Source organism: Sphingomonas sp. CFBP 13603 (assembly GCF_014892665.1).
In the GTDB taxonomy this organism is placed as follows: Bacteria; Pseudomonadota; Alphaproteobacteria; order Sphingomonadales; family Sphingomonadaceae; genus Sphingomonas.
In genome coordinates, this window is sequence record NZ_JADBIA010000019.1 from 1 (window position 1) to 45,167 (window position 45,167).

Annotated in this window: 46 protein-coding genes and 4 pseudogenes; 24 read left to right on the forward strand and 26 right to left on the reverse strand. The window is 58.8% G+C overall.

What is annotated here, in order from left to right; all coding sequences use genetic code 11:
* Both dnaE2 and IFR23_RS19460 read right to left on the reverse strand, forming a co-directional pair.
* Positions 1-366, reverse strand: a pseudogene (gene dnaE2, locus IFR23_RS19455) (error-prone DNA polymerase); the annotation flags it as partial.
* A 104-nt stretch (positions 367-470) separates the two neighbouring features.
* The gene (locus IFR23_RS19460; RefSeq protein WP_192977257.1) at positions 471-647 is read right to left on the reverse strand and encodes a hypothetical protein; all 177 of its coding nucleotides are present in this window, start codon (positions 645-647) and stop codon (positions 471-473) included.
* A gap of 41 nt (positions 648-688) precedes the next feature.
* On the opposite strand from IFR23_RS19460, the gene IFR23_RS19465 reads away from it, so the two are divergent.
* Positions 689-958, forward strand: coding sequence for an HU family DNA-binding protein (locus IFR23_RS19465; RefSeq protein WP_132897098.1), 270 nt, complete (start codon positions 689-691; stop codon positions 956-958).
* A 335-nt stretch (positions 959-1,293) separates the two neighbouring features.
* Here IFR23_RS19465 and IFR23_RS19470 read toward each other — a convergent pair whose 3' ends face one another.
* Positions 1,294-1,500, reverse strand: coding sequence for a hypothetical protein (locus tag IFR23_RS19470; RefSeq protein WP_192239231.1), 207 nt, complete (start codon positions 1,498-1,500; stop codon positions 1,294-1,296).
* The gene (locus IFR23_RS19475) at positions 1,501-1,656 is read right to left on the reverse strand and encodes an Arm DNA-binding domain-containing protein (protein WP_192239230.1); all 156 of its coding nucleotides are present in this window, start codon (positions 1,654-1,656) and stop codon (positions 1,501-1,503) included.
* A gap of 476 nt (positions 1,657-2,132) precedes the next feature.
* Here IFR23_RS19475 and IFR23_RS19480 point away from each other — a divergent pair, with 476 nt between their 5' ends.
* Positions 2,133-2,372: a DUF6894 family protein gene (locus IFR23_RS19480; protein ID WP_192239229.1), complete on the forward strand. Its 240-nt coding sequence runs from the start codon at positions 2,133-2,135 to the stop codon at positions 2,370-2,372.
* Positions 2,373-3,208: 836 nt separating this feature from the next.
* Here IFR23_RS19480 and nhaA read toward each other — a convergent pair.
* The gene (gene nhaA, locus IFR23_RS19485; RefSeq protein WP_244655808.1) at positions 3,209-4,687 is read right to left on the reverse strand and encodes a Na+/H+ antiporter NhaA; all 1,479 of its coding nucleotides are present in this window, start codon (positions 4,685-4,687) and stop codon (positions 3,209-3,211) included.
* A 121-nt stretch (positions 4,688-4,808) separates the two neighbouring features.
* Positions 4,809-5,924, reverse strand: a complete 1,116-nt coding sequence (locus tag IFR23_RS19490; RefSeq protein ID WP_192239228.1) for a Gfo/Idh/MocA family protein — start codon at positions 5,922-5,924, stop codon at positions 4,809-4,811.
* 431 nt (positions 5,925-6,355) lie between these two features.
* On the opposite strand from IFR23_RS19490, the gene IFR23_RS19495 reads away from it, so the two are divergent.
* Positions 6,356-6,574 (forward strand): hypothetical protein, encoded by a 219-nt coding sequence (locus IFR23_RS19495; protein ID WP_093400015.1) that lies wholly within the window; start codon positions 6,356-6,358, stop codon positions 6,572-6,574.
* Between the two features lie 88 nt (positions 6,575-6,662).
* Positions 6,663-7,697, forward strand: coding sequence for a potassium channel family protein (locus IFR23_RS19500; protein ID WP_192977258.1), 1,035 nt, complete (start codon positions 6,663-6,665; stop codon positions 7,695-7,697).
* A gap of 35 nt (positions 7,698-7,732) precedes the next feature.
* Here the strand turns inward: IFR23_RS19500 and IFR23_RS19505 are convergent, their stop codons facing one another.
* Complete coding sequence (locus IFR23_RS19505; RefSeq protein ID WP_192977259.1) at positions 7,733-8,215, reverse strand: TIGR02594 family protein; 483 nt, start codon at positions 8,213-8,215, stop codon at positions 7,733-7,735.
* 82 nt (positions 8,216-8,297) lie between these two features.
* Positions 8,298-8,858: a GDSL-type esterase/lipase family protein gene (locus IFR23_RS19510; protein WP_192977260.1), complete on the reverse strand. Its 561-nt coding sequence runs from the start codon at positions 8,856-8,858 to the stop codon at positions 8,298-8,300.
* 121 nt (positions 8,859-8,979) lie between these two features.
* Here IFR23_RS19510 and IFR23_RS19515 point away from each other — a divergent pair, with 121 nt between their 5' ends.
* Together IFR23_RS19515 and IFR23_RS20360 are read left to right on the forward strand one after the other, a co-directional pair.
* The gene (locus IFR23_RS19515) at positions 8,980-9,468 is read left to right on the forward strand and encodes a metallophosphoesterase family protein (RefSeq protein ID WP_192239224.1); all 489 of its coding nucleotides are present in this window, start codon (positions 8,980-8,982) and stop codon (positions 9,466-9,468) included.
* A gap of 296 nt (positions 9,469-9,764) precedes the next feature.
* Positions 9,765-9,929: pseudogene (locus IFR23_RS20360) on the forward strand (glycosyl transferase); the annotation flags it as partial.
* Here the strand turns inward: IFR23_RS20360 and IFR23_RS19520 are convergent.
* Positions 9,884-11,278, reverse strand: a complete 1,395-nt coding sequence (locus IFR23_RS19520) for a hypothetical protein (RefSeq protein WP_192977261.1) — start codon at positions 11,276-11,278, stop codon at positions 9,884-9,886. The pseudogene IFR23_RS20360 and the gene IFR23_RS19520 overlap by 46 nt on opposite strands.
* A gap of 1,681 nt (positions 11,279-12,959) precedes the next feature.
* Here IFR23_RS19520 and IFR23_RS19525 point away from each other — a divergent pair.
* A complete protein-coding gene (locus IFR23_RS19525) occupies positions 12,960-13,895 on the forward strand; it encodes a Crp/Fnr family transcriptional regulator (RefSeq protein WP_192977262.1) in 936 nt (311 codons plus the stop codon).
* Positions 13,896-14,309: 414 nt separating this feature from the next.
* On the opposite strand, the gene IFR23_RS19530 is transcribed toward IFR23_RS19525, so the two are convergent.
* The gene (locus IFR23_RS19530) at positions 14,310-14,549 is read right to left on the reverse strand and encodes a hypothetical protein (protein ID WP_192239222.1); all 240 of its coding nucleotides are present in this window, start codon (positions 14,547-14,549) and stop codon (positions 14,310-14,312) included.
* 500 nt (positions 14,550-15,049) lie between these two features.
* Here IFR23_RS19530 and IFR23_RS19535 point away from each other — a divergent pair, with 500 nt between their 5' ends.
* Entirely contained in the window at positions 15,050-15,550 is a 501-nt protein-coding gene (locus IFR23_RS19535) for a peptide-methionine (S)-S-oxide reductase (RefSeq protein ID WP_192977263.1), read from the forward strand.
* A 153-nt stretch (positions 15,551-15,703) separates the two neighbouring features.
* Here IFR23_RS19535 and IFR23_RS19540 read toward each other — a convergent pair whose 3' ends face one another.
* Complete coding sequence (locus IFR23_RS19540; RefSeq protein ID WP_192977276.1) at positions 15,704-16,504, reverse strand: class I SAM-dependent methyltransferase; 801 nt, start codon at positions 16,502-16,504, stop codon at positions 15,704-15,706.
* A 1,839-nt stretch (positions 16,505-18,343) separates the two neighbouring features.
* Between IFR23_RS19540 and IFR23_RS19545 the strand changes: the two genes are divergently transcribed.
* Positions 18,344-19,027, forward strand: a complete 684-nt coding sequence (locus IFR23_RS19545; RefSeq protein ID WP_192239221.1) for a ParA family protein — start codon at positions 18,344-18,346, stop codon at positions 19,025-19,027.
* Positions 19,024-19,386: a hypothetical protein gene (locus IFR23_RS19550; protein ID WP_192239220.1), complete on the forward strand. Its 363-nt coding sequence runs from the start codon at positions 19,024-19,026 to the stop codon at positions 19,384-19,386. Before IFR23_RS19545 ends, IFR23_RS19550 begins: the two co-directional genes overlap by 4 nt.
* A 57-nt stretch (positions 19,387-19,443) precedes the next feature.
* On the opposite strand, the gene IFR23_RS19555 is transcribed toward IFR23_RS19550, so the two are convergent.
* Complete coding sequence (locus IFR23_RS19555) at positions 19,444-20,460, reverse strand: hypothetical protein (RefSeq protein WP_342345015.1); 1,017 nt, start codon at positions 20,458-20,460, stop codon at positions 19,444-19,446.
* A 118-nt stretch (positions 20,461-20,578) separates the two neighbouring features.
* On the opposite strand from IFR23_RS19555, the gene IFR23_RS19560 reads away from it, so the two are divergent.
* The 4 genes and pseudogenes from IFR23_RS19560 to IFR23_RS20365 all read left to right on the forward strand — a co-directional run bounded on the left by IFR23_RS19560 (position 20,579) and on the right by IFR23_RS20365 (position 23,045).
* On the forward strand, positions 20,579-21,721 hold the full coding sequence (locus IFR23_RS19560; RefSeq protein ID WP_197978564.1) for a tyrosine-type recombinase/integrase: 1,143 nt from the start codon (positions 20,579-20,581) through the stop codon (positions 21,719-21,721).
* A gap of 289 nt (positions 21,722-22,010) precedes the next feature.
* Positions 22,011-22,376, forward strand: coding sequence for a hypothetical protein (locus tag IFR23_RS20060; RefSeq protein WP_197978565.1), 366 nt, complete (start codon positions 22,011-22,013; stop codon positions 22,374-22,376).
* Positions 22,316-22,513, forward strand: a pseudogene (locus tag IFR23_RS20670) (Fic family protein); the annotation flags it as partial. The gene IFR23_RS20060 and the pseudogene IFR23_RS20670, both read left to right, overlap by 61 nt.
* Before the next feature lie 127 nt (positions 22,514-22,640).
* Positions 22,641-23,045 (forward strand): hypothetical protein, encoded by a 405-nt coding sequence (locus IFR23_RS20365; RefSeq protein WP_244655809.1) that lies wholly within the window; start codon positions 22,641-22,643, stop codon positions 23,043-23,045.
* A 108-nt stretch (positions 23,046-23,153) separates the two neighbouring features.
* Here the strand turns inward: IFR23_RS20365 and IFR23_RS19570 are convergent, their stop codons facing one another.
* On the reverse strand, positions 23,154-23,498 hold the full coding sequence (locus tag IFR23_RS19570) for a hypothetical protein (protein WP_244655810.1): 345 nt from the start codon (positions 23,496-23,498) through the stop codon (positions 23,154-23,156).
* Between the two features lie 232 nt (positions 23,499-23,730).
* Between IFR23_RS19570 and IFR23_RS19575 the strand changes: the two genes are divergently transcribed.
* The 4 genes from IFR23_RS19575 to IFR23_RS19590 all read left to right on the forward strand — a co-directional run bounded on the left by IFR23_RS19575 (position 23,731) and on the right by IFR23_RS19590 (position 27,730).
* Positions 23,731-24,357 (forward strand): hypothetical protein, encoded by a 627-nt coding sequence (locus tag IFR23_RS19575; RefSeq protein WP_342345016.1) that lies wholly within the window; start codon positions 23,731-23,733, stop codon positions 24,355-24,357.
* Between the two features lie 245 nt (positions 24,358-24,602).
* Positions 24,603-25,868 (forward strand): relaxase/mobilization nuclease domain-containing protein, encoded by a 1,266-nt coding sequence (locus IFR23_RS19580; RefSeq protein ID WP_244655811.1) that lies wholly within the window; start codon positions 24,603-24,605, stop codon positions 25,866-25,868.
* Between the two features lie 35 nt (positions 25,869-25,903).
* Positions 25,904-26,956, forward strand: a complete 1,053-nt coding sequence (locus IFR23_RS19585; protein WP_244655812.1) for a hypothetical protein — start codon at positions 25,904-25,906, stop codon at positions 26,954-26,956.
* A 114-nt stretch (positions 26,957-27,070) separates the two neighbouring features.
* Positions 27,071-27,730: a YoaK family protein gene (locus tag IFR23_RS19590; protein WP_192977265.1), complete on the forward strand. Its 660-nt coding sequence runs from the start codon at positions 27,071-27,073 to the stop codon at positions 27,728-27,730.
* Positions 27,731-28,187: 457 nt separating this feature from the next.
* Here IFR23_RS19590 and IFR23_RS20370 read toward each other — a convergent pair whose 3' ends face one another.
* Entirely contained in the window at positions 28,188-28,496 is a 309-nt protein-coding gene (locus IFR23_RS20370) for a transposase (protein ID WP_342345020.1), read from the reverse strand.
* A complete protein-coding gene (locus IFR23_RS20375) occupies positions 28,382-28,855 on the reverse strand; it encodes an IS5 family transposase (RefSeq protein ID WP_342345018.1) in 474 nt (157 codons plus the stop codon). The genes IFR23_RS20370 and IFR23_RS20375 overlap by 115 nt, the downstream gene beginning before the upstream one ends.
* Before the next feature lie 103 nt (positions 28,856-28,958).
* Here IFR23_RS20375 and IFR23_RS19600 point away from each other — a divergent pair, with 103 nt between their 5' ends.
* The 3 genes from IFR23_RS19600 to IFR23_RS19610 all read left to right on the forward strand — a co-directional run bounded on the left by IFR23_RS19600 (position 28,959) and on the right by IFR23_RS19610 (position 33,022).
* Entirely contained in the window at positions 28,959-29,225 is a 267-nt protein-coding gene (locus IFR23_RS19600; protein WP_192977266.1) for a hypothetical protein, read from the forward strand.
* A 348-nt stretch (positions 29,226-29,573) separates the two neighbouring features.
* Positions 29,574-31,286: a M61 family metallopeptidase gene (locus tag IFR23_RS19605; RefSeq protein WP_192977267.1), complete on the forward strand. Its 1,713-nt coding sequence runs from the start codon at positions 29,574-29,576 to the stop codon at positions 31,284-31,286.
* 215 nt (positions 31,287-31,501) lie between these two features.
* Positions 31,502-33,022: a M16 family metallopeptidase gene (locus IFR23_RS19610; protein ID WP_192977268.1), complete on the forward strand. Its 1,521-nt coding sequence runs from the start codon at positions 31,502-31,504 to the stop codon at positions 33,020-33,022.
* Here IFR23_RS19610 and IFR23_RS19615 read toward each other — a convergent pair.
* The 5 genes from IFR23_RS19615 to IFR23_RS19635 all read right to left on the reverse strand — a co-directional run bounded on the left by IFR23_RS19615 (position 33,003) and on the right by IFR23_RS19635 (position 36,288).
* Positions 33,003-33,881 (reverse strand): hypothetical protein, encoded by an 879-nt coding sequence (locus IFR23_RS19615; RefSeq protein ID WP_192977269.1) that lies wholly within the window; start codon positions 33,879-33,881, stop codon positions 33,003-33,005. The genes IFR23_RS19610 and IFR23_RS19615 overlap by 20 nt on opposite strands.
* A gap of 125 nt (positions 33,882-34,006) precedes the next feature.
* Positions 34,007-34,405 carry a hypothetical protein gene (locus IFR23_RS19620; protein ID WP_192977270.1) on the reverse strand — a complete coding sequence of 133 codons (399 nt, stop codon included), beginning with the start codon at positions 34,403-34,405 and terminating at the stop codon, positions 34,007-34,009.
* A gap of 226 nt (positions 34,406-34,631) precedes the next feature.
* Positions 34,632-35,354 (reverse strand): LolA family protein, encoded by a 723-nt coding sequence (locus IFR23_RS19625; RefSeq protein WP_192239179.1) that lies wholly within the window; start codon positions 35,352-35,354, stop codon positions 34,632-34,634.
* A complete protein-coding gene (locus IFR23_RS19630; RefSeq protein WP_192239180.1) occupies positions 35,354-35,905 on the reverse strand; it encodes a hypothetical protein in 552 nt (183 codons plus the stop codon). The genes IFR23_RS19625 and IFR23_RS19630 overlap by 1 nt, the downstream gene beginning before the upstream one ends.
* A 77-nt stretch (positions 35,906-35,982) precedes the next feature.
* Positions 35,983-36,288 (reverse strand): PadR family transcriptional regulator, encoded by a 306-nt coding sequence (locus IFR23_RS19635; protein WP_192239181.1) that lies wholly within the window; start codon positions 36,286-36,288, stop codon positions 35,983-35,985.
* Between the two features lie 246 nt (positions 36,289-36,534).
* Between IFR23_RS19635 and IFR23_RS19640 the strand changes: the two genes are divergently transcribed.
* On the forward strand, positions 36,535-36,993 hold the full coding sequence (locus IFR23_RS19640) for a GNAT family N-acetyltransferase (protein WP_192239182.1): 459 nt from the start codon (positions 36,535-36,537) through the stop codon (positions 36,991-36,993).
* A gap of 193 nt (positions 36,994-37,186) precedes the next feature.
* Positions 37,187-37,822, forward strand: a complete 636-nt coding sequence (locus IFR23_RS19645) for a hypothetical protein (RefSeq protein WP_192977271.1) — start codon at positions 37,187-37,189, stop codon at positions 37,820-37,822.
* Between the two features lie 433 nt (positions 37,823-38,255).
* Here IFR23_RS19645 and IFR23_RS20380 read toward each other — a convergent pair whose 3' ends face one another.
* From IFR23_RS20380 to IFR23_RS20385, 4 genes and pseudogenes are all read right to left on the reverse strand, one after another.
* A complete protein-coding gene (locus IFR23_RS20380) occupies positions 38,256-38,750 on the reverse strand; it encodes a hypothetical protein (protein WP_244655813.1) in 495 nt (164 codons plus the stop codon).
* A gap of 55 nt (positions 38,751-38,805) precedes the next feature.
* Entirely contained in the window at positions 38,806-39,552 is a 747-nt protein-coding gene (locus tag IFR23_RS19650; protein ID WP_244655814.1) for a hypothetical protein, read from the reverse strand.
* Between the two features lie 150 nt (positions 39,553-39,702).
* Positions 39,703-39,933: a BrnA antitoxin family protein gene (locus IFR23_RS19655; RefSeq protein ID WP_192977272.1), complete on the reverse strand. Its 231-nt coding sequence runs from the start codon at positions 39,931-39,933 to the stop codon at positions 39,703-39,705.
* Positions 39,920-40,069: pseudogene (locus IFR23_RS20385) on the reverse strand (BrnT family toxin); the annotation flags it as partial. The pseudogene IFR23_RS20385 and the gene IFR23_RS19655, both read right to left, overlap by 14 nt.
* 1,086 nt (positions 40,070-41,155) lie before the next feature.
* Here IFR23_RS20385 and IFR23_RS19665 point away from each other — a divergent pair.
* The gene (locus tag IFR23_RS19665) at positions 41,156-42,175 is read left to right on the forward strand and encodes an IS110 family transposase (RefSeq protein WP_192977273.1); all 1,020 of its coding nucleotides are present in this window, start codon (positions 41,156-41,158) and stop codon (positions 42,173-42,175) included.
* Positions 42,176-42,483: 308 nt separating this feature from the next.
* On the opposite strand, the gene IFR23_RS19670 is transcribed toward IFR23_RS19665, so the two are convergent.
* Both IFR23_RS19670 and IFR23_RS19675 read right to left on the reverse strand, forming a co-directional pair.
* On the reverse strand, positions 42,484-43,200 hold the full coding sequence (locus IFR23_RS19670) for a hypothetical protein (RefSeq protein WP_192977274.1): 717 nt from the start codon (positions 43,198-43,200) through the stop codon (positions 42,484-42,486).
* Positions 43,201-43,285: 85 nt separating this feature from the next.
* A complete protein-coding gene (locus IFR23_RS19675; RefSeq protein WP_244655815.1) occupies positions 43,286-43,864 on the reverse strand; it encodes a recombinase family protein in 579 nt (192 codons plus the stop codon).
* Positions 43,865-45,167 lie beyond the last annotated feature (1,303 nt).

Sequence of the window (45,167 nt, forward strand, 5' to 3'; positions counted from 1 at the left end):
AATGATGCCGGCGACCTCCACATGCCTTCCATCGCGGATGGTGGCCAGGTCCGCGCATTTGGTCACGCCACGCCGTGCCAGCTCATCGCGGACGAAGGTCAGCGGGTGCGCGCGCAGCGAGAGCTGCAGTGCCCGGTAGTCCTCAATCACCTCACGACCGTCGGTCAGTGGGCGCAGCTCAACATCCGGCTCAATCCCTTCCGCGCTGACCGCCTGATCCGCGCGGTCGGCCGCAGCGAACAGCGGCAACGGCGCTTCGCCGAGCCCCCTCACCTTCCACAAGCCATGCCGACGATCGGCACCGAAGCTGTGAAAGGCGTCGCCGTCCGCAAGTTTCTCGATCGCGGCGCGCTGCACGCCTGGTCGGCAGGTCAGCGCGTGCCCACCGCGCACCCGGCCGCCACCCGCCGCCCCGCGGGACCGAACACCTACCGGGATCCTCGCATCATGCGCGAGCGCACCGCTGGTCGTTAAAGATCGATGTTACGGGCGCGCATCGCCTTGGGCGCCAAATCTGCGATAGGCCCAAGCCCTGCGGTCGCCTCATAGACTTCGGCGACATCGTGATCCGCAAGCTTGCCCAGCATGAGGCGAACCGCCGCAACGCTCGGCTCGTCCAGTACGGTCTTTGTCTCGTCGTTCGCCATGGGTAAGGTCCCGCCGGTGTTTCCAATGGAGTACGAATAGCATGAACGTAAGTGACCTGGCCAAGGGCGTCGCGGAAGCGACCGGTTCGAACGAAGCTGACGCGAAGAAGGCGATCACCGCCGTATTTGACCAGATCGCGGCCGCAGCCGTTAAGGGTGAGGAGGTTTCGATTCCAGGGTTCGGAAAGTTTACCGTCAAGGACCGCCCGGAGCGCGAAGGCCGTAACCCCGGTACCGGTGAGGCGATCACGATTGCGGCGTCTAAGAAGGTTGCGTTCACGGCCGCCAAGGGTCTGAAAGACAAGCTGTAAGACGTGTGCGCCGGCGAGGGATCTCGTCGGCGTCAACCCGAGGGATAGGCTTCGTGTGCAACCGGTATCGTATGACGGCAAAATAGGTAAACCTTGCGGTCACCTTCGGTATCTGCCTCCTTAGAAGGACAAGGAATACCCCGTCGGTGACATCTTCCCGACTGGCAAGAAGACGACGTTCTACGGCAAGGCGATCGTACCGGACGGCGGCGAGCGTAAGCTCCGACGGATGGAATGGGGTGTGCCAACGCAGGTGCCCAGCGCACGCGACGCCTCGGTCAGCTGTCGATCGTCGCGCTCACGACGGTCGAGCGGCCGGCGTGCTGCGCCGCCTCCTACTGGGTCCTGGCGATCATGAATTCGCCCGGTATCTTGTCGCTCGCTACAGCCTCGAGCTGTCGGTGACGCGCGACGGACGGGTCAGATTCCCGGCGGTAGAAGATGTCACCGGCACCGGTCAGGTCGATCGCCGTAGTGCTCGGCAGGTATGCACAGGCATAGTCGGTGAAACGACCGTCGCCGCGGCCGGGCAGCTCGCGCACCTAGTCGCATCGGGCTTGGACAGCATCTAGCGACACTCCGGGAACGGCGCCGATCGTCAGCAGCTGCTCTTTGCCGCCAAGGCGATACTTAATCCGGAACGACTTCCGACCAGTCGGCGTAACGTAGAGGTGCAGGCCGCCTTGGTCGAACAGCATGTAGGTGGCCGCGCGGCTTTCACCGCAGCGTTGGTCAGGATAGGATACCCTTTGAGGATCGAGGTAGAATTATGGGCGAGCCGACGGAACTGCGATATTCGGTCGAAATCGCAGATCAAAAACTAACGTCCGGGTGGTCGTCGGTTGCGTTGCGGTTATCGACCGAAGGGGCGTTGAACGAGGTCCGGATCAGACGGGGCGACCAGTCGTCACATCAATTCAGGATCTTCGATCGCAGGACCCGGGAAGTTTTCGAAGAGTAAGCGCCGCTCGGAGCATCATCGTGGGTGCCTGCGGCGGAGGAGCCCTCTCCCGCACAGTTTCAAACCAACGGTTTTCTGCGGTCGCGGGGTGGCATTTTCGAGCTTGTACCCTAGCGATACCTCGCCGGCTCTCCATCAGTTTAGCCTAGGTTAGATATTCATTGCCAAATTCAGTTAAATGAAAAGCGGCAGGCGGATTGGTACCGCCCCCGAATGCGGATGTATTTCAACCTGATCGAAGGCTCTCGCACGTTTGTCGATGACGAAGGGCTAGAGGTTTCAGATATCACCGACGCTCGACGTCGGGCAATTTTCGCCGCTCGCGCCATAATCGCGGCTCAGGTTGAAGAGGGATTTCTCGATACCGCTTCCCAGATCGATATTGCCGACATCGATGGCGATATCGTGATGACCATTCCGTTCTCGGAGGCGTTTACAACGAAAGGCGGTTGAGGAACCCTCCGCCGTTACTCAAGCGATCTGATAGATCGGTACCCAAAATTAGGTAAGGCGCCCCCCGCAAGCCGCTGACATACAACCGGCATCGAAACTGAAATGCGACCAATCGGTTAAATTGGTTCTAAATTGGCGTTCTCTCGCAAAACATCCTAGTGAAAACCTAATATCCCAAATTTGGGCTGGATGGCTTGGGGATCGGCATGGATGGGATATCACTGGAAGCTGAGAATGCCCGAAACGAAGGGAAAGCAGCGAGCAGAGATCCGGCTGGTCAGTTAGATCACTGCCCGTACGATGAGCAACGAGAGCCGTTACTGAGAGCCATCTGGCAGGATGCGTTTGCTACCTCGAAGCTCTATCGTGATTGCTAGCAGCGCCCAGCGGTCTTGTCCTAACCGTGACTGTGACCGATCGAGAACCGACCAATCTAGGTCAATAACTCATTCATAACAGTTGCTTTCTCCCTGTCTGACGATACCCAGCCGAAGTATGGTTAACGACGAGATGCCGGGATGTCAGACAACCCTCCGATACGCGACTATGAGCAGCTTACCGTCGCCGAACTGAAAGCCGCTGCTCAATCGACCACAATAGAGGAGCGGCGCGCCCATCTCGATCAGGCAGGAATCTATGCTGCCCTTGGCGAACGTGCCCGCGGCTTTGCACTAGGAGATAATTGAGAGAGGCAGGCGCAGCGGTGGATAAGTCCTCCGCCGCAATGACGCTTTTTCTGCGGGTTTCAGCCGGTCATGTAACCCGGTTTTAAGTAGGCGATACCCCGACGCATGCGCGGCGATGGCGACGCGCGCGACGTAAAGGTGCAGAGGCAGTTAGACGTGGCCAAGTTGCCTGCCAGCCGAGCCCGACGCCCACTGCAGGGCGGCATACCCGAACCCGGCTGACACGACTGACGCAATAAGGACGGCAAGGGACGCCATTTCGGTACGTTGCACATCCGGAAAGGCGAGGTTGGCGATGAACAGCGAAATCGTGAACCCGATGCCCGACAGCGCTCCGATCCCGAGCACCATCCGCCACGACACCGCATCGGGGAGTTCCGCCAGCCGCAACTTCACTGCAAGCCACGTCGCCGAAAGGAACCCCAGCGGCTTCCCGAACGCCAGTCCGGCAAACACGCCCAATCCGAGCACAGAGCCAGCAGCGTCCGCGAGCAAATCCGAGGAGAAGTGAATGCGGACGGCCGAGAGGGCAAACAGAGGCAGGACCACGTACGAAACCCAGGGGTTGAGCATCTGCACCAGACGCTCAGCAGGTTCGTCGGTCGCCTGCGTCATCTCCTGAAGATAGCCAAGCTGCTTTTGCGTCCTGCGTTCGGCCTCTTCGGCGTCTGTATGATCGTCGTCTGCCTGCTGCGCATCCCGCACGGCAGCTTGGAACCGATCGATCGGTTCCTGAACGCGGTGGGCGAAGCGATGCTCGGACAATCGCGAGCGCGTCGGCGACAGCAGTCCCAACATGACCCCGGCGATAGTGGCGTGAATGCCGGACACATAGGTCCCACCCCACACGATCAGCCCTAGCAGGACGTAGGGAATGGGCGATACCAGCCGTAACTTGAGTGCGCCGAACATTGCGGCATAAGCCACGATGGCGACGATCAATGCGGTCAGATCGAGCGCATCTGTATAGGCGACGGCGATCACGAGCAGGCCACCAACGTCGTCGATTGCCGCAAATGCGAGAAGCACGGCGCGGACCGACTTCGGCAGACGCGTGGCAAACAGGCCGATGATCGCGAGCGCGAACGCCGTATCGGACGTGATGACGGTTCCCCAGCCATGCGCCGCCTCGGTTCCGTAGGTGAAGGCGAGATAGACTGCGATCGGCACAACTATGCCGCCAATCGCGCCGGCCAGGGGAAATGCAGCCGTCCGAATAGTTGATAGAGCACCTTTGGTGATTTCGCGCTTCACCTCTGCTCCGATGATAAGGAAGAATAGCGGCAGCAGCGCGTCGTTCACCCAATCGGCCAGCGGATGCGTGGTGTGCAGCGCGCCCAGGCTGATCGCAAGGCCGTTGTCCCAGAAAGCTTCGTAGACCTGTACGAGGGACGAATTCGTGCAGATGAGCGCAACGATCGTTGCGACGAGCAACGGCCCCCCGACAACCTGATCGGTGGCGAAGAAAGGCGCCAAGCGATGAAGAAACGCAGCCGTCACGGGGGAATGATGTGCGCCCGCAGCAACTTTGCCAGACAATCGCGGTGTCAAAGACATGGGTAACCTTGGTGAATTGAACGGATACTCAATCTTTCCCGATCGGTGAGCCGACATCTGCCAGTCGGTCATGCGAGACGGTCAGGTCACCCGACCGCCTCGAACGTTGGTAATCAGCGCAGAGTCCTCACGCGTACCCGTTAGTCCCCTACCCTACGGTCACGCCGGGGTCAGACCGATACCGGCCCAGCCATCACGCCGACTGAGGTATGATGCTGATCATGTCATCCTCTGCGGGTTCCTTGGCGGGCTTGAGTTTGAGCGCCTGATCCGGTTGAACCTGACCGGTTCGCGTCCGGGGATCCAGGGGCACGGTCTCGCCCGTTTCCAGCGACCGTTCGATTGCGGCAAGCACCCGCATATCAAGCAAACCTTCATCGCCATCAGCTTCGGGCTGGAGGTCGTCGAGAATGCATTTCGAAAAATACTGCGTCTCGTTGCCGAACTGCTCGACCGGATCGAAACTGTGCTCTTTGCTGCCGGCGCTGGTCGTCTCGACATACGCAATGCCGACCTTCGGGCCGAACATGAACGACGGTGACGCATGAATGCTGGCTTTCGTGCCCACCAGTTCGAAGAACTCCGACGATGCCGTAGCGTAGCTGACCATGAACTGCGCGACGCGCTCTCCGGAAAAGCGCAACGTGACCGCCACCGTGTCATGGAAATTGAAGCCACGGTTGGGCGTTTTCGTACCGACCGCGTGGACGGCGATTGGCTCCTGACCGAAGAGGTTGCGCACCGCGTTCAGCGGATACGTCCCCATATCTGGGACAGGGCCACCCCAATAGCCGTTATGGCCACGCGAATTTGCTTCCGAGACGTTCTGCGCGAAGACGGACACGAAGCTTCGCAGTTCGCCGAACTCGCCTGTCCGCGCGCGCGTTATCATCTCGACGGTACCAGGTTCGTGATGAAGCCGATACGCGATCATCAGCTTCGCACCGCTCTTCTTTTGCGCAGCGATGATCTGCTCTGCCTCGCTCACGCTGGAAGCCATCGGCTTTTCGAGCAGAACATGGATGCCGGCTTCCAAAGCGGGAACGGCATACTCCAGATGTAAAAAATTCGGTGTGGCGACATAGACTGCATCGATCTCTCCGGATTTCAGCAGATCGCGATATTGCTCGTACGACCAAGCCTTGATGCCGTAAAGTTTCGCAAGCTTGTCGGCCTTCACGGGGTCGCCGGTGACGAGCGCCGTCAACTCCGAATTGTCGGTACGACCTATGCCCGGCATGAATGCCTGTTGCGAAATCTGGCCACCGCCAACGACGGCGTAGCGCACCTTTTTCGTATGCCCGAACATATCGGTCCTTCGATGTAGACTGGAGAGCAAAGGTTAACGAGGAGCAGGCTGGATCGTTGCATCTCTACCCCGGCTGGCTCGTCGATCAATCGCCACTTTGGCAACGCGTGTTGCCCCATCTCGGTAAGATGCCTCGTAATCCGCGCACGCTGCTTCAATCGTCAGGCCGCTAACGCTATAGAGTTGTCACGCCCCAGAGACCGCTCTCAAGTTCCTGAACGTATCGATATGCCGACCCAGTTGTAGACATTCGGACTGACCTGCCCACTTCCTAACTTCGGCCATTCATTTATCTCAATCGTAGACTGATTTTCGCCATTTCAATCAGCTACGCGTTTAGGTGACGCGAGGTGTCCAGCGCACCCTCGGGCACAGCAGTCCGTTATCAACATGTGGCGATCCAGCCGCTAGACTCAAGATTGAGACATGACATGCGATTTGTTCAGATCGAGATACTGCCGCAAGGCAAGGCGCTGGTGGATATCGACAAGCTGACCCATGCAGTACCCGAAGGTAATGGGTCACGCTTGTTCCTTGGAGCGCAGCACCTCGACGTGCCGCATTCACTGGCGGAACTCGAGAACGTCCTGGCTGGTCGCGAGCGAACCGACGATGGCGCAAACAGCACCGCGGGGTTCGGCGTCCGCTAGGCCGATAGGACGTCGGACGCTCATACACGTTTGACCTATCAGCCGAGGCAACCCTTCCGGTCGGGCGGAACCATGCGTAGACCAAGCCATGACCCGTCCGCATAAACGCAGCTTTACCCTCAGACGGCGCGGTAGAACGCCGGTCTGGCTAAGGCTGCTATGGCGGGTGGGACTAGCCGGCGCGCTTATAGCTATCGCGCTATTCGGTCACTGGTTCGACCGCGATGGCCTGCGCGATAACATCGACGGCGCGATCAGCTTTCTCGATGTGCTCTACTTTACCATGATCACGGTCACCACCGTCGGCTATGGCGACATCGTGCCCGTGACGACCCAGGCGCGCATGTTCGACACGTTCGTCGTCACGCCGGTCAGGCTCTTCGTATGGATCATCTTTCTGGGGACGGCGTATGACTTCCTGCTCAAAAACGTCTGGGACCGGTGGCGCATGACCGTCATTCAGCGTCATCTTCATGGTCACGTCGTTGTCGCCGGGTATGGCACCAGCGGCGCCGAAGCCGTGGACGAGCTCGTCAAGCGTGGTGCGGATCCCGAGACAATCGTGGTGATCGACGATCGGACTGTCGCGCTCGACGCTGCCGAAGCGCGAGGAACGACCGTCATGCAGGGCGATGCGACCCGCAATGCGGCGCTGGAAGCCGCACAGCTCGCCCGTGCGCGCGCCCTGATTGTCGCGGCCGGGCGGGACGACACGTCAATCCTGATCGTCCTGACCGCGCGGGGACTGGCCCCACGGGTACCCATCAGCGTCGTCATAAAGTCGCATGACAACGAGGCAATTGCACGGCAGGCTGGGGCCGACACCGTGATCAACCCGGCAAGTCTGGCCGGTGTCCTGTTGGCAGGATCGACCCACGGCGCGCATATCGCGTCCTATCTGGCGGATCTCGCCGCGGCAGACGGACAGGTCGTCTTGCACGAACGAGCGGTAACCTCGGCAGAGGTGGGCATCCCCTTGTCGGAGATCCGTACCGGTCTCGGCCACCGTATCTACCGGGGCGATCGAAGCTTTGGGTTCTGGGAGGCGGAAACGCAGCGGCTCGAACCGGGCGATCTCATCGTCGAGGCCGTGCAGCGGGTTCATGCCGAACCCGCCACTTGAGCAACCGCGTGCCGATACCATCCGTGGCGGCAGGATCAGGCTTCGTCGGTAGAGATCGGCTTCCTTGCCGCCATCTGGACCGGCTTGCCAATCACGGGGCGGCCGGCTGGCCATCGGCGCGCGATGCAGCGATTCTTCGCTATCCGGGCTACGGTTACCGCGTCGCCCTGATTGCCACCAAGGATGTGGTACGCGGTCGCGTCTTCGCCGACGTAGAAACCGACATGGCCACCGCCCGGCCGCTCGAACACCAGCACGGCACCCGGAGCCAGTCGCTCCGGCCGCAACGCCAAGCCCCATGTCGACCATGACGTTGCCCGCACCGCAATAGAGACCGGCTCGGTACCGTTTTCCTGAAGGCAATACGCCACGAACACGCCGCACCACGGAACGCTATCGGCATTGTAGACCAAGCCCAGCACCTTCGTTCCAAGCCGCTTTGCCCAACCCAGGATCGTCGCGCTGTTGGCCGAGCCGGCAGCCTCTTTCGTGCCGAGCTTTGCACGCGCCGTTCTCAACCACTTCGGCTCCGTCACGTTAGTCCACTCGGCTTCGCGGCTGATAGGCGGAGACGTCCGCGGTCGCATTCAAACGCGGGCACTACAGCATCTTCTCCACCGTTGGCAGCATCGCCGCGACCACGGCTGCGATCGCCTTGGCGTTGGGATGCACCCGATCCATCAGCACCATGTCAGCGCGTCCCAACACCCCGGGCGGAAAGAATGGACAGATCGTCACGCCGTGTTCGGCAGCCAATCCCGCGTGGATCCCCAGATATGCAGCGGCGCGATCGCGGATGAACACCGGAGCATCGACGGTCGTCAGCAACACGGGAATGTCACAACTGCTGAGGCTCAGCAGGATCTGCTCCAGTTGCGCTCGAGTACGCGCCGCCGGTACTTGCCGCAGGACGTCGTTCGGTCCGACTTGAACGATGGCGAGCACGGGCCGCTGGTCGAGGGCGGACACCAGGCGAGGCAAGCGCCGCAGGACGTCGGCGGTGGTATCCCCCGACACCCCCGCGTTCACCACGCGCACGTCAGGACCTGCCTTGTGCAGCGCTGCCTGTAGCTGGCCTGGAAAGCTATCCGCAGCCTGAAGGCCGTAACCGGCAACCAGGCTGTCGCCGATTGCCAGGATCCAAGGTCGGTCGGTTGTCATGCGCTGCCGCGAGATAGTTCACGTTCGACGCAATGTAAGACGTCCAGTCACCATGGCACCGAACCTTTGACGCTGGAGCTCGTTAATTCGCGATGATATGCAAACGGACGTTGCGGCTCTCATGAGCGTATTCTTTACCGCCGATACGCATTTCGGCGACCATCGCGCCATCAACATCTCCCGACGACCGTTTGCCAACACGGCAGAAATGGACGAGGCGATGGTTGAGCGCTGGAATGCCGTCGTCAGCCCGGACGACGTGATTTGGCACCTGGGAGACGTAGCACGTCGCCCGACGGATGTAGCCGAATTGCTTGCTCGCCTGAACGGGACCAAGCACCTGCTGCGTGGCAACAACGACCCCGATGCGACGCTGGCGGCAGAGGGGTGGACGAGCGTTGGTGACTATGCGGAAATCGATCTGGATGACCGACGACTTGTTCTATGCCATTACCCGTTCCGAAGCTGGAATGGGCAACACCGTGGTACCTTGAACCTGCACGGGCACAGCCACGGACGGTTGAAGCCAATGCCGCGCCAGTTCGACGTCGGTGTCGACTGCCACGACTTTTCGCCGGTCCTGCTCGACAGCCTGGTTGGAGCCCGCTGATCCACGCTCGCTGAACGTTTCGGAAGGCCAGACCCATGTGTGGACGGCCCTCCGTTGGCAAGCTTGAACAGTCGCGTTGCAATGCTGGTTGGTGCGGCCATCTGCTCGCGAATGTCGTGATGGAGAGCAAAGCAGATGGGGTGGGTTTGCTCGTGATCGCCTGACAGCAATCGCATCTTGAAACTTCGATGCCGTGAGCGGCAGCCATCCACCCCATCTGTTTTGGGGGCCGCACCTTCAGAAACCGACCTCGATACGAGTATCCCAGATACATCAGTCTTTTGCATCGCCGCAGCCCGCGCTTTACTACCGCGATACTGATTACCGGGCTTGGCATCTTCGCCGCGCTGATCGTGTTCACCAGTTTGATCCTCGACACGATCGTGCGCGGGCGTCGCGAAGTGCGCAGGCTTGCTTATCCGGCCGGTCGCGCGCCATCGCGAACGCCGTGCGACGCATAGAAACATGCGAAAGCGAACAGCGCGAAGCCCGTTGCGATCGGCCAGACGAGCGTGCGTTCCATAAACCATGCGTGGATCATGGTATGCTGCCAGAACATCGTCAGCATACCCGCCACCGCCAGGTTGGACGCCAGCAACGCGATCGTACGGAAGCGCATTGCCGGGTCCGCTGTGCGCAACAGACGCTGGGCTCCCCATAGGCCGGCGACGATCGCCAGGAGGACAACCGCACCGGCCATAACCGACATGCCGGGAGCGATCCCGTTCAGCCCCTTAGCGAGCTTTTTCACCATCAGCATGAGCCCCAAATCGTTTGTCTCGCCGCGGCTCGAGTCCAGGCCCATCCGCATCCGCAATTGCAGCGCGCTGTCGGCCATCGCGCCGGGGCCGAACACTGCCATCACCAGAATGACCTTCGCTGTCAAACAGGTCAGCACGGCTGCGCAAAATGCCGCAAATGCATCGAAGGTGAAGACCGCTGGATTGCCCTCGCGCTCGGCGTGGACGGCAAAGGGTATACCGCCGATGACGGCCGCCATGCCGAGCGGGATGCCGCCGGTCAGGAACTCGAAACCCGCGGTAAGCCCACCAAACATGGCTGCCGTTGCCAGTGCGGTACGACGATGAAGCCCGCGGGTTGTCCCCATGAACGCAAGAAACAGGAGGTAAGCGAGCAGGACGATGTCGGCTGGCCCGTGTCCGAGCGACTGCCCGAAAGTCTCCAGACCGAACCACCGTGAGAATCCCACGAACAGGATCGTCCAGAACAGTGCCTCCGTCGGATGGCGACGGCGGACCAGCCCGACCATGCCGACGCACAGACCGACCAGGATGAGCAGCGTCAGCGTGGTGTGATAGAGGTTGCGGATCGCCTCGACCGACAGGTTCGGCAGCAGGAATCGGATGAGCGTCGTGTGGCCGTGAATATAGCGATGGTAGAAGGACGGAGTCGGCGTTGTCCCGCCTTTCACGAACGCGCGCAGCGTGCCGCACCGCGTCTGGGTACCCTCCGACATTGCGCTGATCGGACTGATCGTCAGCGCCTTGGTGGACGCTCGCTGATCAATCGCCTGCCACAGGATAAGGCAGTCGTTATACTGGTGCCAGCCGAGATCGGTGTTGCCCCTCAGATAGTCTTCGTTTTGCAATATTCCCGCTGTGAAGGCCTCCGCCACGTGCGCCCGCGCGGTCGAGACGTCGCGCCCAAGGCTGGCGTAACTGGCGAGCATCAGCAGCGCGAACACGACCATCCCAATCGGAACCCCGATCGCGCCCCCCCACAATCCGCGCGTGACGGTGGTGCGGAACCGACGCCAGTCGATCGTCTTCATGCTCGTCGTCATCTTCATCGTCATGGGATGCGTCATTTTTCTTGTCAGGTTCTAGCCAGTCGCTGTCCTGACCCAAACTGGTTACAATTGCGTATGACCTTCGCTGGAGTATTGGACGTCGCTAGATGGCGCGATTCCCTCCTGCCGCGCTGGGCACACAGGGGGCGGCGCGGCTCTATGAAATAGCTGCGCTTGACGAGTTCGAGGCAGCTCGCGGAATCCCCCTTCTTATCCCTATCTAGTGGGGGGCTGCTGAAGCGATTGCCCGGCTGCGGAAGTCTGACCATCTATATAAATTTACCATAGAATTAGCCGGCCTGATCCGTGACTTCGTACAAATGAACCAACGACCGCTACTGCGGCCTCAATTAGGGATGTTTAACGGCGCGAATCTAACGGAAGCGGAATAGCAGGAATGGGAAGGACAGCCGCCGGTCTCCTTATCGTTACGATGCAGCTAAAGCGGCCATTCCTGTCGAAATTTAGAGCGTCGCACCTGCCAACTCCGTGACGGTGAACATTAGCCCGTCCATAGTATCGCTATAATAGTCAGAACAGCGTTGAGCGGCCCTTGGGTTTTTCTAAGGGCCGCGAATATCACGATCGCCCCAATAGCGTGCGCGGCATGATATAAGTCGAGTTAATGGTAAGCCAAGATGCTCTGAGCATCTAGGTTTACCACTCTATCGGGATGAATGCAGTTGAATGATATTTTTGCCGCCACAAAACTTACAGCAGGTTGTACTAAAAACCAAAGCTTCTAAAATTCCCCACCTCATCCATTGGGTCAATCTTCGCCCTAGGTTCGCATCCACCGCAACACGACGGAGCTGGGGTGAGCGAAAAGCCAGTTTGTTCCTTCGTTGTCCGTCAACTCCAAGTGCCACGCGGTTGCCTTCGCCTCTACGATGGTGCGAGCACCGCTAATCCCCGCGATGTAGGCGTAGACCTTCTCGTCCCGGCCATTTGCGTGCCGTACGAGGCTGGCAAACTCCGATATCCAGTCCTTCGGCGAGCCGCCTGAATGCGTAGGTAGTGGTTCAGCCATCCCCGTCGTCCTTGTCGCTGTCAGTATATGCCCACTGTAGGCGTCCATGAGTGCGGGCGCCACGTTTCCGTTCTCTCGCCATCCAGAGGGGCAGCGAGCAACACAACGCCGGCGATCGAGCCCGATGCAGTGCTGCGTGCCCCATGTACGACTGGACGGCTCGCATCACCGCTAAAGCATCTCAACCACCGTGTCCTGCGGGACCCGGTCGGTGACTGCGAAGGCGAGCTGGGACAGATGGCATGAGGGACGGTCGGGAATGTCCAAGATGGGCAGGAAAGCGGACCTTCCGCTTTGGGGGCGGCCGAGGAAGCCGACCGCTAATTGGCCGTCGGAAGCGCATGCGTTTTCCAACTGGCGGAACCGTCCACCTCCGTGCTCTATCGATTGAGCGCCGGCTATGCCTACCTACTGGTGTGCCTTCATGAATACGTGATACTGATATATGTAAGTAAGTTTAGGGTATTAATCACTCAGGATTTCAGTAGCAATCGGACAATAAGGTTCGTCTTTCACAAACCTGCCCGTTTGTCGAAAATTTATGAACAATAACCGATGTATACCCCTATTCTAGAAATAGCTCGATGCAGAATACCAGATGACTGTGACTTTCATCGGTAAAATGCCGCCTGCACCGAAAGCGATGAAGCGATGCTGATGTCTGATGCCTGGCTCGCCGACGCTCGATCAAAACTTAAATCTCTGTTTGATGTTTTTGACTTGCACGGTAAGACATTGGTATCAGCGCAGTTGACAAAAGTTTTAGAACTTCTTGATACTAAACCAGATGAAAAATTAGGGCATGTTGATACCGACGAAGATCGTAGGTCATTAGCACCGGCGATGAAGCCGGCTTCTTTCAAAGCGACGAACCCACTTATTACCAAACTGTCGCGGGTAATGACGCTCTCACAGGAAGACTGCGCTGCCCTTCAGGCGATGTGGCAAGATGTACGTCAAACTGGCGCCCGGCGTGACATCATTCGTGATGGCGACAGACCGGAGCGTGTCCACCTTATTCTAAACGGTTGGGCGTGTCGGTACAAAATTTTGAAGAACGGCAAGCGGCAAATTACCGCTCTGCTGCTCCCCGGAGATTTCTGTGACCTGCACGTAGGCGTGCTCGATCAAATGGATCATGCCATCGGCGCCATAACTTCGACCACCTTTGCCTATGTTGATCGCCTGCAATTCGAGGAACTGACAAGCTCGCGACCGGCAATCATGCGAGCTCTGTGGTGGGCAACGTTGGTTGATGAAGGCGTATTGCGAAGCTGGCTTGTCAGCCTCGGCGTTCGAACAGCGCGCGAAAGGGTAGCGCACCTCATTTGCGAACTTCGTGAACGGATGCGCAATATCGATCGCGAAGACGGTGGTCAGTTCGCTATGCCGTTGACCCAGCCGGATCTAGCTGAGGCTCTTGGGCTCACAGCGGTGCACATCAACCGTGTCGTTCGTCAGCTTATGAAGGAAGGCGTGCTTGAAATACGCAAGGGTCAGGTCACAGTGCTCGATCTGCCTGCCCTCACCGAGATTGCCGAGTTTGACCCTAGCTACCTCCACGCACAGTCGATCGACAAGCACTAATGAGCGCGCCGAGCGCAGTCAGTATGACGCGCGGCAACCGCAAAGCGGTTCGCTTCTACCAAGTTCAGAGTACCGTGGACATGCCAAGGCAAACGACTTTATTTAGGATCATGCTCAGACAAATTTTCGGCGAGATGAAGGGCATCGCCTAGATACGCCGCGATTAAACTTTGGTCCTGGGAGTCCGCGAGCAGGAGCGCCCAAGCTATGGCGGCACGTAAGGACTCGACGTTTTGTGCGTTCATCGCCGGCATATTACCTGTCCGATTCTTCCAGTTCAGCGGGGGCATGGCATAAGGTTAATTTCGCGAGCTTCACGCAGATCAAGGCTTCAGAAATTATTTCCGGCAAGATCGTTTGATGATTGGTGACCAAGCTCGCGGTGAGGCCGCTCAGTGCATTCTAGATGTTCGTTCATTGCGGAAGGTCATGTTCCCCAGTGAGCTCTTCGACGAGTTCGCCTGGAATATGATGCTGCATCTGTTTGTCGGGCTGGCCAACAACCAAGTTATGACGGAAAGTGCTCTCATTGAGAAAGCCGGGGCCAGCGAGCATTCCGGTCGGAGGTGGATTGAGCATCTTGTGAAAGACGGTCAGGTGGCGGAGCGACGTGGCCATGACGATGTGGTTCTTACCGCAGACGCCATAGCTCACCTGCGAACCTTTTTGGACCACGTCCTAAATCGCGGCGACGCGATAGTACGCGCCTGAACGTCACCGGAATGGCTGGTTAGGGCATCAGCAGGCGGGCCATGTCGACGCCAAAAAAGGCCGATGTCGCGAAAGTGCTGATTTTGGATCGGGAGTTGAGGGCCGAGATCATCGTGCTGAACGGATGTCTGCTTTCAGGAGCCCCATTTCGCCAGATGAACGTCCGGGTGTGTGGGCGTAACACGCCCTGCCCTACGGCTTCCGGCCAGACCCATGTGTGGACGTTCAGAGCGGCTTGAGCGTATCTCGAAACCATCCGTTCGTTCAGATGTTGTCTTGCGGGTGTAATTAGGCCGATATCGGTTAACACCGTCGGCGTACAAGCTTAGTCGGGAAGACAGCCCCGCCTATGCCAGGCCACGATCCGACCGGCGCTACACGTTGCCGCCATTAAACACGGAAAGCGGAAGGGCATCTCGCCGGACAGGGTGGAGAAGGTGAGCATGGAAACGGCGGGCTTCGGCGGCGGGTGTCATTGGTGCACTGAAGGCGTGTTTCAAATCCTGCGCGGCGTCTCCCAGGTCAATCAAGGCTTCCTGCAATCGACCGCACCCGACGATGCCTGGGCAGAAGGAGTGGTGGTCCGCTTCGATCCTGGGATCATTTCGCTCGACATTCTGATTGAGGTCCATCTGCGCACCCATTCGGCGAACAGCGGCTATTCGCCGGACGGGCGTTACCGCAGCGCTGTCTATTTTGGGGATACCGACCAGCGGCATCGGGCAGATACGGTGATTACCCGGCTTAGGCAGAAAGTTGACAGCGCCGTGAAGACGAAGGTGTTGCCCCTCGTCGGGTTCCGGTCATCGGAAGAGCGCTACCGCAACTATTACCGTACCGACCCGACCCGACCGTTCTGCCAACGCTATATCGACCCCAAGCTGGATGCGATCCGACGAGACTTCGCTCGGCATGTCCTGTCCGAGGGCAACGGAGTGCGATAGCAATTCCGACGGCTGTCATGCCAGGACGCGACCGCGACCCTAGCTATTCCCCTGCCCCGCCGCGATTCTATGGCGATCTACGTGGTCTTTGCTCATGCCCGCTAGATCAAACCGCCTTCGGCACGCGATGTACATGTCTGCAAACTAGTGCGATCAACGCGCCTTTACGAACCGTAGCGTGAACCGGTCGCTCTCGCCGATTGCAGCATATTTCGCGCGATCAACGTCCTTCAATCGATAGCTCGGCGGCAGTGTCCAGACGCCCTCCGGATGATCGTGGGTATCCTTGGGGTTCGCATTGACCCGCGATTCTGCGGCAAGCGCAAAGCCCGCCTCTTGCGCCAGGCGAACGACCGTAGATCTCTTGATGTAGCCGCTCGTCTTCTCACGCGCCGTGTCCATTTCCTCCGGCAAGCAATGATCGACGACACCGAGTACGCCACCCGGCTTGAGCGCCGCATAGAACGCCTTGAACACGCGGCCTGCTACGGCGGGGTCGTCCTGCATCAAGAGGTTGTGTATGTTCCGGAACGTTAGCAGCACATCCGCACTTCCCGCCGGAATTGAAGACGCTCCGGTCGTAAAGTCGATCGTCGCGACCTGCGTCACGCCATACTCCGCGGTCTTATCGGCAAAAACGCTGCGGGTGCGCTCTGCCTGCGCGGTCGGCACCAGCGCAATATAGTGCCCCCGGCCCTTTACCAGCGGTGTAAGAATCTCGGTATACCAGCCGCCCGCCGGCAGGAATTCGATGATCGTCTGCGTCGGCTTAACGCCGAAAAAGGCCAATGTCTGCGCCGGGTGACGATAGCGATCACGCGCGCGGTTCGCTGGCGTCCGCGTGGGCGATGCGAGCACGGCAACGATATCCTTAGAGGGAGCAACGGATTGTGCTCCCACGCCCGTAGCGCCAAACGCGACGACACAGGTCAAGGCGGCGAGCAGTCGGTTCATAGCGTTACACTTTCTGAGCGATTCTTCTGCGACAATGCCCCGCGCGAGCCGGCCGCACAATCTCGACGGCTTCGGCGGTGCCGCGACACTCGGGATCGTCGTGATCGCGCATGTCACCGACGCAAAATCTAATCTACCTATGTCCTAAGGCATGGAACCGAAAGCGTCACAGGGGATGTCTCCCTGTGGACCTTTTCCCCCGGCCATACACGTTCGCTATTCAACAGTTACCCAACCCACAGGCGGTCATTCTCGCTCCCTTCCCCGCTCCACCAGAAGCGGTTTTCTAGCCCCCTGCCCCGCCTCTTAAACATGGGGTAATCGCGGGAGCGAAGCCTTAGCGTTCATGATGGATGTTGGTGGCTGTTCCCCGATAAGATGGAAGTACGGGCTCACGACCGGAAGCCGGGCCCAAGCATCTGATGGAGAACAACCACGGACGAGTATATCGGACTAGACGTTTTCTTGAAAGATGGGGTGGTTGTCGCCCTCTCCAGACGGCATCGCAATGTGCCAAGTTAGTGGTGTTGAGGCCACTTAGCGGAAAGGACGGCAGCCGTGACAATGGATACGATGATTGGCGTGGATTTGGCAAAATCTGTTTTTCAGTTGCACGGCGCATCGATGACAGGGTAACTTTAATTTCGAAAGAAGCTGTCGCGGCTGGGTTTAGACGATGCTTCCGGGGATACTGAGCTAGCGGGAAATGTGCGCGGTCTTTGTACGGTTGACGATCAGCTTTCGAACTGGGTCGGGATTGATACGTGGCTTACGGCTTCTATAATCGCCCTCGCCTTTGCCTCCTCGATATCTTCAATGTGCCGCTCGCGTTGGATGTTCGTCTCGAACTGTGGAAAAAATAGTAAGCTTGTCGAGAAGTGCTTCCCAGCCGCCGTGTTCGTATCGATCAGTTGCTAGTCGCCTTGATCGCGATTCCCTTCCCTTAGCGCGTGCACAACATCCGCATGTTCTGTATTGACTGCGCGAACCGTTCGAGACCGGTGATGACCAGGCTGTGGCCTTCGCCAACGAAGACGAGCGGTACTTGCAACTCGGTTTGTACGCCGTCTAGCACTACGAGCGCCCTCCCCCCTCCCGAGTACGACCGATTAGCTGTATTACACTGATTATATATAATTCAGCGATTAGCGGTCTTGCCTACTGTGGGCAGTCCTACACTCTATGTAAGCCGAAACGGCACGCATCGTGATTATCGGTTTGACGTGTAATACCGCGAATAGATGTAATGCCGGTAGTCCGTGTAACTCAGGTAGTGCATGTGCAGCGGCCATTATACGTAAGGCCGGGCTCATAGGCAGGACCAGCTTTGCAGACCCGGGCACCATTATAATACCTGTACTGCATATAATACCAGCAATGCGGGTAGGACGTGTAACACCTGCAACACCAGCAGCACAAAGAATTTATAAGATATATATCATTCCTGTAATACCGATAATGCCGCTAATACCTGAATCCTATGTAACACCTGCAACCTACGTAATACTCGCAACTTGTGTAATACCTGCAATTCGGGTAATACGTGCAATTTGGGTAACACGTGCAATTTGGGTAACACGCGCAATTCGGGTAACACGCGCAATTCGGGTAACACTCGCATTGCACCCATTGCCTGTATATGTGGTATTACCTGCAATGCCGATAACCCGCGCAATACCCCAACCACGACGAATTACGTTGATTCAGCTAACGTGTGTATTACGCCGATTATAGCTATTAACTTGATTACTTGTATGGTAATTATACTGGTATTACATATAGTACCTCTAGTAAATGTAATAGCGGTACTACAGCTAGACAACAAAGGGAGGCGTTGCGATGCCGGTTATAACTTTGCTCTCGCCTAAGGGCGGCGTAGGGAAAACCACAGCCGCGTTGCTGTTGGCGATCGAGCTGGCAGAAGGCGGCGCTTCGGTCGTCATAGTAGATGCCGATCCGAACTTCCCACTCATGAAGTGGGCAGGCTTGCCAGGCAAGCCGGAGAACATTGAGGTCGTTCAAGAGGTCGACGAGGACGCAATTATCGATACGATCGACGAGGCACAAAAGCGTGCGCGGTTCGTGATAGTCGATCTTGAGGGCAGGGCGTCGGCGCGCGTTACCAACGCGCTGTTGATGACCCATTTGGCGATCGTGCCGATGCAAGGATCTGTGCTGGACAGCGACCAAGCCGCCCGCGCTTTCCAAAGCATCCGACGTGCGTCAACCGCGGCACGTCGTGATATCGCATTTGCGGGCGTTTTTACGCGAACGCCTGCCAGTTCGCGTATCCGATCACGGGTCTCGCAGCAGATCGCTGACGGCGTTGAGGAGGCGGGGATTACTACGCTCCCGACGTCGATTGCCGAACGAACCGTCTATCGTAGCCTGTTCGCTCAAGGGGGTACTCTAGCAGGTCTCCAAGGTACGCCCAGCGCCTCGATTGAGAATGCGCGCGTCAACGCCGCGGGGTTTGCCCATGATGTTCTTGAGGCTCTGAAAGCGGCGAGGACCAACGCATGAATGACAAGGCAGCAAAGCCCGCATCACGGCTCGCGGGCGTGACGAGCTTCGGGCTCGATGACAGTGACTATATCGCTCCGCCACCGCGGGACATTCGAGACAAGGCGAAAGCCGGGGGGGAGTTGCTTGGGTTCCAGTCGGACAAGCCGGCAGCGCCAGAAGCGCCTGCCGCTTCCAAGAAACGTACTCGTCAGCCTTCGCAGTACCCAGATCACTACAATCTGCGACTGCGCGAGGGCGATCGCGATCGGCTCGACGAATATGCGTACCGTCATCGCATGGCGAAGGGGGAGGTGTTCGGAATTATGCTCGACCTTCTTGAAGCGGAGGAGAAGCGGAAGGCAGCCGAGATGGAGTAATGTTGTCGGGGCCGGGTACCAAAACCTGTGCCCCATCCGCTTGGAGTAAGAGCTTGGCTACTTCGACGCGCTCGGAAACCGTGCGTCGAAAGCCGCCAGTTCACTGTCGAACTGTGCCAGAATCTCTGCAAGACCGCGGTCTGGTGAGGGAAGGCGGGGCCGCAACGCGGGACGACCTTTCGGCGCCGCCACGAATCCCAAGGTGATCGCAAGGTCTGGGACGATGTAGACTCGCCAGGCCCGGCGTCCGCTGACTTCTACGACCAGACCGACGGCAGCGGCGCGAGCGAGCAATTTTCCCGCTCCAGAAAGTGTCAGTCTTAATCGCCGCGCAACCGCCTCGGGCGATTGCACCGGCGCGACCATCAGCAGGGTTGCAAGGCGTCCCAGAGAACTTGGTCGACGTTCGCCTACCAGGGCCGCGATGCTGATCGCGTGCGCATCCTCGATTGCCGTCAGACTTTGGCGACCTGCAATAGCAGCGGTTTCGAGCATCCTGAGGATCCGCCGGACGGCAGCACCGCGGTCGCGCTCTCTGGTCGCGTTGAGTAACTGCCGATCACCCGCGACGAGGCAGGGGAGGGGGACCTCGGTCAGACCGAGTCGGTGTAGGAAAACGGGCAATGCCAGCCACGCCATGATCGATGGGTCGGCCTTTAGGAAGTCCGTCAGCAGGTCGAGCGCCCGGCGCAGTACCGGCACTCGGCCTCGTCCAGGTTCAGGCCTCACCGTAAAAGGAAGATCCTCGGCCCAATGGCGACCTGTCTGGTCAAGCCGGTCACGCCACGGTGTGAAGGCAGCGAAATGATCGATGGTGGTTTGAAACCGGGGTCTGCCAGGCACAGGAACGCCAGAACCCCAGGAAAATACATCTATATCGTCAATCTCTACACCCTGTAGTCGGAGTGCGCGTGCGTACCCGGTCCACGATGCCCGCAAGGTCCAGGCCGGAGAAGCAAAACTGGCGGAAACTAGGGCATCGAGCCGCCCGATCGAAACGCTTGCCCGTTCGATCAGGTAGTCCGTCGTCTCTGCCAGCGGACCGATATCTGAGGGATTTGAGATGGCGTCCACGACCGAGTTATATCCGCAACAGGGATGATCCGTCTATGTCGAAGTTGCAAATACCCGTGATAATAAAAGGTTATCGCGACCCTGGCTGTTTGGAGCGGATCGCGTTAACGTCGTAAAGATGGCTGATTACCCCGTTTCTCCCGTTCGCTATGGCTCCAGCGCCAGCCTTGATGCCATCGTGGGCGAAGTTACAGCACTTGCGCCGCAGCGGCGCCTTCTTGATCCGCAGGTCGTCGCCGCGGCTTCCCGCGCCTGGTCGGCTAACACCGTGCGCGCATTCCTTTCGGACCTGCGCCTGTGGGATCTATGGTGCCGACGATCGCATGTGCAGACCGGCGCGGCGACCGCGCAGACCGTCGCCGCCTATGTCCGCGCGCTCTCCGGCCAAGATGTCAGTACCGAGGCTGCGCGCGCGACCGAGGCGCGCTCGGCCGCGACGATTAGTCGTTACCTCGTCCACATCGGGTGGGCCTACCGTATGGCCGGTCGGGAGGACCCGACGGCCGCACCGCTCGTGCGCCTTGAACTCAAAGCCGCTCGTAAGGCAGTCGGGACGCGACAGGCCCAGGCGCGCGCGATCCGTTTCAAAGGCGATGTTACCGATCTCGATGGGCCTGCGGCCGGGGTGTCGCTCACAGCGCTGATCAAAGCCTGCCGCAAAGATATGCTTGGCGCGCGCGATGAGGCGCTCCTCCGCGTTGCCTACGATACCGGCTGCCGGCGTTCCGAACTGGTCGCGATCAACGTGATGCACATCGATGGGCCGGATGGGGAAGGGGCGGGGACGCTGCTCATCCCCAAGAGCAAGACCGATCGCGAAGGGCAGGGCGCACATGCCTATCTGTCGCCGGCGACGATGCGCGCGATTGATCGCTGGCGGGACAAAGGCGGGATCGACAAGGGGCCGCTATTCCGGCGGGTTGAGACCTACTTCGATGGCACTGTGCGATCGGTCGGACCGGGCGCGCTACATCCGGGAACTATCGGAATTATCTACAAGCGGCTCGTCCGCCAGGCGTTTGCGAAGAAGCTGCTCGGCGCCATGGGCGAGAGCGAACTCGAGCGGTGGATCGCGGCGGTGTCGAGCCACTCGATCCGGGTAGGCGTGGCGCAGGACAATTTCGCCGCGGGCGAAGCACTTCCGGCGATCATGCAGGCCTATCGCTGGCGCGATCCCAACACTGTCATGCGCTACGGCGCCAAACTTGCCGCAAAAAGTGGCGCCAGCGCACGCTTGGCAAAGCGCTTCGCCGTCGATTGATCTGAGGCGCCCGGTTTCGCCCCAATCAGATCAAACCACCTTGGAAACCGGCAGAGAAGCAACCGAAAACCGGCAGAGATAGCGCCAAATATCCCGGTAAAGCGCCGTTTCTGGAACCCTTTAACCGGCATAAGAACCGGCGTGGGTATCTTCATGATGGAACCCATGGTGCCGGAGGAAGCCTCCCATGCCTTGGAGGATGAAGCCTTCACACTGACGGCGAGGCCAACCAGTTGGCCGGACGGGTTCATTCCATCTTGCGCGCCTTGATCGGGATCTCGTCCGATCGATGAACTGCTATTGTTCGAACCTGATCGAAGGCCATGACACACATTCCCGTGAAATCGACCGCGCGCTTGCCAATGACTTTGTCGAAGAGCCCAAGCGACGAGAGCTACAGCAAGAGGCCGTCGCCCGTATCCATGTTCAGCGGCTGATCGACAGCGGTCAGGACCCCGATATCTGGCCTGCTACTGCAGCCTATGCCGCCTGGCTGCACCGGAAATTCTGTTCGCGGCTCCCGGCTCAAATGCTTATCGTCACGCACCCGGACTCCGGTGAGCGGATCCCGGTCGTACCCGGGCGCTGGAGCGAATACGACGTCATGATCGGGCGACACCTGCCACCCAAACCCGCCGATCTGCCCGTTTCCTAACGCGGTTCGATCGTGCCTATCAGTCGTCGCCCTTGTCCAAGCCCCGGCAGGTTCAGGCGGTCAGCGCCACGCATCATCGCTTCTTGTGGATCCATCCTTTCCTCGACGGGAATGGTCGCATGACCCGTCTCATGTCCTATGCCCTGCTCAAGCGCCTGGGGATTGGTACAAGCTTCTGGTCCGTCGCACGCGGCCTTGCCCGCGAAGGGCGCCCGTACAAGACTCTGTTGATCCAGGCGGACGGTCCGCGCGAGGGAGGCCGGGATGGGCGGGGCAATCTCACCCAGCGCGGGTTGCTCAAATTTTCCCGCTTCTTCCTCGAACGAGCAATCGACCGGGTCCGGCTTATGGCGGGCCTCGTGGAACCCGACATTCTGCTCGAGGATCGAGATCCATGTCGAGGAAGAGATCCGGATGAAGCGCCTTCAGCGAGGCAGCTTTGCCGTGCTGCGCGAGGCAGTGTTATCGGGCGAGGTCGAGCGTTCCAAAGTTCCGTCGCTCACGGGCTACGAAAAGCGGGCCGCGCGCCTCGTCACTGCCGGTTTGGTCGAGCGGGGCATGCTGACCGCCACGACCCACCGCGCGCCGCTCGGGCTTGCCTTCCCGGCCGACGTCGCGGAACGCTGGTCTTCCAACCTCTATCCCGCCAACGCTGGTAGCCGCCCTTAAAGCACATCATCCTCGAGCGCGTTCGTCGCTGCCGACCGAGCGCCGCGCGAACGGGTAACCGAGGACATGCCGGCCTAGCTTGCTCACAGGCCGAACACCCCGGTCGAGTTATGCGGTCTCAAGTTTTGCAAGATGTCCCGCTACGGCCTTACCGCCATGGCGCCGAATTGCGGCAGCGATAGCCCGCGCGTCAGACTTGTCGATCGCCGCGATCTTGACGCGATCTAGGGCGGCCAAGAGGGTTGGTCGGCCTGCGTCCCTAGCTGCCAGTTCTGCTGCCTTGGCTTGTTCATCGAGTGCTGCAAGTTCTGCCTTCAGTGCCTCGCGGCGCGCTTCGATCGTCAAAAGGTCTGCCGGTTTTGACGATGGTCGGGGCATCGGAATACCTTCGGATTGTTTATGCGAGACGCGCCGATGGTGGCAACGGGCGGCGATAATATCCAGATCAGCCATGGCAAAATACGGCAAGCTGAAGCAAATTCATGGCGTATTTCAATAGCACGTACCGTAACGTAACAAAGCGGTTCTCGCGGTCGGCAGATGATAGTGGATAACGTTGCGTTGCAGCGGTAACATCCCACTCCGAGTCTTCTGCAATGAATATGATTGTAAGGAAGTGCTTTAGAAGCTAATTTGGTATCAGTAAGGGATGGCAGGATATGTCTCATGGCACCAATGTCGGACATTGGCTTATGAGACGCCGCTGCGCGGGGCTTTTGAAATGAAAGTAACGGTCCGACTGACGGATGAGCTCGTTGCAGAGGTCGATCGCATCGCCACGGCGAATGGACAGACGCGCAGCAGCTGGATCGCGACCGCGCTTACGGTCGCGGCCGTCTCTCCTGAAAGCGGGAGCGTGCCGATCATACCAGTACAGGGGAGGGGGCACCCCGACGATTATCTCCGCGTCACGGTCCGCTTGAACCGCAGCGAGATCGAAGCGATCGACACCGTGGCAGCGCCCATGCGGCTGACACGGAACGAGTGGATCAAGCGGACAATACGCTGGCAGCTCTGGGACAAGGCCGCGCTTCTGCGGCTCGCTCCTTCGACCCAGATCGAGATTGGTAAAGTCCGCAAACAGGTTCTCGCGATCGGGCGGAACATTAACCAGGCCGTCCACGCGATGAACGCGATGAACGCGGCGAACATGCCGGAAAGCTCGCTCGACATCGCCCGGATCGCCGGCTCGTTCCTCGAGACCTGCGCGGAATTGCGGAGCCTGCTGGTTGAGGCAAGGCGCGAGCTGGCGTCATCGATCGGTGGTGAAATTGGCTACTGGACCCGCAAGGACGAGGGATCAGCTAAGTGAGCTTGCGCCTTTCCCCTGATACGCTGGACTCGATGGCACGCGTCTTTGCGCCCCCCAAGAAGTACCGCATGGGATCGGGTGGGGGAAGCGCCAAGGGTCCGAAGACCGGGAGCGCGATCCTCAGAATTGCCGTCGGATCGATGTTCCCGAAACCTGCGTCTTCGTCAGGGGCATCGCGCCCTAGTATCCAGGCGAAGCACGCGTTCGGGGGCGGATCGCATGGCCGGATGAGCAATCGGGCAGTAATGACTGCCGAGCGCTCATCGCGCCGTGTTCCGGAGGCGGTAGTGCGGATCACCGGGCGTCAACATGGTGGCGGCCATGTTCTCGCAAACTTCTCTTACATCAGCCGCCTGGGCCACGGCGAGGAAAGCGAACTGGGTCTTGAAACCAACGATGGCGAGGTGCTGCGCGACGGGCGAGACATGCAGTTGCTCGCCAGGGAATGGAACGACTGGGAGATGGATGGCGACGCCCGACGGAAAGGCGCGACGTCGATTTCCATGATCCTATCGATGCCCACCGGCACCGATCCAGAGCGCTTGAAGAGCGCGGCCCTCGACTTTGCACGGGACGAGTTTGCAAACCGTTCGTGGGTTGCTTCGCTCCACGTCGACCGCGAACACCCGCATGTCCACCTTACGATTGCGCGTCGGGATCATGACGGACGGCGCTTCCATCCGAACCGCGATGACCTCTTCCGTTATCGTCAGCGCTTCGCCGAAAAGCTTCGCGATCGCGGCATCGAGGCGAACGCAACGCCAGCAAAGGCCCGCGGCATCGACCCGAAACATGAGCCGATCGCCGCGGTCAAGATGCGCGAGAAGGGGCAGGTTCCGCGGATCGACAAGAGTCGTATCGCTCGGGCAGAACGCCTCCGTAAACAGGGTCTTGAAGATTCGGTTGTTGCCATGCTGGCGACGCGCCAGGCAGCGGTTCGCGCTACGTGCACTCGCGTCATTACCGAACTGTCAGCGTCGCCTTCCGCTGCCGATCAGCTCGTTGCAAAAAGCCTGGAACGGTTTGTCGCGACAATGCCGCCACCCGAACCAAACTCGGTCAGGGCGATGCGCCTCGCCCACGAGAAAGACGTGGAGCCATCTGTCTCCACGCCTGTCCGACCACCCGTTCGTATCCCGGATGTATCGGCGCCGCGCGGTGATACCGGCATCGACAGACTCCAGACGTTGCATGATCGACTGATGAAGCCGACCGTTCCGCCGAAGTCGCCTGCCGATCAGCGCGAGCGAGGTGTTGATCCGACAGACGACGTTGCAAAGCGAATCCGCGATATCGTCGGGAAGAGCCGTAGCGGCCCGGGCAACGATGAGGATCCAGACTTGGCCGGGACCTTGAGTGATCGGCTGCGAGCTATCACCGAGAGGATCAGCGGGCCTAGCGAACCCACTGATTTCATGCGTGCCCACGAGGTCATTCGGAAAGCCGAGGAGCAAAACCGCGAGCGGCTGGATCGCGCTCGAACGAAAGATAGGGGCGGGCCGAGCCGATGAGTTCCGAAGGGTCTGCGGTAGCGCTGGCGGCCCTGATGGACGCTGTGACGTTGCTCAGGGGCGAGGTCGCGGCGCTCGCCAGGAGCAACGCGCGCGTGGAGGAAGCGCAAATGGAGATACAACGTCGCCTCGACGTGCTCGATACGGGCCGGGCCCCCATAGCGAACCTATTGTCCCTCCAGGAGGCAATCCTCGCGAGGACCATCGAGGGAGACGACGCTACGCACAAGTGGCTAGGGCTGCTCACGCCGGTCTTGGACAGGATCGTCGAACAGTCCGATGGCAGCCGCGCCGCGATCGGCGCACTCCACCAGGATGTTGTCCGGATCTACGAGGTTGCCGACACAGGCCAGAGGCACACCGCTGGAATTGCCTCCGGCCTGGAGGGTGTCGCGGAGCAGTTGACCGCGGCCATCGGCGAGAGCCGCAGGAGGCAAAGCGCCGATTTCGTGACAACAGGCGAGCTGATCAGTTTCACCCGTGCGGCAGTCCTGGGCCAGCCTCTGCCGTTGCCAGTCCATATAGAAGACAATCCTATGCTGGAGCGTTTCATCCTCGCCCAGCCAGCCGACCTTACTTCAACCGACCGCGCCCTGGTCGACTGGCGGAACACGGTCGCCTCCGCCAACACGGCCGATCTCATCACGCTTCTTGAGAAGCAGCAGATGCCATCGCCAACCGACACCCCACAGACCCGCGTCCTCCGGTATCGTCTCGCCGCGATCACGCGAGCGAAGATTGAGGAGCTTGGAGCGGTGCCGCCTACGCGGCCGACCACCACACGAGCGACGGATCGATCGGCAGCGACCTGCTTTGAACGATCCCAGGAACTTGCCGAGTTATGGAGAGCCGGAGAAAGCGCAGCACTTTACGCCGAGCCTGAATTGGCCGGCGCAATCGACCTGTTCGACGCCTTGGAAAGCAGGCTAGAGCCCCTCACAGGCGACGCCGTTCAACCCGAGCTGACGATGCTTCACCGCGACTTAGCCAAACGCATAGAATTAGGCGAACGACCCGAGATAGCGGAGGGCGGCCACGCTGCGGGTTACGATCGCGCCAACGCGGTCGAGTTTAGCAAGGATCTCTAGGTGGGGTCGGTGTATAGAACGACCATAGTTACACGCTAACGATCAGCGGCGTTATCGAATTTTCATAATCACTTCGGGACGCATATATGCCTGATCGGACCGGAGGCTGCTAATTTGACACGGTACGACAAACGGTTCTGGTTTTTGGCGGCCGGTGTTTCCAGTATTGCTGGGTACGTCGACGCTACCGGTTTCCTAAAGCTGGGCGGCCTCTTCGTCTCGTTCATGAGCGGAAACTCGACCCGTCTGGCGGTTGGAACGATGATGGATCCACAGGTTTCGATCGTCGCTGGCCGCCTGATTGGCGGTTTCGTCGCTGGCGTCGTCGCAGGCACGATTGTCGCGGCTCTGGCAGGCTCACGCAGGAAGCCGGCTACGCTCGGTTTTGTCTCCGCCCTTCTTGTAGTCGCAGCGGTCATAAACACGAACGTGTCGGACGTGTGGACCACCACAGTAATGGCGGTGGCAATGGGATCAGCAAACGCCATCTTTCAACGCGACGGTGAGGTAACCATCGGCGTTACTTACATGACCGGGACGCTAGTGAAGTTTGGTCAACGTATAGCGGGGGCCTTGATGGGTGGTGCGCCATTTGCGTGGTTGCCATACCTGTTATTATGGCTGGGCCTTGTCGGCGGTGCGGTTCTCGGTACGACCGCTTATGTCTATTTCCGCTCAGCGAATATTTGGCTAGCGGTTGCCGCTTCGGGCCTGTTGGCTTTGTACGCTACGGTACTTGGCCCGGTAGAGCCCGCAGCGGGAAGGGTTAAGTAACCTGGAGCGGTAATTCCCAAAATAGCATCCTGGTGAAAACGTGTTCAACCGCTTTGTCGAATTGCACTTTCTCGCGTCTGGATTAGGCTACGCCTATGGATACCCAATAGCTGCGCATGGGAGGACCGAGAGTCTTATCGTCGATATCAACAACCGACCGAAGCCTAATCGCCGTCCATATCCGCTCTTCACCATTCCCGGCATTCCCGAATAAGCATCCAGTTTTGGGAATGTCCGGGTTGGGCAAAAGGGCAATCGGTCCGGTAACGGCATCTGTGACCCGTTACCGGACATACATTCGCTACTAGGTCACGTGCACAAAGGGCAGCCACAGCGTAACTGATGCGAGCGCGACGAAGCCGAGATATGACTCTGCTGTCTTGTCACAACGCTTTGCGACACGGCGCCAGTTTTTGAGCTTGCTGAACAAGCGTTCGAGGAGATTGCGCCAACTGTATTACTCGCAATCATGCGGGATCGGTATGCGGCGGTTACTTTTGGTTGGAATGACCGCCTCGACATCCGCCCTGAAGAGTTCCTGGCGGATGGCATCGGCGTCATAGCCCTTATCGGCAAGCAGGGCCTCGATCCGGTCAGCCAGCATCCCAAACAAGGGCCCGAAGCCCTTCACGTCGTGGGCCTGGCCCGGCGTCAGGACGAAACATAGCGGTCGCCCCTGACCATCACAGCGGGCGTGCAGCCCTTCGACAAGCTCAGGAGAGCCTTGGTTGTGAAGCCGCCTCGCGAACGGCCGAGCCCTTCGAATTCTTGATCCCTTTTTTTTAGCCCGACGGCACAGTGGTGCGCCCGGACTACGGTGCTGTCGATTATGTCGGCGCTGATATCCCGCTCGGCGACAGCGGTCAGGGTCTCCAGCATGGCTTCGAACACGCCCGTCACGACCCAGCGACGATACCGCCGGAACACACTGTTCCACTTACCATATTCATCCGGCAAATGCCGCCATTGCGCGCCTGTCCGCGCCATCCACACCATGCCTTCGAAATAGGGCCGGTTGTCTCCCGCGGGTCGGCAGCCACGTCCTCGCTCCGACGGCAGCAGGGGCCTAATCAAAGCCCACTCATCATCCGAAACCCCAATCTGCTCGCCCAATGCTGCCTCCAAAAGACAGCCTTGAATTAACCGATCAGACGCGCGTCGCCTTTGTACACGTGGCCTAGATTGGTGATCGTAACACCCCCATATTCACGTTTGAAAGGGGACAGCGATGGTCAGCATATCCAACGACGGCATCATGTCCGAGTACCTCGTGAAATATGCTCTTGTGAAAACGAGCGAGCGTGAGCGGCCGACAGAACTTCTCGAAACGCTCTATATGTCCGAGCGCTTTCAGGCTGGCGATGACCTCAAGCCCTTGAAAGATAACTACGATCATTCTGTATGGAATGGGGTTCCTGCTTCCGAAATAGACCAGCGTCTTGTCGCATTGGACAAGTTCAAGAAGGAACTTGCGCGGAATCGCGCGGCTATGTGAGGCGTGAACTAATCCATCTGCCCGGAATAGCCCCTTGGAGGTGAAATTGAACGACGATAAGATAGGTGATCGCTACCTTCTAGAGCGAGCCAAATCTGCATTGAGGGACAAGGATCAAGATCAGGCAGCGCCTATCTTATTCCAAATAGCCGAGCGTGGCGCTGCCTTGGCTAAGATGAAAGTCGCAAACGACGTTGCTTGATGACTACCAAAGTAGTGTCGCGTTGGCGTGCAGCCGTTCCCGTTTCAGCATCCCAACAGGAAATCTCCGTTCGTCTCGCTGGCCGTTCTATTTTTGGGGAAGCAGCAACATGTTGCCGAGCGCACATCAGTCGCTAGGATGGCCGAATGCGTCTGCGTTTGCTAAGCCTCGCTCTGGTATTTCTAGGCGCTGCCGCCCCGCCCGATCCCGTCTCCCAATCTGTGCAGTTCACGCTTGCGCCTGATCTGTCCGACGGTGCGCTGACCGGCCTGGAGGTTCAGATCCGCTTCCATGCCGATCCTTCAGGGACGACGAACTTTGGATGGGGTAAGGGCTGGGCGGGAGAGCGAAAGCTCTGGCAATGGGCGCGCGATCTAAAGGTGGCGGGAGCAACGGCGGTCGGGAAGAACGGGGATGGTCATTGGCGCATCAAGTCTGCGCCGGGCGAGCCGCTAACCGTCTCCTACCACATCGCATCCGCCTACGATCACGATCCAACCGTCGACGACAGCGACCAGCCACGACCGGTTATCCGGCCGACGTGGTTCTATGCGGTCGGCAATGCGCTGTTCGGCTATCCCGACAATCGCGAGAACGCGCCAGCTACGTTCGATTGGTCTAGCACACCTGGCATCGGCTTCGCTTCAGACCTCGAACACCTTGCCGGACGTGGCCGCGGGGCCGGCCGCGCCGGCACCGTGGCCGATGCACTGGAAAGCGTCGTGATCGGCGGGCGTAATCTTCGCACCTTTGCGGCCCGAGACGGATCAGGAGTAAGGGTTGCAGCCGTCGGCACTTACGCGTTTACCCCGGATGAATTGAACAGCCTTGCGCGCCGCGTGATCGCCGTCGAGCGCGCCTTCTGGAACTCGGATCGCAGTGCTCCTTTTCTTGTGACCGCAGCTCCGATTGTCGGCAGCCCGACGGCAATGGGTTTCCGCGGCACCGGACGCGGGGATGCTTTTGCGCTTTGGGTCGATCAGCGAACGCCCTTGGCGAGCATGAAATGGCTCCTTGCCCACGAATATTTCCATACGTGGAATCCGGGCCAACTCGGGGCCATGCCCGAGCGTCGGGAAGCACGGCCGGCGGATTATTGGCTCAGCGAGGGCTTTACCGACTACTATGCTCGCGCCCTGATGGTGCGCGCCGGCCTGATATCGCCTGAGGAGTTTGCGACAATCTGGAACGAGATGCTGGCTGCCTATGCCGGTTCTCCCGTCCGCTCCATGCCAGGCGTGCAGGCTGCAGCAGCCTTCTGGGACGACGAGGCGGCGCAGAAGCTACCCTATCAGCGCGGTGCGATGCTGGCGGCGATATGGAACGCGCGGTTGCGGTCAGCGAGCCAAGGTGCGGTGAACCTGGATACGGTGCTGCACGCTCAGATCGCTGCGGCGCGGTCTTCGAAGGAGCAGGCGACCTTCCTGTTCAAGTCGCTAGTCCGTCAGAAGGAAATGAGCATCGTTGCCGATGCGAACCGATACCTCGCGAAAGGCGAGCCGATCCTGCTGCCGGCCGATACGTTCGGACCATGTGCCACCATCGTTACCGAACAACGCCCATCCTTTTCGCGAGGCTTCGACGCGGACGCTACTGCCAACATCGGCAACGTCGCGACCGGCGTGGATCCGCTGTTGCCGGCATATGCGGCAGGGTTGCGGAATGGCATGAGGATACTCGAGCGAACGGAAGGCCAGCCGGACAACGCGTTGGTGCCTTATGCATTGCTAGTAGAGGATAGGGGTAAACAGCGTACGATCCGGTATCTGCCGCAGGGACGGGAGGGGCACACGGTGCAGCAGGTCCACATCACGAACGCGATAAGTCCAGAATGCTCACGGACTCTCAGCGGCTTGTAGAGCACGGTTGGCGCTTCAAGATCGGCTTCGGCCGTTTTCCCGCTTGCGATATCACGAGAATGCCCCGGGCGTCTCGCTGGCCGTTCCTTGATGGCAATGCCGATCAGGCTCCTGACACAAGGCGGCAGCCACCATTCTGCCTCAAAATGATGTCCATCTACGACCTGCCTATTAGCGATCGCATCAGCGGCGATCGGTAGGGTCGAGGAGCGTTCATGCGAAATAGCGGCAAAGCGGCAATAATCTCGATCCTTACTCCCTTATTCGCCTTTTCGTCTTCCGGATTGGCTCAGGATAGGGCGCGAGCTACTGATGAAAACAGTGCGAGACCCGCGGTTGGCCGGTCTTCCGATTGGCGCACTCCGCTTATCGGACGTCTTGCGAACGGCGTGCGGTTTGCGATCCTGCCCCGAAAAGGCAACGATCCTGGCGTCGGCCTGCTCATGCGAAATGAAGGCGGGTTCATTGCCGAGCACCGCGCCGGAGAGCGGGGATTGGCACATCTTATCGAGCATATCGCGTTCCACAGCCCCACCACCGCTGCCCCGGACGATCTTGACCACCTGAAGCGTATTGGTTTGCCGCTGACCTTCCCGGCAGCAAATGCGGGTTCTACGTCGTGGCGAGAAACAAATTACTACCTTTCAACCAAAACAACGGCTTCGAGTGATCTTGACGCACTGCTGACCCTGCTCAAGGACGCCGCATCGGGCATGAACCTACGCACGGATGCCGTTGATACCTCCCGCGGCGAAGTCGTTCGGGAGATGGCAGACAAGAAGCTCGGTAACCAGATTTACGCCAGTTACATCGGGCAGGTCGCGCCTGGCTCGCCCAACGACGTGATAGATGCGCAGAATTCGGATGATGTGCCCATCGCCAGCATCACCACCATTCGTGGGTTGTACCGGCGCCTGTACCGGCCTGCGAATATGATGATCGTCATCGTCGGAAATGTGAAGGTGGATGAAGTTCGGTCATTGATCGAAAGGCGTTTTGGAGACTGGAAGCCCATCGGCCCGCCCTCTCGTAAAACGCCATTCCCGGTATTCCAGCCTAACCGCATCCATCCGATCAGCTTTTCTGCTCTTCCAGAGGGGCGTCGGACCGCGTTCATGACGGTCGTTATGCCGACACCTAGACCGCCTTCGTCCCGCGCTATTCAGGCGCGGGCGGAAATTATGGACTTGCTTGTAACGCGCGCGATCAACGATCGGCTCGCGGCTCTGCAGCCTAGTAGCTCACCGGGGAAGGTAGGTATATTCATCGAGAATGGCGAGCAAGGTCACCGTCAGATCATGCTCTGGGACAACTTTGTCGAGGACCGGTGGAAACCGGCGGTTGCAGGTTTGCGGAATTCCGCGTGCGACCTAGTCACCAAAGGATTCACAACGAAGGAATGGGCGGCAGCCAAGCAGAACCTGGTCGTCGATCTGGAGCATCAAGTAGCGGAGATGCCAATGGCCGCGAACGTAGAGATAGCCAAAGACCTGTCCCACGCGCTTGCCGATGGTCGCCACCTGATCCCGCCTGATGAACTCCTCCGTTACGCTCGAACGATGCTGCCTCAAATAGACGGACGCTCGGGAGGCGAATGGTGGCGTCAACAATGGAGCAGCGGTACGGGACACCTACGGGTAGAGGCTCCGGAGCTGGCCCGGATAGAAAATACTTTATCTGCAATTCGGAGTGCAGCAAACGGGCCATCCACAATCCCTACCTGCAAGTATCTATAGATAGGCAAATACGAACCTCAGGTTTGTTGAAAGACTCAGACTTTTTATCTACTCTACGAACATAAAACGTGGTTGATGTTTTCATTCGAATAGTTAGTGCAGTTGCACGGATGGTGTTTCTATCAGGCATAAGCTGCATTGTTAGGACGGCATCACGCCTCCCATTTGCTGATAAGTCAGTTTCAACGATTGTGTCGGGCCGCGGCCGTGTAATCTGCGCACGCGCGCCAGAATTGTCGCCGTCAATCTTAACCGATTTACCTCCGATGGTCGCATTGTAGCCGGTCCCAACATCTGTTCGCCAGCTGAACCGGTTGCCGTCCAACTTCATTATCCAATCGTTTTTGGAGTCGGCTGTTACACTAACGCGCTTCCATCTGCCGGTGATCAGATGAGCACCCTTCGTCAGTGGACCGATGCGGCGCATCACAGTTTCACTGGTAACCGCTTGACCACTCGGACTCGTAAAGCTGGCTACGTGCCATGTCAGAGTGTTTCCATCGGAAGAAACTACATACTCGACGGTGTATGCCAGTTTCGCATGGACCTTGTCGACCTCCTTGATGACGTGGTCGTTTTCGATGAATATTGACTGTTCATCGACGTACCCACTTCCGGATACACGATGCAATTGACCATCTGCCTTTACAGCCTCATTTTCGTCCCGCTTGAAGTTCCCACCGGTCAACACGAATGTCGTCGGCGGAGCGTTACCTTTGAGCGATGCGGTGTCTATACGCCATCGCCCATTGAACGAGCGATCGGGCGAGGCTGCCACACCACTCGTACAAACCAAGACGGCTGCGAATGCATTGAGAATCGCTCCGTTCAACAGGAGCGCATAAGTACGCTTGTTCAATGATATTCTCCCTTAGAGAAATAATTCCAGATCAACGATATCCGACATCGATGTATCTACAATGCTGTACCGGTGGGACATGAGTTGCAGTCGATCACGGTCTCGAACTATCCAAATCGGTCCATTTAGGGTCCCTGCTCGCCCATGATTTCGCGCAAGTCGATGATCGTCAGGCCGTACCGTCCAAGCGGCAGTATCAGGGCAACGTTTACACCGGGTCGGATTGCGACACGATCAACTGAACCGAAGTGACTGCTTCGGCGACAGACCTCAATTACACGCCATCCCTTTATCGGACGCAACGTGAGAGGGATATCGACGACCTGATCGCCCGTCTCCTGCCGCCATGGCGGTCGACCGCGCGTGAAGCGCTCGCATGGATGATCGACGACCAGATCAAACGTCCCGGCTGGCTGAGCCGATGGTAATGCCGACAGGTGAACGGTGCCGCTGCCTCCGCGGCACGTCGTCTGCGAAACGGTCAACGGGTCGATGCCGGTTTTCTCCTTGAACCGTGCCGCCATCCACATGGTGCCATCAGCTCGGCGAACTTCTGCCGCGTATGCAAAGACGCATAACGCTTTCCTCAAATCTTGATGCTACCATGATCGGTGTAGTGGCCATTCGTCTAGACATCACCGCCGTCCCAATTCGCTGACGGAAAGCTGCCTTCCGTCAAACCACGATATTCCCGAAACTCGATTTCAAGCTGGAACGCTGGTCAGGAGCTAGGGCAAGAGCCTGGGTGTCCTAAGGCGCGGTCGGGGAAGCAAAGATGGCCGGATCGATCCGCCCACATTGGAACGAAGCAACGGTTCCCTGATCCATGACTGAACCATCAGGTCCGAAAACGTCCAGACGATAAGCGACCATCAGCCCGCCCGCGCCACGACGGTAGTCACTGGCCTCAACTCTGACGGCGGGCGTCCCCTGGGTATCGACGACGCGCTGAATGAGATGGGTGCGGCTATCGAACCAGACCTCAAGAGGGCGGCCGCCCTTTGGCGTGATTTCGACGATATCTAACCGCCGCTTATCTTCTGCTGCTGTCCGGACAAACTTGAAGGTGGCCGGGAAACGATTGGGAAAGAAGAAGCCGTTGATGCTGAGGTAGTTGGTTACGATCGCCTCTTGCAGCGACGCCGGATCCGACCCGATATCCGTCTTGCCGGGACCGGCCGTCTGCCATCTTACCTTACCATTGAACCCCATCGAACGAACCTTGCCGCCCCGATCGCCATCTGTTCGCATGCCGTACTCGCGCAGACTGAACCGGGTCAGGTAGGTGATGGCACCGCTGGCATGGGTCCCACGTTCGATGCAGCCCTGTGGCTTGTCCCACGCGACACCACCTGTCGCGCGCTTCGACGCCGCGACGATCATTTCGGCATTTGGTGTAGCGGTGCGGGCCTCGCTAATCCCAGCGACGGCAGGACAAAGCGTCAGCGCTATGATGGTGCGTACCGAGGGCATTATGAGCTCTCCTGAAAACGCCGGTGCCGGCGATGGAGCCAAACGAGCAGCACTGGCACTGCAACAGCCTGCATAAGCAGCGCATGGAACTCCGAAGGTACGCCCGCGTCATTCGGAATGATCGATAGCTGGATGGCAACGGCGATGCCGGCGATCAGGCAAGCAGTACACCAAGCTGTAGCGAACAGGCGAAATTGCCCGCGGCTTAGAAACCAAGCTGTCGTGAGTTGGACAATCCCGAGCGCAAGAAAGCAACTGACCACGATTGGGCGAGCGGTTTCATAGTTGGCTATGATCGTTGACGACGCTCCGTTGCGAAGAAGGGCCTCCAACATCCCGTCGTGCCCGCCAAACAGGACGGCCACTCCATGAGCCGCGCAGACAAGCTGGACCACGGCATAGAGCGCAGTGACCACGGCAATCGTCCAGAGGGTAGCCATAATATGCGTGTCAGCGTCGCACGCGCGCTCACGCAGGGCCGCAACGAGGCATCCGCTCGCGAAGTTCAACGCCGCCCGATTATCGTCCGCATGCGACAATTCGGCAATCATGGCATCGGCCCATAACCGCCTGCTAGCGGGGAGCAGGCGGGTTGCGACGTTACACAAGATAAGCGGAAGGCGGTCCGTCATGCCGGTACCGGCGTGCGCCCAACCTGCGCGCTGGCAGTGGCATCGATGTTGGCCGAGGCGAAGGCAACGCCTGTTTGGGTAAGTCGATAGGCATGCCGTGGCGGCGCGCCGGGGCGGTCGGACTCGTGCCAAGCAGATTCAAGCAGCCCCTTGTCCGCAAGGCGCATCAGCACTGGATACAGCGTGCCTGATTGCAGACCGATTTCCTTGGTCAGATCGTAGCCATATCGCCACTCGGTAGCCCGAACCAAGAGCGCCCGAAGCACGAGGATCGTCTGTGGAGAGGGTCGGCGCTGACGCATTCCATAACTCTACATATATGGATTATGACGTCAATTGTTTGTTGTTGTCTGTCGAATACTCTTTCCCAATTCCGATCCGGGCAGCTTTCGGGAAGGCCGGCGCGTTCTCTTTTTCCGATCGATTGTGAGAACACTCACGCGGTCTCGGTCGTCCTTTTTAATCGGGAAGGTGAGGGCCGTATTGCGGTCAGGTGATGGGAGCGGCATTTTGGATGCAAATGGAACGCCTCTTTTGGGGGAACAGCAATGGAAACGCGCGCCGCATCGGCAGATGATGCCGAGGGAATGGGCCAGGTGCTTCGGGAGATCATCGAACATACCGGCCGTGAGCGACCGAACGACGTTGATTTTGTGATGGGTCGCTACATCGCCGATCCTACAAGCATACGCTGCACCGTTGCCATCGGCGGATCAGGGAATATCGTCGGCTTTCAGTCATTGAAGAAGGCCGTTGCGGGCAACCCATATGATACACCGGAGGGATGGGGCATCATCGGGACCCATATCAGCCCCAAGGCGCATCGACAGGGCGTCGGCAAGCTTTTGTTTTCAGCTACGAGCGAGGCCGCACGCGAAGCCGGTCTAGAAAAGATCGACGCCTACATCGGGGCCGACAATACATCCGGCCTGAAATACTATGAAGCTATGGGTTTCCGTACCTACCGGACGCCCGATGGAATTGTGCAGAAGGTCCACGACGTCTAGTTTAATCGATCGTTCCGCGTAGCGAGAGCATTTCCCGACTAACCATCTTAATCGAGAACGTGACGACCTTCTCGATTGCCGTTCCAAATGGAAAAGGCAGTCTGTCAGGGCGGTCTCGGATTTGCGAATGAAGGAGACGGTACAGCGCCTAAGCGCTTACGGCTCATTTAGCATTCGGCACTAAATCGGGATCATGTCACTCTCCAACCTCCCCGGTGTCGGGTTGCCGAGCCGCCAGCGTCTTACACTAACCGAACGCATCGTGTTCGGGCTCTATGCAGCGGTATTCTGTCTGTGGGTGTTCGACATCAATGCGGCTGATACTGCTCTGGTCACGCCGATCAACGGGCGCTTCCTTGGCGGGGTGACTTGGCTTGGCGCGTTTCTTGGAGTCATGCTCGGCTGGTTCGTCGTCCGCTACTCTACGCGAACGCGAGCGGAGGCGTCACTCCGACGAAAGGCTATCATGGCCACGCTGGTGCTTGTTACGTTCGGGACGTTCTACGCGGTCATTTTCGAGCATGTCGCGTGGCGCGCAGCCAACATGCGAGCCTTTGCGGATAGTAGCTCCCCGATTACCTGGGCGCACTTTCCGATCGTCTCATATCGTATGCGCAAATCGCAGCCTGTTGTTTTGATCGACAGGCGGGGGGAGGAACGCCCGATCCCGATCTCACTAGCCGACTATCAATTGCTGGAGGCCACGGCCCACTCGTCCCGTTACTGTCTCAACCTACAACGTCAGCAGGTCGGAAGCGCCGTTCGCGTTTTTCGCCCTTCGGGTGCCACGCCTAACGTTATCCCGGTAGAAGCTTGGGTTCCCAGCTAAGGTAAGACCGAAGGGTGTGACACCGCATACAGATGGCAATTTGTTTTCGGATCAGACAGGTCGGGGGGCGGCTGTTTCTCAAAATACCATCGAGTTTCGGGAATGAACATGCCGATTGGGGTTGGGTCGTCACTAATTAACGCAGTACTGTGTCGGTAAGCCTTTATCTAGGATCGTCATGCAGCCCACTCGCGTGCGAGCTTGGCATGTGCCTACCACTCGTGGCTTCTCTCCACGCACCCAATGGTAGTCGTCGGGTAACGTGCACTCGCCGGCACAATCAGACTTGGCGGTGCAAATCTTACCGGCGTCCACAAACGGTTGATCACAGAACCAACGCCGCCCATCCGTTCCATATGAGCGGAGAACTCCGCCGCTGGTGGTGCAAGCTGCCTGACGATCAACATTGCCGATTTGCGGCTCCATTGCATAGCTAGCCACAGCGATACCGAAAGCCGCGCCGATAGAGCCACATACAATCCAGTTCATCGAATGATGATAACAGCCGCGCGATTGTCCGCAACCAGGGCGTTACCCTAACCCAGCCAGCTTGACGCCGATCGAGAAAGTCAGGGCTCCCCCTAAAGGATGCGTATTCGAGAATGCCGGGCCTGATGAAGAGCGGATACACACCGACAGCCTCGCCGGTCGGAAGTGGCTCGGCGAACACCGTGTAATCGATCGGAGTCGCGATCTGCGACCGCGCGGCTTTCGCCGTTGGTGCGCTCAGCCGCGGTTTGTTCGACAGGCCGCCAAGCAACGAACTGCGTCCGCTCGGGCGGGTGAGCAGCGAGCCCGTGCGCGTGATGGGCGCGGTCGCGGGCGGAGCGGCCTTCGCGGCGATTACCGCGAGCGCATCGGCGAGCGTAGCGCAGCGGATCAGCTCGGCAGGCGTGCCGGTCCACTTCTCCAGCACCATGATTTTCACGGTCTGGCTGGTGCCGTGCTTGGAATAGGCGTTCGCGGCAGTTCAAGGTGCAGCGTCAGCGTGCAGCCTTCGGTTGCCTTGGCCCAGGCGCGGCTCGACGTGTCGACGCGATCGGGCGGGATGGCAGCGCAGCGGCCGCCTGGCGCAAGGCGCATGAGCGCGGCCCGAAGGCGAGGGGATCGGCGTGGCGGCCGACGCTGCGCGAGAACGGGGGATTGATAAGAACGGCTGTGGGCCGGATGTTTGGTGCGAGGAGATCGTGAATCAGCTCGCCATCGTGGCGCGTGACAGCGACGCCGGGGAAGGCCGCTGCGAGCATCTCGGCGCGGACCGGATCGATCTCGTTGAGGACGAGGCGGGCACCGGTGCGGTGCGCGAAGGCGGCGAGCAGGCCGGTGCCGGCAGATGGTTCAAGGACCAAATCCGTGGACGCGATTGTGCCAGCGAGCGCAGCGAGGTAGGCGATCCGGGCGGGGGTCGAGAATTGCTGAAGTTCGATTTGCTCCTGGCTGCGGACAGTATGCGTAGGAAGGCCGGCGATCAGCTCGGTCAGCGCGGCGAGGCAATCGCCCGGGGTGGACGGCAGGTCCGCCTTCGCGAGGTACACGACCTCGGCGAGTTCGAGCATGTCGTAGGCGTCGCGAAGTGACCAGCGACCGTCGGCCGAGGATCCGCCATAGGCTTGCTCCATGACCCACAGCAGCGTGTCGCGTTGAAACGATCCGTTTCTGGTGATGGTGTCGGCGACCGCGATCGAGGGCTTGGTGAAATCAAGTTCGAGAGCTGCGGTTGAGGCGCGCATCGGGGGCTTCCTTCTTGTCGCCCGGTGCTCATCACCGGATCAACAAGCCGAAGGCTCCCTCTCCTCTGCCTGCGCTTATGCGCAGGTTCGCCCGGTCATGAACGAGAAACTCCGTGCCTTACCATGCCAGAGGGCGCGCCGAATCCGCCCTCAAATTTGTCCGGCCGTCACCATTTTTTCCAACAAAGCATTCACACGGGTCTGCCACCCGGGGCCGCTACCCCGCAAATACTCGACCGTCTTCGCATCGAGACGGATTTTGACTTCCACCTTGGGGGTTTCCAGTTTCGGTCGCCCGCGCGAGGACGACTTCATTCCGGCCATGAACGCTGTGTCCATCGGCGGGTTGTCTTCGTTAATCTCCGGGTCAAACTTGGCCATGATAAAACCTCACTTCGTGTTTTTCTGCCGGGCGCAGGCTAATGGCGCGAACCGCGTCGTCATGGGAGCCTTCGGTAAAAGCCAGCACATGCAGGCGACCACCGATCATCCCCAAGGCCACAAAGCGGTCCTCTCCGTAATCGAAGCGACCGTCCTCGCGCTCGAATGCCGTGTCCCAATCAAATCCTTTCGTAGCTCGTCAGGACACGCCGTGCTTGGCGATATTCCCAGCTTCCTTGGCGTGATCGAACTCGATTTCCATTGTAATTTCGTACACCCATAAAATAGGCGACACAAACTTATTGTACACCCGTTAATGGGCTTGAAGCAGGATCGTGCCGGTTATGACCGTGGCTCCACTTTGGGGTGACTGCACGAAAGTGACCCCAAGGACGCCAGCGCTTAGGGTGGCATTCCGCCTCAGCCGGAACCGACCCCTACCTGGCGATCGTGTCGGCAACCGCCCTGGCGGCGGTGATCTACGGTTCGGTGAAATCGAGTTCGAGAGCTGCGGCTGAGGTACGCATCGAGGGCCTCCGTTATGTCGACCGGTGCTCATCACCGGATCAACAAGGCCGAAGGCTGCCTCTCCTCTCAATACAAGGTGCTGGGATCCGCCTTGCGATCATAGATTTGGATGACGGCATCCGATTGAAGCAGCTCGGGAATGACGACGCCTACCCCCCTTGCCAGACGAAGTCGGTGCCAGTTCAACGACGTGATAGTCCCCGGGATGTCGACGGAAATGGAGCCACCGCGCGAAGCGTTCAGCTATGGTGCTGCGGTCCTGCTCGACGGCGCGTCTAGCGCGGCGATTGCGCTTGCGGCTTCGCTCAAAGCGCGGTCGAGGTCACTTATAGACATACCGTTCAGATACATGGGAAAGAACTGGGTCGCCTTGAGCACGTCCGTGACCCAAGGTCGAGCCCGTCAACAAAGGCCTCGATGAACCTGACCGGATTATCCGGTCCGACATAATCATCCACCGCTTCGGGCAGCAGAAGGAGCTGCGAGCGGTCCGTTCCAGGCAGATGCGCCATGCCACAAACATACCATGCGCCGCGATCCACGGGAATCCTCAGACCGAGTTCTCACACATGGGGTAATCGCGGGAGCGAGTCGCCCAAGGTATTCGCGAGGATGCCGGGTGGCTGTTCCCCGATAAGATGCAAGTACGGGCTCACGACCGGAGTCGGGCCCAAACATCTGATGGAGAACAGCCATGGACGAGTATATCGGTCTTGACGTCTCGATGAAAGAGACCGCGGTATCTATTCGGCGCGAGGGCAAGCGTGTCTGGCGCGGCAAGTGCGCCTCGGACCCGCAGGCCCTCGCAGCGTTGATCCGCAAGCATGCGCCGGCGGCCAAGCGCGTAGTGTTCGAGACCGGGCCGCTGTCGGTGTGGTTCTTCCACGCGCTGACAGCCGAAGGTCTGCCTGCGATCTGCATCGATGCCCGTCACGCCAAGGCCGCGCTCGACATGGCACCGAACAAGACCGACGCGAACGACGCCGACGGCTTGGCGCAACTGGCCGAGGTCGGCTTCTACCGGGAGGTCCGCGTGAAGAGCTATGACAGCATGCTGTCGCGAACCCTGATTTCGTCACGCACACGGCTGGTCAGGATCGGAACGGAACTGTCGAACCAGATCCGCGGGCTGATGAAGACGTTCGGCCTGCTCGTACCATCGACCAAGGGGGGGCGCTTCGATGATCAGGTCCGCCGCCTGCTCGCTGATAATGAGGCACTGGCGCGCATCATCCTGCCGGTACTCGAAGCCTGGCGCAGCGTCCGCCTGCGTGCAGCCGAATTGGGCCGGCAGATCCTCGCCAACGCTCGGCAAAGTACGGATTGCCAGCTCCTGATGTCGATACCGGGAGTAGGCGCGATCACGGCGAGCTCGTACGTTGCGGCGATCGAGGATCCGGCGAACTTCAAAAAGTCGCGATCGGTCGGCGCCTGGTTTGGGCTCACGACGCGACGCTACCAGTCCGGCGAGGTCGACTATGATGGCCATATCTCAAGGCGCGGCGACGCCCATATGCGCGGGCTCCTCTACGAGGCGGCCACGGTCCTCCTGACGCGGACCCGAGGGGAGAGCGACCTGAGGACCTGGGGGCTCAAACTCAGGGAGAAGCTCGGGTTCAAACGCGCCGCCATCGCGGTAGCCCGCAAGCTTGCCGTCATCATGCATGCAATGCTGAAGTCCGGCGAACTCTTCAACAAGACCGCCGCTGCCTGAACCATTTTACCGGTTGCGCCTGACATGAAGGCACAATGAGACGTCCCTGCCAGGACGTGGAGCGAACCATTCCGTGCAGACTGTTGCACCGTCAGGCTCTGCCCGTCGCGTGCGTTTCGCACATCGGAAGGTTCACCCTGCGAAGCCCCATCATGCGGCGACCCGTATCGACCGCGAAGACGACCGTGCTCCTGGTATACGAACTCACCGCCAAAATGACTTGCACTATCGGCCGCTATTAGACGACAGTCTGCACAAGTTCTGCATCAAATTTTAGCGCGTAGACGGACCGGCAGCGGCCCGAACCTTCAATTAGGTGCACGTGCCGCATAAAGAAACGTGCTTTCTGCCGGAAGGCGTACGATTGTACCGATGTGACCTCCGTAGGAAACGTTTACGCTCTTTCCTACAGCGCTGATGGATACAATATCTCTTTTTACAATGCCTTCATCGATCGCTTGATTGTATGGGTTTACCGTTGCAATTATTTGCATCTTATCTTTAGGCATTATCTTAAACATAAATGCTTCAGATAGGCTTCGTGAGTAAACCTGCTTTAAAAAGAACTCGCTAAATTTTGATGAGTTAGACTCTATATTATTTAGAGGAAGCGCAATATCTTTTGCCATTGCAATGGCTTCACGGCGGACGCGTTCGCGCCAATACACTTCATCGGACGACTGTGTTGCTATGTTGTTTTGAGCGATAGCGACGGTTTCGTGGGCGCCGGACGTCGCTGGCAGGGGGGCGTCTTGGCCAATTAGGGCGATCAGGCAGATGACAGCAATCATGCTCGGTCCTTTTGGAATGCTCATTGCCCATGCAGAGGGCACCGCGACGCCGCTGTCTTGAGATTGGTTTGTGCCGCCCGAAAGGTCCAAAATATGGGGTACCAGCAATTGGTCCTCCTCAGCGCCTGCCAGAAGCCGCGCTGCGGCCAACGATGACGATACGCCTAGTTTGGCACGTGCCATCTTCAGCCGCTTCTCTACAGCGTGTACCGATATACCGAGATCGTTCGCCATCTCCTTGGCCGTTTGAGGAAGCAAACGACGACGCAGACATTCCTTTTCGTTGGCAGTTAACCTCGCGAGAGCAGGCCCGCCTTGCTCACCGGCTCGCATGTGGCATCATTTCCTCAAAAGCTGAGATATCGTTGCTCGATCCAACCCCAAGCAGTGCTGCGACGGTGCGTTGGGTATCCCCAGCCGCAAGGCGTTGTAGCGCCTCGGCCTCCTGGTAAGGGGTAAGGGCGGCACGTCGGCCTAACTTCACGCCACGTGCCTTGGCTTGGACCCTATCGGTGCGTTCGGTAATACGATGGCGCTCGTGGCTAGCCGCCACGCCCAACGCGGCAATGATGACCTCTGCGAACTGGGAAGTGGTGTCCACCATCGGCTCTGCGATCGAGCAAAAGCCGGCACCGGCTTCCTTTACCGCATGCAGGATATTTAACAGATCACGGGTGTTGCGGGCGAGGCGATCGGTGGACGTCACCATCAGCACGTCGCCGGCATCGAGCGCGCCGACTTCGCGCTTGAGTTGCGGACGCTCGGCCGTACCGCCGCTGACCTTCTTCTGATAGATCTTCGTGCAGCCGGCCGCGCCTAGTTGGGCGAGCTGCTGTGCCGGGTTTTGGCCGGTGGATGAGACGCGTGCGTAGCCGTAAATCATGCGCTGGTTGTGCATTGGATTTATGCATCACGGAAGTGCCAGCTTTTGTACGGTTTTTCAGTTGATACGAAGCTTGTGATTTCACATCACAAACGGCGCCAAGTAGCAGTTAGGCGACTGGGCGCTTTCGCGTACAAGGCTTTATATTTCCGTAGTGGGTAAGGGTGGTTTCATGTTTCTTACAGGAATTGCGGCCACTCTAGTCCTATCGGGACCTAGCGTAAAGGCCATACCTACGTCGCCAGCAATGTGCTCGCTTTTACAGACTGCCTATTCGGCTTTCGAGCGCGATAATCGGGTCATCTACCCTCCGATCATTAAAGCGGCTCCGTACGAAATGTCGGACATGAGTAAAATCGTCGCAAGCTACCGAGAAGCAATGAAGCTAACCGATGGCGAGTTCGAAGATTTGAGGACGATGCAGATTACTTCACCACATGGTCCTTTCATTCCTTCTTGCCCTTGGAAGGGGCAGGCGGAAGTGGCAGAGGTAGGGGATGAGAACTGGGGGTCGTTCTCACACCCCGTAATATCTTCGGACGGCCATCTTGCGCTTGTCGAAGTATCTTCGGGGAATAGCTTTTCTGCTTATGCCCTCCTTTGCATCATGCGGCTTAATTTAAAGACATGGTCCGCCCGCTGCTTGACCTCGTGGAGCGTCAGATAGCGAGGAATCATTTTTTTCCCTATCCTAGTTATCGACATACTCACCTAACCTGATACAAACTTTTGATTTTTGCGTCTGGAATGGCCGGAGTGGAAGAAAAGCGGTCCGGTTGCTTTCGAGCTGTAGCCCTAACTTTGTCTTCCTCATATATTTGCGACTAATCTTCTTGACTGCTAGCGCCGTGTGGAGTCATCCTTGGTGTGACTTGCGTGAACAAACGCCGCCAATCGGGATCATCCCAGCAATTAAGTTGAGCCTAAATGCATCGGCCAGAATTAGAACAGTTATTCATATTTATAGTAGGCATTACAGTTGCTGTATTTAACATAAAGAAAGGTTTCAGAACTGGATATGTCAACCTGACGATATTATACGTCAACGATAGATGGTTATTCTCCCGTGACGAGCAGACGTTTTTGTTTTGGTTTACCGTCGCATTCGATGCATTCATGATAATTGTATGCATATGGTTGAGCATTAAGTTACTGCCGTAAATAATGCGGGATATGATTAGCAATGCCGCCGGTATTATACGGGCCGTCCGCGTTTGAACGGAAGCGGAGTGTCCGAATTGGGAGGTGGGTTCAACGGGTGGCTGCAACACGCTGGGCGAACATTTCAGCCGGTGTCTGATACATCAAGGTCTTTCTG

Excerpts from the sequence above, each read along its gene's own strand:
- IFR23_RS19460 (WP_192977257.1), bottom strand. The coding sequence starts at position 647 with ATGGCGAACGACGAGACAAAGACCGTACTGGACGAGCCGAGCGTTGCG.
- IFR23_RS19465 (WP_132897098.1), top strand. The coding sequence starts at position 689 with ATGAACGTAAGTGACCTGGCCAAGGGCGTCGCGGAAGCGACCGGTTCG.
- IFR23_RS19475 (WP_192239230.1), bottom strand. The coding sequence starts at position 1,656 with ATGCTGTTCGACCAAGGCGGCCTGCACCTCTACGTTACGCCGACTGGT.
- IFR23_RS19480 (WP_192239229.1), top strand. The coding sequence starts at position 2,133 with ATGCGGATGTATTTCAACCTGATCGAAGGCTCTCGCACGTTTGTCGAT.
- nhaA (WP_244655808.1), bottom strand. The coding sequence starts at position 4,687 with ATGACCGACTGGCAGATGTCGGCTCACCGATCGGGAAAGATTGAGTAT.
- IFR23_RS19490 (WP_192239228.1), bottom strand. The coding sequence starts at position 5,924 with ATGTTCGGGCATACGAAAAAGGTGCGCTACGCCGTCGTTGGCGGTGGC.
- IFR23_RS19495 (WP_093400015.1), top strand. The coding sequence starts at position 6,356 with ATGCGATTTGTTCAGATCGAGATACTGCCGCAAGGCAAGGCGCTGGTG.
- IFR23_RS19500 (WP_192977258.1), top strand. The coding sequence starts at position 6,663 with ATGACCCGTCCGCATAAACGCAGCTTTACCCTCAGACGGCGCGGTAGA.
- IFR23_RS19510 (WP_192977260.1), bottom strand. The coding sequence starts at position 8,858 with ATGACAACCGACCGACCTTGGATCCTGGCAATCGGCGACAGCCTGGTT.
- IFR23_RS19515 (WP_192239224.1), top strand. The coding sequence starts at position 8,980 with ATGAGCGTATTCTTTACCGCCGATACGCATTTCGGCGACCATCGCGCC.
- IFR23_RS19520 (WP_192977261.1), bottom strand. The coding sequence starts at position 11,278 with ATGAAGATGACGACGAGCATGAAGACGATCGACTGGCGTCGGTTCCGC.
- IFR23_RS19525 (WP_192977262.1), top strand. The coding sequence starts at position 12,960 with ATGCTGATGTCTGATGCCTGGCTCGCCGACGCTCGATCAAAACTTAAA.
- IFR23_RS19535 (WP_192977263.1), top strand. The coding sequence starts at position 15,050 with ATGGAAACGGCGGGCTTCGGCGGCGGGTGTCATTGGTGCACTGAAGGC.
- IFR23_RS19540 (WP_192977276.1), bottom strand. The coding sequence starts at position 16,504 with ATGAACCGACTGCTCGCCGCCTTGACCTGTGTCGTCGCGTTTGGCGCT.
- IFR23_RS19545 (WP_192239221.1), top strand. The coding sequence starts at position 18,344 with ATGCCGGTTATAACTTTGCTCTCGCCTAAGGGCGGCGTAGGGAAAACC.
- IFR23_RS19550 (WP_192239220.1), top strand. The coding sequence starts at position 19,024 with ATGAATGACAAGGCAGCAAAGCCCGCATCACGGCTCGCGGGCGTGACG.
- IFR23_RS19560 (WP_197978564.1), top strand. The coding sequence starts at position 20,579 with ATGGCTGATTACCCCGTTTCTCCCGTTCGCTATGGCTCCAGCGCCAGC.
- IFR23_RS20060 (WP_197978565.1), top strand. The coding sequence starts at position 22,011 with ATGAACTGCTATTGTTCGAACCTGATCGAAGGCCATGACACACATTCC.
- IFR23_RS20365 (WP_244655809.1), top strand. The coding sequence starts at position 22,641 with ATGGGCGGGGCAATCTCACCCAGCGCGGGTTGCTCAAATTTTCCCGCT.
- IFR23_RS19570 (WP_244655810.1), bottom strand. The coding sequence starts at position 23,498 with ATGGCTGATCTGGATATTATCGCCGCCCGTTGCCACCATCGGCGCGTC.
- IFR23_RS19580 (WP_244655811.1), top strand. The coding sequence starts at position 24,603 with ATGACTGCCGAGCGCTCATCGCGCCGTGTTCCGGAGGCGGTAGTGCGG.
- IFR23_RS19585 (WP_244655812.1), top strand. The coding sequence starts at position 25,904 with ATGGACGCTGTGACGTTGCTCAGGGGCGAGGTCGCGGCGCTCGCCAGG.
- IFR23_RS19600 (WP_192977266.1), top strand. The coding sequence starts at position 28,959 with ATGGTCAGCATATCCAACGACGGCATCATGTCCGAGTACCTCGTGAAA.
- IFR23_RS19605 (WP_192977267.1), top strand. The coding sequence starts at position 29,574 with ATGCGTCTGCGTTTGCTAAGCCTCGCTCTGGTATTTCTAGGCGCTGCC.
- IFR23_RS19610 (WP_192977268.1), top strand. The coding sequence starts at position 31,502 with ATGCGAAATAGCGGCAAAGCGGCAATAATCTCGATCCTTACTCCCTTA.
- IFR23_RS19620 (WP_192977270.1), bottom strand. The coding sequence starts at position 34,405 with ATGGCGGCACGGTTCAAGGAGAAAACCGGCATCGACCCGTTGACCGTT.
- IFR23_RS19625 (WP_192239179.1), bottom strand. The coding sequence starts at position 35,354 with ATGCCCTCGGTACGCACCATCATAGCGCTGACGCTTTGTCCTGCCGTC.
- IFR23_RS19630 (WP_192239180.1), bottom strand. The coding sequence starts at position 35,905 with ATGATTGCCGAATTGTCGCATGCGGACGATAATCGGGCGGCGTTGAAC.
- IFR23_RS19635 (WP_192239181.1), bottom strand. The coding sequence starts at position 36,288 with ATGCGTCAGCGCCGACCCTCTCCACAGACGATCCTCGTGCTTCGGGCG.
- IFR23_RS19640 (WP_192239182.1), top strand. The coding sequence starts at position 36,535 with ATGGAAACGCGCGCCGCATCGGCAGATGATGCCGAGGGAATGGGCCAG.
- IFR23_RS19645 (WP_192977271.1), top strand. The coding sequence starts at position 37,187 with ATGTCACTCTCCAACCTCCCCGGTGTCGGGTTGCCGAGCCGCCAGCGT.
- IFR23_RS19650 (WP_244655814.1), bottom strand. The coding sequence starts at position 39,552 with ATGCGCGCCTCAACCGCAGCTCTCGAACTTGATTTCACCAAGCCCTCG.
- IFR23_RS19655 (WP_192977272.1), bottom strand. The coding sequence starts at position 39,933 with ATGGCCAAGTTTGACCCGGAGATTAACGAAGACAACCCGCCGATGGAC.
- IFR23_RS19665 (WP_192977273.1), top strand. The coding sequence starts at position 41,156 with ATGGACGAGTATATCGGTCTTGACGTCTCGATGAAAGAGACCGCGGTA.
- IFR23_RS19670 (WP_192977274.1), bottom strand. The coding sequence starts at position 43,200 with ATGGCGAACGATCTCGGTATATCGGTACACGCTGTAGAGAAGCGGCTG.
- IFR23_RS19675 (WP_244655815.1), bottom strand. The coding sequence starts at position 43,864 with ATGCACAACCAGCGCATGATTTACGGCTACGCACGCGTCTCATCCACC.